Source organism: Micromonospora sp. NPDC004540 (assembly GCF_040610095.1).
In the GTDB taxonomy this organism is placed as follows: domain Bacteria; phylum Actinomycetota; class Actinomycetes; order Mycobacteriales; family Micromonosporaceae; genus Micromonospora.
Genome location: NZ_JBEXLR010000013.1, coordinates 1 through 57,671, shown reverse-complemented (window position 1 = coordinate 57,671; position 57,671 = coordinate 1). Strand labels below are relative to the sequence as shown.

Here is a 57,671-nt window from a genome sequence, read left to right as displayed (position 1 = left end):
CGGGCAGGACCTGCCCACCCTGGAGACCACCCCGGTCGGCGAGTTGCTCGACCGGATCGACAACGACGTCTACCAGGTCGCCGCCGAGATGCGGAACACCGGCGTACGGCTCGTCCAGGGGGTCGCCGTCTGCCTGCTCGCCACGATCAGCGCGCTGGTCGTCTGGTGGCCGGCCGGCATCGGGATGATCCTGCTCACCGCGCTGCTCGGCGTGGCGCTGCGCCGCCCGACCGCCCGGATCGCCCCGGCCCGGATGGTCGAGGAGGAGGCCTGGTCCGACCTGGCCGCCGTGATGGAGGAGGCGGTGCACGGCCAGGACGACGTGCGCACCAGCCTGGCCCGGCCGTACGTGCTGCGCCTCTACGCCCGCCGGGCCGCCGAGGTGATCGCCCGGGGCGGCCGGGTCTTCCGGCTGTCCGCCCGGGTCACCGCACTGGCCGCCGGCGGCGTCCGGGTCGGCATCGCCGCCGTGGTCCTGGCCGGCGCCTGGGCGCTCGCCACCGGCCGGGTGGACGCCGCCCGGCTCACCGCGATCTGGCTGCTCGCCCTCGCCTTCGGCGCGACCGTCGAGCACATCGCCCGCTGGGTGCCGCACCTGCAACAGGCGCTCGGCGCGTGGGCGCGGGTGCAGTTGCTGGCCGACTCCCGGCAGGAGCCCACCGGCGGCGCCGTCCCGATCGACGGGGACCTGACCGTCCGCGGGCTCACCTTCCGCTACCCGGCCACCGGCGACGAGCGCGGGCCGGCGTTGCGTGATGTCACGCTCACCTTCGCCCGCGGCCGGTCCTACGCCCTGGTCGGCCGGACCGGATCCGGCAAGTCGACGCTGGCCAAGGTGCTCACCCGGGCCGTGGACGTGCCATCCCGCACCGTCTTCCTGGGCGACACCGACCTGGTCGACCTCGACGTCGAGGCGCTGCGCCGGTGGATCGCCGTGGTGCCCCAGCGCACCGAGATCCTCGCCGGCACCCTCGCCGAGAACGTCGCGCTCTTCGACCCGGACCTGCTCGACGACGCCACCCGGGCGCTGGCGGAGCTGGGGCTGGCCGGCTGGATCGCCGAACTCCCCGACGGCGTGCACACCCGGCTCGGCGAGGGCGGGCACGTGCTCTCCGCCGGGCAGGAGCAACTCGTCGCGTTCGCCCGGATCCTGGTCCGTGACCCCCACGTGGTGATCCTCGACGAGGCCACCGCCCGGCTCGACCCGGTCACCGAGAACCGGGTACGCCAGGCCACCGAACGGCTGCTCACCGACCGGATCGGCATCGTCATCGCACACCGGCTCTCCTCGGTGCGCCGCTGCGACGAGGTCGTCGTGATGGCCGACGGCGCGGTGCTGGAGGCCGGCCCGCTGCGCGAGTCGGCCCGCTTCGCCGAGCTGCTCGCCACCAGCCACGCCAGCGCCTACGCGGGCGCCGGCGCCCGCCGCGGCGGGGTGGACCTGCTGGACGACCCCGACGGGTGGCCCGACGAGCCGGCCGCACCGGCCGAGCCGGCCACCGTGCCGCGCCAGGTCGCGGTGCCGCGCGCCGACCCGCCGCCGCTGCCCGCCCCACCGCCCGCGCGGACCCTGCGGGAGATCCTCCGCCTCGGCACCAACGACCCGCGGTACGGGCTGGTCTCCGTCAGCCTGTTCATCGTGATGACCCTGCTCGGGCTGGACGGCTCGGTGCTGCCCTGGCTCTGGGCCGAGGTGGTCGGCGGGGGCGACCCGTGGCTGCCGGCGCTGGGCATCGTCGCCGCGCTGCTGCTGGTGCTGCCGCTGCCGTACCTGACCAACCTCTGGTTCCCGCAGTGGTGGATCCGGCAGATGCTGCGGATCAGCGCACGGCTGGTGCACGGGCAGACCGGGGCGCGCCGGGTCAGCGGGCACACCCCGGCCGAGGTGGTGGCCCAGGGCGGCGACACCGACCGGGTGGTGCAGCTCGCCGACAACCTGATGGACCAGTTCATCTCGCTGGCCATCGTGATCACCATGACCCTGGTGACCGGCAGCGTCGTACCGGCGCTGTTCTTCGTCGGGACGATGGTGGTCTCCGGGCTGGCGGCGACCCTGTTCGGGCCGCGGCTGGAGCGCACCGCCGGCGGCACCGTCAAGGCCCGCGCCGCCTTCGCCACCGCCTTGGTCTCCTCCCTCTCCGCCGCCCGTACGGTGAAGCTCGCCGGCGCCACCCGCCCGGTGCTGGACCACCTCGCGAAGCTGGACACGGTGCGCAGCGACCGGCAGCGCCGGGAGATCGCCATGCAGGTGTGGGCCCGGTCCACCCCGTCGATCGCCAGCGGGCTGCTGCCGATCGGGGCCTGGGCGCTCTACCTGGCCGGCGGGCTCTCCGCCGGGGCCACCCTGGTCGCGGTCTCCACCCTCGGCGCGGCCCGCTGGTTCGCCTGGACCACCGCGTCGCTGGTCTCGCACTACCCGTCGGCCCGGGTGTGGACCAGGCGGACCGTGGCGATGGCCGGGGTGGCCACCTACTCGGCGACGGTGCCCGGGCTGGACCTGGCCGCCGGCACCGCCCCGGCGCCGGAACCCCCGCCCCGGCACCCGCTGCGCCGGCTGGAGCTGACCGGCTTCGGCGCGCTGCACTCCGACGGCACCCTCGCCGTCCGCGACGTCGACCTGACGGTCGACCGTGGGCAGCTGGTGCTGGTGGTAGGGCCGGTCGGCGCGGGAAAGTCGTCGCTGCTGCGGGCCCTCGCCGGAATCGTGCACCACACCGGCACGCTGCGCTGGAACGACGAGCCGGTCACCGAGCCGGAGCTGTTCCTCCGCCCCAACCAGGTCGGGTACGTCGGACAGCTGCCCCGGGTGCTCTCCGGCACGGTGGCCGACAACATCGCGCTCGGGCACCAGGTGGACGCCGCCGACGCGGTGTCGACCGCCCAGCTCGACCACGACCTGGCGGCCGCCGGGGGCGGGCTCGGGCTGCTCATCGGGCACAAGGGCACCCGGCTCTCCGGCGGGCAGCTCCAGCGGCTGGCGCTGGCCCGGGCGCTCGCGCCGCGTACCGAACTGCTGGTCGCGGACGACGTCTCGTCCGCGCTGGACGTGACGACGGAGCTGGCGCTCTGGGCGGCGCTGCGCGAGCACGGGGTGACGGTGGTCGGCTCGACCGCGAAGCGGGCGGCGCTGGTGCGCGCGGACCATGTGGTGGTGCTGGTCGACGGCACGGTGGCGGCTCAGGGGCCGTGGCACGACCTGGAATCCCGCTGGGGCCACCTGGCGGGCTGACCGTTCTCCCGCCCAGTCCGGGCCGCACCCCGTCGCGGTCCGGCTCCGCCATTCCGGCCCGGCTCGCCTGACGCACCCCTTCCGCCCGGGCCCCCGCGTCTCGGGCTGGCCCCGGTGATCATGAAGTTAGCGGCGACAAATCGGGCGGATCGTGCCGCTAACTTCATGATCAACGCGGGCCAGGCGAGCGGGCGGGCCGCGGGCGGAGGGCGGCGGATGGGTTAGAAGGCGCGGGTGTACTGGTTGGGCCAGGTGGGGGTGGGGGTGAGTTTGGCGGCGGCGCGGTGGGGCCAGTAGGGGTCGCGGAGGAGTTCGCGGCCGAGGAGGACCAGGTCGGCCTCGCCGTCGGCGACGATCTGCTCGGCCTGCTCGGGCTCGACGATCAGGCCGACGGCGCCGGTCAGCACGCCCGCGTCGCGGCGGATCCGGGCGGCGAGGGGCACCTGGTAGCCGGGGCCGATCGGGATGCTCGCTGCGGCGGAGGCGCCGCCGGAGGAGGTGTCCACCAGGTCCACGCCGGCGGCGGCCAGTTCGCCGGCGAGCACCACGCTGTCCTCGATGGTCCAGCCGCCGTCCACCCAGTCGGTGGCGGAGATCCGGGTGAGCACCGGAACGGCCTCGCCGACCGCGGCGCGGACCGCCCGGGCCACCTCCAGGGTCAGGCGCATGCGGCCGGCCCGGTCGCCGCCGTAGCCGTCGGTCCGGTGGTTGGTGAGCGGGGAGAGGAACTCGTGCAGCAGGTAGCCGTGCGCGGCGTGGATCTCCACGGCGGCGAAGCCGGCGTCGAGCGCCCGCCGGGCGGCGGTGGCGAACGCCTCGACCACCGCGGCGATGCCGGCCTCGTCCAGCGCGGCCGGCGTGCGGTAGTCCGGCAGGAACGGCTCGGCGCCGGGGCCGACGGGGGTCCAGCCGCCCTCGGTGTCCGGCACGCCGCCCCGGTGCCCGGCCCACGGCCGGTACGTCGACGCCTTGAACCCGGCGTGCGCGAGCTGCACGGCCGGCACCGACCCCTGGGCGGCGATGAACGCGGTGATCGGTCGCCACGCCTCGACGTGCGCGTCGGACCAGAGGCCGGTGTCCTGCGGGCTGATCCGCCCCTCGGGCACCACGGCGGTCGCCTCGGTGATGATCAGTCCGGCGCCGCCGACCGCGCGGGAGCCGAGGTGGACGCGGTGCCAGTCGGTGGGCAGGCCGTCCGGGCCGGCGCTGTACTGGCACATCGGGGCGAGCGCCACCCGGTTGGGCAGGGTGACGCCGCGCAGGGTGAGCGGGGTGAACAGGGCACTCATGTGGTCATCCTTCAACGCGGCGGGGGGAGGGCCGAAGCCCTCCCCCCGGGAAACGATCTGCTCAGGCGGCTACCGGGGTGAGCCGGCCGCTCTCCGGAGCCTCGACAGCGTCGACCAGGTCGCGCCTGCCGGCCGAGTCGTACGCGGTCCGGTCGAGGGTGCCCTCGCGGGCGGCCACGACGGTCGGCACCAGGGCCTGGCCGGCCACGTTGGTGGCGGTGCGGATCATGTCGAGGATCGGGTCGATGGCCAGCAGCAGGCCGGCGCCGGCCAGCGGCAGGCCGAGCGTGCTCAGGGTCAGGGTCAGCATGACGATGGCGCCGGTCAGGCCGGCCGTGGCGGCCGAGCCGACCACCGACACGAAGGCGATTAGCAGGTAGTCGGTGACGCCCAGGTGCACCCCGAAGACCTGCGCCACGAAGATCGCGGCGAGGGCCGGGTAGATGGCGGCGCAGCCGTCCATCTTCGTGGTGGCGCCGAACGGCACGGCGAAGGAGGCGTACTCGCGGGGGACGCCGAGACGCTCGACGGAGCGCTGGGTCACCGGCATGGTGCCCACCGAGGAGCGGGAGACGAAGGCCAGCTCGATGGCGGGCCAGGCGCCGGCGAAGAAGCGCAGCGGGTTGAGCCGGCCGGCGGCCACCAGCACCAGCGGGTAGACCACGAACAGCACGATGGCGCAGCCGACGTAGACGGCCGTGGTGAACTTCGCGAGCGGGGCCAGCAGGTCCCAGCCGTACGAGGCGACGGCGTTGCCGATCAGGCCGAGGGTGCCGATCGGGGCGAGCCGGATGACCCACCAGAGCGCCTTCTGCACGATGGCCAGCACCGAGCGGTTGAGGGTCACGAACGGCTCGGCGGCCTCGCCGATGAGCAGCGCGGCGGCGCCGACCACCAGGGCGAGGAAGACGATCTGGAGGACGTTGCCCTCGACGAACGCGCCGACCGGGTTGGTCGGCACGATGCCGGTGAGGAAGTCGGTCCAGGAGCCGGTCTTCTTGGGCGCGGTGGCGCCGGCCAGGTCGAGGGTGACGCCCTTGCCCGGGTTGGTGAGCAGGCCGAGGCCGATGCCGATGCTCACCGCGATCAGCGCGGTGATGCCGAACCAGAGCAGCGTCTTGAGCGCCAGCCGGGCGGCGTTGGCCACGCCGCGCAGGCTGACCACGCTGACCACGATGGCGGTGAAGACCAGCGGCGGCACGGCCAGCTTGAGCAGCTGGACGAAGAGGCCGCCGACGGTGTCGAGGGTGCTGGTCAGCCAGGCGAGGTCGTTGGCGCGGGCGAGGAAGCCGAGCGCCACGCCGAGGACGAGGCCGAGCAGGATCTGCACGGAAAAGGGGATCTTGCGCAGGGCGGAAGCCATGGGGATCTGTCCAAGGTCTGGTGGTGGGTGAACGGGGCAGCGTCAGGAGAGCGGCTGCGCCGGACAGATGCCGCTGGCCTGCAGTCGGAGGTCGACATACAGGCGCACGGTGAGGTGCCAGACGTTGGTCATCGCCCGCGAACGCTACTCCCGGCCGGCGCCGAGGTGGAAGGAGCGATAGGCGTGACGATCCTTACAGGTCCGGTTCACGCCCCGGCGATCCGTTCGTCACGATCGGGCGCCGTTGCCCCAGTCCCAGCACCCCGGCGGTGACCAGCCCCCAGCCGGCCGCCACGGCGAGCAGCAGCCGTTCCAGCACCCCGACCAGGCCGCCGCGGCCGGCCAGCAGCATGGCCAGCCCGACCGCCCCGGACAGCGGCAGCGCCAGGGAAGCGCCCACCGCGGCCACCCGGCGCAGGGCCCGCCCCGCCGCCGGGGCGAGCACCACCGCCAGCATGGCGAAGACCACGGCGGCGGTGGCCGCGATGCTCGCGCCGCCGTGCACCAGGTCGGCCACCGTGGCGGCCTCGAACGGCGGCAGCGGGCAGCCGGTGGAGCAGGTCACCGCCCCGGAGAGCGCCGTGCCGGCGGCGCCCGCCACGAGCAGCGCGGCCGCGGCCCGCAGCGCCGGGGGCAGCGCCGCGGCGAGCAGCAGCAGCGCCGCAGCCAGGGCGAAGACCCCGATCCGGTACGCCCCGGCGTACCCGCTGGCGGTGACGCCGGCCTCGCTGACGTACCCGGTCAGGCCCGGACCCGGACCGGCGACCACGGCGACGGTCACGGCGACCACCCCGGCCACGGTGCACCCGGCGGCGGCGGACGCGGCGGCGGCCCGCAGGACGCCGGCGTCAGCCACGCCCGTGCGGCGTGGTCCAGCCCGACAGGTCCGGACCGAGCGGCACGATCCGGGTCGGGTTGATCATCTCGTGGGTGGCGTAGTAGTGCCGCTTGATGTGGTCGAAGTCGACCGTCTCGCCGAAGCCCGGCGTCTGGAACAGATCCCGGGCGTACGCCCAGAGCACCGGCATCTCGGTGAGCTTCTGCCGGTTGCACTTGAAGTGCCCGTGGTACGCCACGTCGAAGCGGACCAGCGTGGTGAAGAGCCGCACGTCGGCCTCGGTGATCCGATCGCCCATCAGGTAGCGCCGCCCGGACAGCCGCTCCGACAGCGCGTCCAGCCGAGCGAACAGCGCCGTGTACGCCTCGTCGTAGGCCTCCTGCGAGGTGGCGAAGCCGCACCGGTAGACGCCGTTGTTGACGTCCCGGTGGATCTCCGCCATCAGCGCATCCAGTTCCGGGCGCAGCTCGACCGGGTAGAGATCGGGCGCCCCCGGCCTGTGGAACCGCCGCCACTCGGTGGCGAAGTCGAGGGTGAGCTGCGGGTAGTCGTTGGTGACCACCCGGCCGGTGAGGGTGTCGACCAGGGCCGGCACGGTCACCCGGCCGGTGTAGTCGGGGTCGGTGGCCAGGTAAGCGTCGCTCAGGTACCCGATGCCCAGCACCGGGTCGAAGCCGTCCTGGTCGAGGCTGAACCGCCAGCCCCGCTCGTCGCGGATCGGGTCGACCGTGCCCAGCGAGATCACCTCGTCCAGCCCGAGCAGGCCGCGCACGATCCGGGCCCGGTGGGCCCACGGGCAGGCCCGGCACCAGATCAGCCGGTAGCGGCCCGCCTCCAGCGGCCAGCGGTCCTGGTCGTCGGGTCCGCCGCCCTCCGGGGAGGTCGAGTGCGGGGTGACCCGACCGGTGAACCGGTTGGGCTGGCGGACGAACGCCCCGCCGCCGGCGGTCTCTGCGCTGAACTGGGCCCGGGCCATGCGGCCAACCTATCCGTTCCGGGCGTGGATATCCTGGCGCCGGGCGTCCCCGTGACCCGGCGGGCGACCCGCCACCCCTCGCCCACCCCCGAAGGACTGAGCGCCGATGACCGTCGCATACCTCGTGGCCGGTGTCCGCACCCCGATCGGCCGGTACGCCGGCGCCCTCGCCGGGGTGCGCCCGGACGACCTGGCCGCGCACGTGATCCGGGAGTTGGTCGCCCGCCACCCCTCGGTGGACTGGGCCCGCACCGACGACGTGATCCTGGGCTGCGCCAACCAGGCCGGCGAGGACAACCGCAACGTGGCCCGGATGGCGGCGCTGCTCGGCGGGCTGCCCGAGGAGGTGCCCGGCAGCACGGTCAACCGGCTCTGCGGCTCCGGCCTGGACGCCCTCGCCACCGCCGCCCGGGCCGTCGTGGCCGGGGAGGCCGACCTCCTGGTCGCCGGCGGGGTGGAGAGCATGAGCCGGGCGCCCTTCGTGATGCCGAAGGCCACCACCGCGTTCGCCCGCACCGCCGAGGTGTACGACACCACCATCGGCTGGCGGTTGGTGAACCCGCTGATGAAGAAGCAGTGGGGCATCGACTCGATGCCGGAGACGGCGGAGAACGTCGCCGCGGACTTCGGCGTCGACCGCGCCGCGCAGGACGAGTTCGCGTTCCGCTCCCAGCAGCGCGCCGCCAAGGCGCAGGCCGACGGCCGGCTGGCCGAGGAGATCGTGCCGGTGACCGTGCCGGCCGGCAAGCGGGAGACGAAGCTGGTCGAGGCCGACGAGCACCCCCGGGAGACCTCGCTTACGAAGCTCGCCGCCCTGCCCACCCCGTTCCGCGAGGGCGGCACGGTGACCGCCGGCAACTCCTCCGGCGTCAACGACGGCGCGGTGGCCCTGCTGGTCGCCTCCGCGGCGGCCGTCGAGCGGTACGGCCTCACCCCGCTGGCCCGGGTGACCGGGGCGGCGGCGGCCGGCGTGCCGCCGCGGATCATGGGCATCGGGCCGGTGCCGGCCACCCGCAAGCTGCTCGACCGGCAGGGCCTGGGCCTGGCCGACCTCGACGTGATCGAGCTGAACGAGGCGTTCGCCGCCCAGTCGGTGGCGGTGCTGCGCGAGCTGGGGCTGCCCGAGGACGCCGAGCACGTCAACCCGAACGGCGGGGCCATCGCGCTCGGCCACCCGCTCGGTGCCAGCGGCGCCCGGCTGGCCCTCACCGCCGCGCTGGAGCTGCGCCGGCGGGGCGGGCGGCGGGCCCTGGCGACCATGTGCATCGGCGTCGGGCAGGGCATCTCGCTGCTGCTGGAGTCGGCGGCCTGACGGCGCGGGCCGGCCCCGCACCGTCGACAGTGGATCTCCCGTTCGCGGGTGTGCGCGCATAGAGTGGTGTGGACCACACGACTCATGCGGGCCGCCCGCGTCCGGGCTCCCCGCGGACAGCGGCGACGACCTGGGGGACCGAGCGATGCAGACGCCGGACGGAATTCCCGCCGAGATCGACCTGAGCCGGCCGAGCGCGGCCCGGGTCTACGACTACTTCCTCGGCGGCGCGCACAACTTCGAGATCGACCGGCAGCTCGCCGAGCAGATCGCCACCATGACGCCGAACCTGGCGGCCACCATGCGCTCGGGGCGGGAGTTCCTGCGCCGGGCCGTCCGGGTGCTGCTCGACGCCGGCATCGACCAGTTCCTCGACATCGGCTCGGGGATTCCCACGGTCGGCAACGTGCACGAGGTCGCCCAGGCGGCCAACCCCGAGGCCCGGATCGTCTACGTCGACATTGACCCGGTCGCCGTGGCGCACAGCCGGGAACTGCTCGCCGGCAACGACCGGGCCACCGCGATCCTGGCCGACCTGCGGGAGCCGAAGCTGATCCTGGACCAGGCCCGGGCGAGCGGCCTGATCGACTTCGACCGCCCGCTCGGCATCCTGCTCGCCGGGGTGGTGCACTTCATCCCCGACGACGACCGGCCGGGCGACATCCTGGCCACTCTGCGGGCCGCCGCGGCACCCGGCAGCTTCCTGGTCATCTCGCACTCGACCTTCGAGGACCAGCCGCAGGAGATGCTTGACGCGCAGCGGCTGTCGGCGCGCACCGCCACCGAGATCACGCTGCGCTCGCGGGCCGAGATCGCCGGCTACTTCGGTGACTGGACGGTGCTCGAACCGGGGGTCGTGCACATGCCGCTCTGGCGGCCCGACGCGCCGTCCGACGTGGACGAGCACCCCGAGCGGTTCGGGGCGTTCGGCGGTGTCGCCCGGTACGACCGCGCCGACGGCTGAGCCGACATGCGCGCCCCGGACCCCGACGGGGGCGACTTCAGCCGGCCGGGCGCCGCGGCGTACGCCGCCGAGTGGGCCCGGGCGGTGCGGCGCATCGGGTTCGTGCCGCTGAGCGCGGCCGAGACCGAGCGGTTGCTGCTGGCGCACACCGTCCGGCTCGGTCGGGCCCTGCTCGCCCCGACGTTCTCCGCCCAGCCCGCGGAGGACGTCGGGCGGGCCCTGGTCGAGGCGCACCTCACCGAGCCCGGGGTGCTCGACTGGTCGGTGCAGGCGCTCGGCGACCGCTTCCTGACCTGGGTGCTGCCCGCCCGGGTGGAGCTGCCCGAGGTGCGGGAGCGGATCGCCGCCATGCAGGGCGCGTTCGCCGCCGGCTTCGGCCGGGCGCTGCGCGACCGGGTGTTCAGCCAGCAGGAGCGGATCGCCCGCTCGGCCTGGCAGGCCCGGGACGCGGTGGAGCAGGCGCTGCGGGACAGCGAGGCACGGTTCCGCGCGGTCTTCACCGGGGCGGCGATCGGCATCGGCATCGCCGGGGTGGACGGGCGGATCATCGAGGTCAACCAGTCCTTCGCGGACATGCTCGGCTACACCGTCGCCGAGCTGCGGGAGCTCACCGTGGACGGGCTGTTCCACGCCGACGACGCCGCCGGCATGTGGGAGCTGTACCAGGAGCTGGTCGAGGGCAAGCGGGACGGTGCCCGGGTGGAGAAGCGCTACCACCGCAAGGACGGCAGCGTGGTCTGGACCGACCTCGCCGTCTCGCTGATCCGCCACGACGACGGCCGCCCCCGGTTCACCGTGGCGATGATCGAGGACATCACCGAGCGGTACCAGCTCCAGCAGCGGCTGCGCTTCCAGGCGCTGCACGACCCGCTCACCGGCCTGCCCAACCGGACGCTCTTCTTCGACACGCTCGGCCACCTCTTCGACACCGCCGAGCCGGAGCAGCGGGTCGGGCTCTGCTTCATCGACCTGGACGGCTTCAAGGCGATCAACGACAGCCTCGGCCACGACCTGGGCGACCGGCTGCTCAAGGTGATCGCCCGGCGGCTGGCCGACTGCGTGTCCGGCCGCGGCCACCTGGTGGCCCGGATGGGCGGCGACGAGTTCGTCATCCTGGTCGACTCCGACGGCGGCCTCGACGACGCGGTCGAGGTGGCCGAGCTGGCCCTGGCCGCGGTCTCCGCCCCGGTGCACGTCGGCGACCAGCAGCTCGCCGTCTCGGCGAGCATCGGCATCGTGGAGTGCCCGGCCGCCGAGACCAGCGTCTCCGACCTCATGAAGGCCGCCGACACCACGCTCTACTGGGCCAAGGCCGAGGGACGGGGCCGCTGGGCGGTCTACGACCCGGAGCGCAGCGCCGCCGACATCGCCCGCTCGGCGCTGGCCGCCAACCTGCCCGCCGCGCTGGACCGGGGCGAGTTCGTGCTGCACTACCAGCCGATCGTCTCGCTGCTCGACGGCTCGATGGTGGCGGTGGAGGCGCTGGTCCGCTGGCAGCACCCCGAGCTGGGGCTGATCGGCCCGGACCGGTTCATCGGGCTGGCCGAGGAGACCGGCCTGATCGTCCGGCTCGGCGCCTGGGTGCTCCGGCAGGCGTGCCGGGACGCCGAGAGCTGGCGGCGGGCGTACCCGGAGGCGCGGCTGATGGTCAACGTCAACCTGGCCGCCCGGCAGGCCGACGACCCGGCCATCGTGGAGACCGTCGCCGAGGCGTTGCAGCGCACCGGGCTCCCCGCCGAGCTGCTGCAACTGGAGCTGACCGAGAGCGCCGTGATGGGCACCGCCGGGGAGCCGCTGCGCGCCCTGCATCAGCTCGCCGACCTCGGCATCCGGCTGGCCATCGACGACTTCGGCACCGGCTACTCGAACCTGGCGTACCTGCGGCGGCTGCCCATCCACTGCCTGAAGCTGGCCGGCCCGTTCGTCGAGGGGATCCGGGCCGACGGCGCGGACCTGGTCGCCGACCACCGCGACGAGCGGATCGTGGACGCGCTGGTCCGGCTGGCCCACGCGCTGGAGCTGTGGGTGACCGCCGAGGCGGTGGAGACCGAGGAACAGGCCGAGCGGCTGCGGTCGCTGCGCTGCGACACCGGGCAGGGCCGCTGGTTCGGCCCTCCGGTGCCCGCGGCCGATATCCGCCGCCGGCTGGAGGGTAAGGAAGGGGCCCAGGGGACCCGCTCGCGCCTTCCGGAGCAGCGCGCGGGCCAGGCGCAGGCCCGGGAGGAGACGCGGTGAGCCTCGGCGATTCGCAGGCGGTGGTGTCGGTGGTGGCCGCGCTGGCCATCGTGGCGGGCCTGGCCGGGGTGGTGGTGCCCGGGCTGCCGGCGCTGCCGCTCTGCTGGGGCGGGGTGCTGGTGTGGACGCTGTTCGGCGACGCCGGTCCGGGCCGCTGGGCGGTGCTGGCCGCCGCCACCGTGGTCGCCGTGGGCGGCGGCGTGGTCAAGTACCTCTGGCCGGGGCGGAACCTGAAACGGACCGGGGTGCCCACCTCGTCGCTGCTGGCCGGCGGGCTGCTCGGCCTGGTCGGCTTCTTCGTCATCCCGGTGGTCGGCCTGCCGATCGGCTTCGTGGGCGGGATCTGGGGTGCGGAACGGCTGCGGCTGGGCAGCAACCAGCTCGCCTGGCCGGCCACCGTGCAGGCGCTCAAGGCGGCCGGGCTGTCCATGCTGGTCGAGTTCCTGGCCGGGCTGGTCATCGCCGTGCTCTGGGTGGCCGGGCTCCTGTTCGCCTGACCGGATCGGGGCAGCGTCCCGCCACTTCCGCCGGTTAGGGTCGCCTCGTGCGGATCACCGTTCTCGGTGGGCTCGGCGCCTGGCCCACCGCCGAGCAGTCGTGCTCCGGCTTCCTGGTCGAACACGCGGGCTTCCGGCTGCTGGTCGACCCCGGATACGCGACCCTGCAACCGCTGCTGGCACGCGTCCCCGCGGCGCAGGTCGACGCGGTCTACGTCAGCCACGGCCACCCGGATCACTGCGCCGACCTGCAACCGCTGCTGCGGGCCCGGGTGCTCGCCGACCGGGCCGGCCCGCCGCTGCCCGTGTACGCGCCCGCCGGGGCTCTGGACCGCCTGCTCGCCATCGACGAGCCGGGCCTGGTCGACGGGGCATACCGGTTGGCGGCTCTCGCGCCGGGAGAGCCGTTCGATCTCGGGCCGTTCCGGGTGGACACCTGGTCGTTGCCGCACTGGGTGCCCAACGTCGGCGCCCGGTTCACCGGCCGGGACGCGGTGCTCGCCTACACCGGGGACACCGGAACCAGCCCGGACCTCGTCGAGCTGGCCCGGGACGCCGACCTGCTGATCGCCGAGGCGACGTATCCGGCGGAGATCCCGGACCGGCACGTCGGCAACCTGTCCAGCGCCGCCGAGGTGGGCCGGTACGCGGCCGCGGCCGGGGCGCGCCGGGTGCTGCTCACCCATCTGTGGCCCGGGACCGACCCGGCGGAGGCCGTCGCGGCGGCGCGACGCGGGTACGCCGGGCCGGTGGACGTGGCCGTGCCGGGCCTGGTGCACATGGTCGGGGGGTAGGAGGCGACGGCGCGGGCGTCCGGGGGTACGGCGAACCGCCGTACTTCAGTGAGAGAGAGGTGGACGCCGCGCGCCGTCGCGGACCGGGCGTTGCCGAGCGCCCGGCGGTGGCCCGTCGCGATCGGGCCTGGTCACGGGCTCAAGGATGCCCCGGAACGGGTTCGCGCGGCAACGCAATTAGCCGTGCCGGCCGTGAGATTCCCACGCCTGCCGTATTGACCGCCTTGATCGACGGGATCACACTTTGCCCACTCGCACCGGGGAATCCACCTCGAGGAGGTGTGCAGTGGCCACGACGCCCGCGCCGACCGCCGAACAACCCATGGACGACGACGCCCGACGGCTCGCCGAACTCGGCTACAAACAGGAGCTGCACCGCAAGTGGAGCGGCTTCTCCAACTTCGCCATCTCGTTCTCGATCATCTCGATCCTGGCCGGCTGCTTCACCACCTTCGGCCAGGCGTGGAACAACGGCGGTCCGGTCGCCATCTCCTGGGGCTGGCCGCTGATCTCGCTGTTCATCCTGATCATCGGCTTCTGCATGGCCGAGCTGGTCTCGGCCTACCCGACCGCCGGCGGGATCTACTGGTGGGCCGCCACCATGGGACGGCCCGTGCACGGCTGGTTCACCGGCTGGCTCAACCTGATCGGCCTGGTCGCGGTGACCGCCTCGGTCGACTACGGCTGCGCCACATTCCTCAACCTCACCCTGTCCGCGCTGTTCGACGGCTGGGCCGGCACGGCGCACCAGACCTTCGGGCTGTTCGTGGTGATCCTCGCCCTGCACGGGCTCATCAACATCTACGGGCACCGGATCATCGACGTACTCCAGAACGTCTCGGTCTGGTGGCACGTGGCCGGCGCGGCCGCGGTGGTGCTCATCCTGCTCCTGGTCCCGGACGACCACCAGAGCTTCAAGTTCGTCTTCACCGAGCGGTTCAACAACTCCGGCTTCGGCGACGGCGACACCGGCGGGCTCACCTTCTGGTTCTACGTGCTGCCGCTGGGCTTCCTGCTCACCCAGTACACGATCACCGGCTTCGACGCCTGCGCGCACGTCTCCGAGGAGACGCGGGGGGCATCGAAGGCCGCCGCCCAGGGCCTCTGGCGGTCGATCTTCTATTCCGCCGTGGGCGGCTGGATCCTGCTGCTCGCCTTCCTCTTCGCGGCGACCGACGTGGACGCGATCAACGAGGCCGGCGGCTTCTCCGGGGCGATCTTCGAGTCCGCGCTGACCCCGTTCTTCTTCAAGGCCGTCATCATCATCTCCACCATCGGCCAGTTCTTCTGCGGGATGAGCTGCGTGACCTCGATGTCCCGGATGGCGTACGCGTTCAGCCGGGACCGCGCGGTGCCGGGCTGGCGGCTCTGGTCCCGGGTGAACCGCAACGGCACCCCGGTCAACGCGATCATCGCGGCCACCCTGGCCGGGCTGGTGCTCACCCTGCCTGCGCTCTACCAGAAGGCCGGCGTGCCGGTCGCCTTCTACGCGGTGGTCTCGGTCGCGGTGATCGGGCTGTACCTGTCCTTCCTCATACCGATCTTCCTGCGGCTGCGGATGGGGGACCGGTTCGTCCCGGGCCCGTGGACCCTGGGCCGGCGGTACAAGCTGCTCGGCTGGATCGCGGTGATCGAGATCGCGATCATCTCCGTCTACTTCGTGCTGCCGATCGTGCCGGCCGGCGTGCCCGGCAACGCGGAGTTCAGCTGGACGGCCGTCAACTACGCCCCGCTCGCCATCGGCGGGGTGCTGCTGGGCGTGGCGATCTGGTGGTACGCCTCGGCCCGGAAGTGGTTCACCGGCCCCCGCCGTACCGTCGAGGTGCCGGCGCAGCGTTCCACCGTGGACCCCGCGCCGGCCGACGGCCCGGCCTGACCCGCTCCCTCGTCGGCGCCGGGTCAGCCGGCGCCGACGAGGGGCTCGGCTGCCGTCGTGGACCGGAACGGCTGCGGGTCACCGCCGCCGAGTAGCAAGGGAGTGGAAGCGACCATGACCGCCGTGACAGCTCGTCTGGACCTGGCCATCTTCGACGCCGCGGACATCCACCGGGTCGGTACGTTCTACGCCGGGCTCACCCGTTGGGATGTCGTCCGTCGGGACCCCGACCGGTTCGGCCTCCGGACGCCCGACGGTCAGGAGATCGAATTCCAACGCGCACCCGACCATGTCCCGCCGCGGTGGCCCGGGCAGGCGCACCCGCAGCAGTTCCACCTCGATCTGCAGACCGAAGATCCCCGGGCGGAGGCCGAGCGGGCGGTCGGCCTCGGCGCCACCCACCTGGCCGACGGACCGACCTGGATCACCCTGGCCGACCCGGCCGGCCACCCGTTCGACCTCTGCCAGGCGGACGGCGTGGGGCCGGTGATGCGGCTCTTCGCGGTGACGATCGACGCGCCCGACGCATCAGCCCTGGCCCGCTTCTACGCCGACCTCGCCGGCATGGAGGTCACCTACGACGGCCCCGAGGGCGCCCTCGTCGTCGGTGACGGCAGGAGCCTGATGTTCCAGCAGGTCGGCGACCACAACCCGCCCCGCTGGCCGGATCCCGCGCACCCGCAGCAGGCCCACCTTGACCTCCTCGTCGACGACCTCGACACCGGTGAGGCCCGGGTGGTGGAGCTGGGCGGCCGCCGGCTGGACGCCGGCGGTGAGCGCTTCAGGGTCTTCACCGACCCGGCCGGCCACCCGTTCTGCCTCGTCCGCTAGCGCATCCGGACGAGGAGCCCGTCATGCCGTCGACGACGTTCCTGCGGGAGCGCCTGCTCCGGGCCGGGATACGCGATGTCGTCACGGTGGAGCCGGCGGCGGGTGGGGTCGCGGCCCTCGCGGGCATAGCCGCCCGCCGGGACGCGCCATCGGTGTTCGTCAAGGCGTTGGCCGACACGCCGGCCGACGACGTCTTCGTCGCGGAGGCCGAGGGGCTGGCCGCCCTGCGCGAGCTCGGCGGTGTGGCGACACCCGAGGTGATCCTGGCGGACCGGGAACTGCTGGTGTTGTCGGTGCTGCGACCGAGGCCGCGCAGCGAGACCTTCTGGGAGCAGTTCGCGCACGCGCTCGCCCGCCTGCACATGACCACGACCCATCTCCGCTTCGGATGGCACCGCGACAACTGGCTGGGCCGCCGCCGGCAGATCAATACCTGGAACGACGACGGCTTTGCGTTCTTCGCGCAGCACCGGTTGCTTCGGTGGCTCGGGCAGCCCCGCGTCGAGGCGGCACTCGACTCCGGAGACCGGGCGGCGCTGGAGCGGCTGTGTCAACGGCTGCCCGACCTGCTGCCGGACCGGCCGGCATGCCTGACCCACGGCGACCTGTGGGCACAGAACATCCTGGCCACGCCGGACGGCCAGCCAGCGGTGATCGACCCGGCCGTGTCCTACCTGTGGGCCGAGGTCGACCTCGCCCATGTGTGGTCCACCGCGCCCCCGCCCGAGGCGCGACGGTTCTTCGACGTCTATGCGGAGCTGACGTCCCTCGACGGCGACTGGCGGTCCCGCATGCCGATTGTCCAGCTGCGACAACACCTCGCCGTCCTCGCCCAGTTCGACGACGACTGGGGCGCCGTCGACCAGATCCGTGCCACCCTCGCCCCGTTCCGGACGCGAACCTGACCAGAGGCCGACGTTGACACGGCTACCTTCCGGGCCGGATGTGGTCCACTTCCCGGGTGACCCAACCTCCATCGGCCCCACTTCCGCCGGCTGTCGAGGCCCGCCTGGCCCGCGAGCTGAACGTGTGGCTGTGCACGGTGCGCCGCGACGGCTATCCCCATGTGACGCCGGTCTGGTTCGTCTACGCGCAGGGCGTCTGGTGGATCGGCTGCGACGGCCGCAGCGTCAAGGTCCGGAACGTCGCGGGCGACCCCCGGGTGTCCCTGGCCCTGGAGGACGGCGCCGCTCCCGTCGTAGCCGAGGGCGTCGCCCACCTCCACCGCGGCGAGTTCCCCGCCGAAGTCGTCGAGGCGTTCGCGGACAAGTACGGAGGCTGGGACGTCGGGAAGCGCGTCGCTCAGCAGGGTGACCGGGTGTTGCTGGAGGTTCCCGTCCGACGGTGGCTGCTTGCGGGCACCGCTCAGTGATCGCGTTGATCAACGGGGACCCTGGGGTGGCGCCGTCCTGCGATCATCGGTGCCGTGCGCAAGATTGCCGTGATGTTGGCCGCTGTCCTGCTGGCGTCGGGGTGCACCGGCGAACGCGCCGGCACGAGCACCTCGGCATCACCCTTGGAGCCCTCCGCGGCCGCCGCCAGCGGGTCGCCCGAAGCCGTGGTCACCGACGCGCCGGCAGGGACCTGGCGCCTGGCCACGCTGCCGGAGCTGGCCGGGCCGACCAGCGTGCTGTGGGACGTCGTGTCGGTGGACGCTACGCACGCGTGGGCCGTCGGCAGCGAGGCCTACTCGCCCGAGCGGCCGAACGACACCGGCACCCCGTTGATCCTCCAGTGGGACGGAGCGCGCTGGGCACGCGCGGCGCTGCCGGCGATCACGTGGCGCGGTCGGTTCGACCTCGTCGCGGCCGACTCGCCCTCGAACGTCTGGGCGGTCGGCAGCACGGCCGCCGCCGCGCCGGAGGACCAGGTGACGCACGTCCTGCACTACGACGGGACCGCCTGGCGGGAGGTGCCGTTCGGGCGGGGCAGCAGCAAGAGCTACGAGCTGATCACCGGACTCGCCGTCGTGGGTGGACACGCCTGGGTGGTCGGCAATCACCTGAGCGACGTGATCATCGAGCAGTGGGACGGCCGGTCCTGGCGGTCGCACCGGTCGCCCGCCGAATGCCGCACCGGCGGCACGTCCTTCGGTGGCATGCCGAACTTCTGCACCTTCACCGCGATCAAGGCCTTTCGTCCGGATGACGTCTGGGCCGCCGGCAACGGCGCGTGGAAGGGCTTCAAGGGCCCGCTGCTCTTTCACTGGAACGGCTCGGCCTGGCGTACGGTCCAGGTGGGCATCAACGAACAGGAGTCCTCGTTCGAAGCGCTCGCGGGTCGCTCGTCCGGCGAGCTGTGGGCGGTCGGCAACGGTGGCTTGGCCGTGCGCGGCGGCGGTGGATCCTTCGAGGTGCTCCGGGACGCGCCGGGTGGCGCCCTGCCCGACGTGGCGACTGACCCGGCCGGACTGCCGTGGCTGATCGAGGACTCCGCGGCGGGCGCGGCGTTCGCCACGTACGGCACAGGCGCGTGGGTCGGCATGCCCGCGCCGCGGCCGCCGGACGCGGTCGGCATGAGCCTGCACGGGATCGCCGGGAGCCCGGGCAGCCCGCTGATGTTCGCGGTGGGAGCGGCCGATCTCCCCACCAACCCGCGCTACCTGAGGGCGGTCGTGCTCGAGTACGTGCCAGGTCCGTCGACCGAATCGCGCGCTTGACCAGGTGTCGGTCAGGGCAGGATCTCGACGTACCCGTCGGTGCCGTGCACGCGGATCCGCTGCCCGTCCCGGATGAGCCGGGTGGCATCCACCACACCGACGACGGCAGGCAAGCCGTACTCCCGGGCGATCACTGCGCCATGGGTCATCAGGCCGCCCACCTCCGTCACCAGGCCCCTGACCGCGACGAACAGGGGCGACCAACTGGGATCGGTGTAGGCCGTGACGAGGATGTCGCCCGCCTCGAGATCGGCCTCCGCCAGGTCGAGGATGACGCGGGCCCTGCCCTCGATGGTCCCGGCGGAAACCGGTAGGCCGGCCAGGGCACCGGCCGGCACGTCGTCCCGCCGGTACGCGCCGACGACGGCCTCACCCTCAGAGGTGAGGACCCGGGGCGGCGTGAGCGCCTGGTACGACCGGAACGCCTCCTTGCGCTGCTGGATGAGCTGGCCATCCACCCTGTTCGAGCGCACGACGTCATGAAGCTCCTGGAACGTGAGGTAGAAGACGTCCTCCTTCGCAGGGAGCACGTCGGCCTGCATGAGGCGCTCGGCCTCGTCCAGCAGGGCCTGCTTGTAGACGAAGTAGCGGCTGATGATGGCGTACTTCGGGTACTCCCGGTAGCCGATGAAGGTCCGGACCCGGTCGATCATCCGCTTGGTCTCGTCGGCTTTCCGCTCTCCGTCCGGCAGGGCCCGCAAGCGCGAGAGCACCTCCTGTTCCTTCTTCTGCGCCTCCTGCCGTCCCTGCTGAAAGCGCCGCTCGGCCGCGCCCGGCTCGAAGTTCCTGACGTTGTCGAGGATCAGGGGCACGAGCGTGGCGGGGCGCTCGCTCCACCGCGGCCTCGTGATGTCGATCTCGCCGACGCAGCGCATGCCGTACCGGTCGAGGTAGGCCTCGATGGCGTCGCGCGCTTCCGTCCCGCCCGCGAGCTTCGGCAGCTCGTCCAGGAAGCCCTCGTCCTCGACGCCCTGCAGGAACGCCACCACCTCCGGGTGCGGGCGGATCACGTCGGCGACGTCGAGCAGCGCCAGTCCCATCTCCGAGGTGACGTTGTCGGGGGAGGACAGGGTGAGCGCGTCAGCCCCGTTCTTCTCGCCCAGCCACTCGTGCAGATGGTCGTTGAGCCACCAGGTGGCCTCGATCCCCGCCATGATCGCCTGCATGCTCAGCGGATCGCCGAGGACCCGCTTGTGCTCCTGGAACGCCTCCAGCAGGAAGTCGAACAGCGCCGGTCCGGTCTTCGTCCGGATGTCGCGCCGCAGGGCGGCGATGGACGCCTGGCTGCGCTCGATCAGCTCGGTGACGATGGCCGGGTCGGTCTCGATGGGGGCGGACGCGCCGCGGGCCGGCGGCCCACCGGGACCCGGGTCCGGGAGCGACGGGACGAAGTCGTCGCGGTCGAGGACGGTCTCCAGCGCGTCCCTGGTCAGCGGATCTTCTCTCCCCACCATCTCCAGGAAGCCGGCGCGGCCCGCGGGCGAGGCCAGGGCCCGGTTGGCGTCGACGAAAAGCCTCCCGCCGGCCTCGTGCATCGGCGCCATGGCCGTCAGCTGCCACATCGAGACGCCCAGTGGCTTCATGGGGTCGGTCATCATCTGTTGGTGACCGACTGAGAGGTAGACGTGGTTCCCCGCGTCGCTGGCCGCGGGGATGGGGAACAGCGTGGTGATCGGCCGGCTCTGGACGATCTGGAAGTCTTCGCCGACCAGGCACCATTCGATGTCCTGCGGGCGGCCGAAGTGCGCTTCGATCCGCCGGCCGAGATGCACGAGCCGCACGACCTGCGCGTCCGTCAGCGCCGGCTGCTCCTGCCGCCGCGGGTCGATCGTCACTTCCTGCGTACCGCCGGCGGGCAGGGCGTGCACGGCACGCTGCTTGGCGGCGACCGCCTTGGCGACGATCGCGCCGTCGCGCACCTTGAAGGTGTCCGGGTTCACCAGGCCGGAGACCAGGGCCTCGCCGAGGCCGAAGCTGGCGTCCACGGTGGCGACCTTCCGGTTGCCCGTGACGGGGTCGGCCGTGAACAGGATGCCGGCCGCGTGCGGGAAGACCATCTGCTGCACGACCACGGCCATGTGGACCGTACGGTGGTCGATGCCGTTCCGCTGGCGGTAGGTCACGGCCCGCTCGGTGAACAGCGACGCCCAGCACCGGCTGACGTGCTGGAGGATCGCCGCCGGCCCCACGACGTTGAGGTAGGTGTCCTGCTGGCCGGCGAAGGAGGCCGTCGGCAGGTCCTCTGCCGTCGCGCTGGATCGGACGGCGTAGCTGGCCTGCTCGTCGAACTCGGCGAGCGCGCGGGTGATCGCCGCCGCCAGATCGCCGGGGATGGTGATCCCTTCGACGGTCCGGCGGATCTCCGCGCTGAGCGTGCGGATCGCCTCCCGGTCGTCCGGGTTCAGGCGCGACAGCTGATCGAGCCGATCGTTGATCGACGGCGCTTCCGAGATGATCCGCCGGAAGGCGTCCGTCGTCACGCAGAAGCCAGCCGGCACTCGGATGCCGTCGATCCGCGACAGCCCGCCCAGGTGTGCGCCCTTGCCGCCGACGATCGCGAGCTGCGTCTCGTCAACATCCTGAAGATCCAACACGTACTGCCCGATCACTGCGACACCGCCGACAACGACACACGCACGTCGTGCTCCCCATTTCCGCAGGTTGTGGCCTCGGCCGACGATTCTGCGCCACCACACGGGTCTTGCCGCAAGCCCCCCGGTGCGCTATACGTTGGAAGTGGCAGGGAGAGAGATCTCCTTGCCTTTTTGCCTTTTTGCCGTCCGCGGGAACCGACAAGCCTCCCGCGAAGCGCGGCGGCGCGCCTCGTGCGGCGGCACGCGTCGCCGGCCCAGGTGAATGTCTGCGGGACGGAAGTGCGCTCCTTCGGCGGCAGCGCGGCTCCCGACCAACCCGGCTCCCCTCAACCGATCGCGTTTGCCACGGTGTCCGCTGGGGGCATTGACGGTGATCCGGTTCTGCCAGTAGACCTTGGTGATGGAGGCGCGCCGATGAGGAAAGCTCCGCTCACGCTGGAACAACTGCGCGTCGCGGTCGCCGAGGGCGAGATCGACACGGTGGTGCTCGCGCTGACCGACATGCAGGGCCGCCTCCAGGGCAAGCGCTTCCACGCGCCCTACTTCCTGGACCAGGTGGTCGCGCACGGCAGCGAGGGCTGCAACTACCTGCTCGCCGTCGACGTCGACATGAACACCGTCGACGGGTACGCCATGTCGAGCTGGGAACGCGGCTACGGCGACTTCGCCATGCGGCCCGACCTGGCCACCCTGCGCCGGGTGCCCTGGCAGCCCGGCACCGCGATGCTGCTGGCCGACCTGGAGTGGCTGGACGGCTCCGGCCCGGTGGTCGCCTCGCCCCGGCAGATCCTGCGCCGCCAGCTCGACCGGCTGGCCGCACACGGGCTGACCGCGTACGCCGGCACCGAGTTGGAGTTCGTGCTGTTCCGCGACTCGTACGAGGCGGCGTGGCGGCGCGGCTACCGCGACCTGACCCCGGCCAACCAGTACAACGTGGACTACTCGCTGCTCGGCACCGCCCGGGTGGAGCCGCTGCTGCGCCGGATCCGCACTGAGATGGCCGGCGCCGGGCTGACCCCGGAGAGCGCGAAGGGCGAGTGCAACCTCGGCCAGCACGAGATCGCCTTCCGCTACGACGAGGCGGTGGCCTGCGCCGACCACCACGTCATCTACAAGAACGGGGCGAAGGAGATCGCCGCCCAGGAGGGCATGTCGATCACCTTCATGGCCAAGCCGAACGCGCGGGAGGGCAACTCCTGCCACATCCACTTCTCGCTGCGCGACGCCGACGGCCGCTCCGCCATGCTCGGCGACGGGCCGGCGCACCTGTCGACCACCGGGCAGCGGGTGCTGGCCGGGCTGCTCGCCACCATGCGCGAGTTCAGCCTGCTGTTCGCCCCCAACGTCAACTCCTACAAGCGCTACCAGCCGGGCTCGTTCGCCCCGACCGCGCTGCGCTGGGGCACCGACAACCGCACCTGCGCGCTGCGGCTGGTCGGGCACGGCCAGGGGATGCGGGTGGAGAACCGCGTGCCGGGCGCGGACGTCAACCCGTACCTGGCGATCGCCGCGCTGGTGGCCGGCGCGGTGCACGGCATCGAGCGGGAGCTGGAGCTGGGCGAGGAGTGCGCCGGGAACGCCTACGACGACGGGGACGCCGAGCGCGTGCCCGGCACGCTCCGGGACGCGCTCACCCTCTGGGAGTCCTCGGAGACGGCGAAGGACGCCTTCGGGGACGAGGTCGTCGCCCATTACGCCAACCACGCGAAGGTCGAGCTGGCCGCCTTCGACGCCGCTGTCACCGACTGGGAGCTGACCCGTGGCTTCGAGCGCCTGTGACCTTGCGCTCCCGGTCGGCCAGGAGAAGGGTGGGGCGCGTGACCCAGGTGATCAACCCGGCGACCGGTGAGCCGCTGCGCGAGGTGCCGGCCACCTCGCTCGCCGAGACGGACGCGGCGGTCGAGCGGGCGGCGACGGCGTTCGAAACGTGGCGCGCGGTGGCGCCGGGGGACCGGGCGCGGCTGCTGCGGCGGTTCGCCGCCGTGGTCGACGAGCACCGGGAGGAGTTGGCGCTGCTGGAGGTGCGCAACGCCGGCCACACCATCGGCAACGCGCGCTGGGAGGCCGGCAACGTCCGGGACGTGCTCGACTACTACGCGGGCGCGCCGGAGCGGCTGACCGGACACCAGATCCCGGTGCCCGGCGGGCTCGACGTCACCTTCCACGAACCGCTCGGCGTGGTCGGCGTGATCGTGCCGTGGAACTTCCCGATGCCCATCGCCGGCTGGGGCTTCGCCCCCGCGCTCGCCGCCGGCAACACGGTGGTGCTCAAGCCGGCCGAGCTGACCCCGCTGACCGCGCTGCGCCTGGCCGAGCTGGCCCTCGACGCCGGCCTGCCGGAGGGCGTGTTCACCGTGCTGCCCGGCCAGGGGAGTGTGGTGGGCGAGCGGTTCGTCACCCACCCGGCGGTCCGCAAGGTCTGCTTCACCGGCTCCACCGAGGTCGGCACCCGGATCATGGCCGGCTGCGCCGCGCAGGTGAAGCGGGTGACGCTGGAGCTCGGCGGCAAGTCCGCCAACCTGGTCTTCGCCGACGCCGACCTGGCGAAGGCGGCGGCCTCCGCGCCGGCCGCGGTCTTCGACAACGCCGGGCAGGACTGCTGCGCCCGCTCCCGGATCCTGGTCCAGCGCTCGGTGTACGACCGCTTCCTGGAACTGCTCGAACCGGCCGTGCGGGCGTTCCGGGTCGAGGACCCGGCCGCCGAGAGCGCCGAGATGGGGCCGTTGATCTCCGCCGGGCACCGGGACCGGGTCGCCGGGTACGTCGACGGGGCGAAGGTGGCCTTCACCGGCGCCCGCCCCGACGGCGCCGGCTTCTGGCATGCCCCGACCGTGCTGCTCGCCGACTCCCCGGCCGACCGGCACTGGCGGGAGGAGATCTTCGGCCCGGTGGTCTCGGTGCTCCCGTTCGACGACGAGGCGGACGCGATCCGGCTGGCCAACGACACGGAATACGGGCTCTCCGGCTCGATCTGGACCCGGGACGTGGGCCGCGCGCTGCGGGTGGCCCGGGCGGTCGAGTCGGGCAACTTGAGCGTCAACTCGCACTCCTCGGTGCGTTACTGGACCCCGTTCGGCGGGATGAAGCGCTCCGGCCTCGGCCGGGAGCTGGGTCCGGACGCGCTGCACGCCTTCACCGACGTCAAGAACGTGTTCATCAGCACGGAGGAGTGAGATGCAGGGACGGCTTCAGGACCGGGTCGCCGTGGTGACCGGGGCGGGCAGCGGCATCGGCCTGGCCACGGTGCGGCGGTTCGCCGCCGAGGGGGCCCGGGTGGTCTGCGTGGACATCGACGCCGAGGCGGGCAAGCGGGCCGCCGAAGAGGTGGCCGGCGAGTTCGTCGCCGCCGACGTGTCCGACGAGGCGGCGGTCCGGGACCTCTTCGACGGGGTGGCCGAGCGGCACGGCCGGGTGGACGTGGCGTTCAACAACGCCGGCATCTCGCCGCCGGACGACGACTCGATCCTGGAGACCGGGCTGGACGCCTGGGAGCGGGTGCTGCGGGTCAACACGACCAGCGTCTACCTCTGCTGCAAGTACGCCATCCCGCACATGCGGCGGCAGGGCAAGGGCTCGATCATCAACACCGCCTCGTTCGTGGCGTTGATGGGGGCGGCGACGTCGCAGATCGCCTACACGGCGAGCAAGGGCGGGGTGCTGGCGATGACCCGGGAGCTGGGTGTGCAGTTCGCCCGGGAGGGCATCCGGGTCAACGCGCTCTGCCCCGGCCCGGTCGCCACCCCGCTGCTGCTGGAGCTGTTCGCCAAGGACCCGGAGCGGGCCGCCCGTCGCCTCGTGCACGTGCCGATGGGCCGGTTCGGCAACCCGGAGGAGATCGCCGCCGCGGTGGCCTTCCTGGCCAGCGACGACGCCTCGTTCATGACCGCCGCGCAGTTTGTGGTCGACGGCGGGATCACCGGCGCCTACGTGACCCCCCTATGAGTCGGCGGCCGGTGATCGGCATCACGGCGTACGTCGAGCCGGCCGGCTGGGCGGTGTGGCGGGACGTGCCCGCGGCGCTGGTGCCGCAGGCGTACGTCCGGGCGGTGACCGCGGCGGGCGGCCGGGCCGTGGTGCTGCCCCCCGACGACGCCGACGCCGACGTGCTGGGGGTGCTGGACGGGCTGCTGCTGGCCGGCGGCGCCGACGTCGGCCCGGAGCGGTACGGCGAGCCGCCCGACCCGCGCACCGAGAGCCGGCCGGACCGGGACGCCGGCGAGTTGGCGCTGCTGACCGCCGCGCTCGCCGCCGACCTGCCCGTGCTGGGCGTGTGCCGGGGGATGCAACTGCTCGCGGTGGCCTACGGCGGCGCGCTGCACCAGCACCTGCCGGACGTGGTCGGGCACGACGGCCACCGCCCCGCCCCCGGGGTGTACGGGTCGCACCCGGTCCGGTTCGCCGCCGGCAGCCTGGCCGGGGCGGTGATGGCCGGGGTGGACCGGGTCAACTCGTACCACCATCAGGGGGTGGCCGACCCGGGCGGCCTGGCCGTGACCGGCTGGGCCGACGACGGGGTGGTCGAGGCGGTGGAGGATCCGGCGCGGCGCTTCCTGCTCGGCGTGCAGTGGCACCCGGAGAACGACGTCGATCCCCGGCCGGTCGCCGCCCTGGTCCGCGCGGCGGCCACTGCTCGGGTCGACCCCCGGGCCCGCCCGACTCGCCCCCGGCCGCCGGTTGCGTCAGGATGAGGCGTAGGTAACCAGCGTCCAACCGTGGACCTGCGTTACGTTGCTCCTCCGTCGGGGTAGTAGGCGGGGACGACCGGCGTGATCGCGCCGGTCGTCGTGGACATTGGCCGGAGCGGGAGGCTGCATGGGCTCGGCCCAGGGGGGCGGGGACGTTGGTCAATCGTCCTCGGGGACCGGGGAGGCGAAACTCTCGCCACTGCTGACCGCGGCGTTCGCCGCCGGCGGCGAGATGGGCGAGCGGCTACGCGGCTTCGACTGGTCCACCACCCCGGTCGGCGCCCCGCACGGCTGGCCTCCCTCGCTCAGCCACGCGGTCAGCACCATGCTCTCCTCGCGCGCCCAGATCGTGCTGTTCTGGGGCCCGGACCACCTGGCCTTCTACAACGACGCCTACCGGCCCACCATCGGCGACAAGCACCCGGGAGTGCTCGGCCAGTCCGCCCGCCGGCACTGGGCGGAGACCTGGGACGTCCTCGGGCCGCTGCTCGACGGGGTGCACCGCACCGGCGTGCCCTACCGCGGCGAGAACCATCCCTTCGTGCTCAACCGGCACGGTTTCCTGGAGGATGTCTACTTCGACATCTCGTACGACCCCATCCGGGACGCCGACGGCAGCGTCAGCGGCGTGTTCTGCTTCGTCAACGAGACCACCGGGCGGGTGCTCGGCGAGCGCCGGCTGCGGACCCTGGCCGAGCTGGGCACCGAGCTGGCCGACGTGCGGAGCACCGTGGAGCTGGGCCGGACGGTCGCCCGGGTGCTCGACGCGCACCGGGCCGACGTGCCGTTCAGCGCCGTCTGGCTGCACGACGAGGACGGCGTCCCGGCGCTGGCCGGCTGCGCCGGAATGGACCCCGCCACGATCGCCGGCGGCCCCCCGCGCCACGACGGCGGCTCACCGGAGCACGCCCGCTGGGTCGCCACCGCCGATCTGCTCGGCGCGGTCCCGCCGGACGCCGCCGACCAGGCCCTGCTGCTGCCGCTCACCGCCATCAACGAGCGGGCCGGCGTACTGCTGCTCGGGGTGGCCCGCCGGCTGCCCTTCACCGACGACTACCGCCACTTCGTCGAGCTGGTCGCCGCCCAGATCTCCCGGGCCGTCGGCAAGCAGCGCGCGTACGAGCAGGAGCGGGCCCGGGCCGCCGAGCTGGCCGCGCTGGACCGCGCCAAGACCAACTTCTTCGCCAACGTGAGCCACGAGTTCCGCACCCCGCTCACCCTGGTGCTCGGGCCGCTGGAGGACCTGCTCGCCGACCGCGCCGTGCCCGACGCGTACCTGGACCGGCTGGCCGTGATGCACCGCAACGCGCTGCGGCTGCTCAAGCTGGTCAACACCGTGCTCGACTTCTCCCGGCTGGAGTCCGGCCGGCTGGGCGCCCGCTACCAGCCCACCGACCTGGCCGACTACACGTCCCGGCTGGCCAGCACCTTCCGCTCGGCCACCGAGCGGGCCGGGTTGCGCCTCGTGGTGGACTGCCCGCCGCTGCCCGCGCCGGTCTACGTCGACCGGGACATGTGGGAGAAGATCGTCCTCAACCTGGTGTCGAACGCGGTGAAGTTCACCTTCGACGGCGAGATCCGGGTCCGGGTCCGCGCCGACGACACCGCCGCCGTGCTGGAGGTGGCCGACACCGGCGTCGGCATCGCGCCGCAGGACCTGCCGCAGGTGTTCGAGCGGTTCCACCGGGTGCCCGGGGCGCGGGCCCGCACCCACGAGGGCACCGGCATCGGTCTCGCCCTGGTCCGCGAGCTGGTCGAGATGCACGGCGGCACGGTCGCGGCGCGCAGCGTCGTCGACCGGGGAACCACCTTCACGGTGACCATGCCGTTCGGGTACGAGCACCTGCCCGCCGACCGGGTGTCGGCCCTGGCCCCGGTTCCGCTGGCCGAGCCCGAGCAGCCCCGGCTCTACGTCGCCGAGACCGCGCTCTGGACCGACGAGGTGGCGCGCCCGGGCGGGCTGCCGGAGGAGGCCGGCGTGCCGGGCGGGGCGGGCCGGATCCTGGTCGCCGACGACAACGCCGACCTGCGCGAGCACGTCAGCCGGCTGCTCTCCCCGGCCTACGAGGTGGTCGCCGTGCCGGACGGCGTGGAGGCGCTGCGGCTGGCCGTCGACTCCCCGTTCGACCTGGTGCTGACCGATGTGATGATGCCCCGGCTGGACGGCTTCGGGCTGGTCACCGCACTACGCGCCAACCCGGTCACGCGGCACGTGCCGATCGTGCTGCTCTCCGCCCGGGCGGGCGCGGCCGAGGAGGTCGCCGGGCTCTCGGTGGGCGCCGACGACTACCTCACCAAGCCCTTCTCCAGCCAGGAGCTGATCGCCCGGGTCCGGGCCAACGTCGAGCTGGGCCAGCTCCGCGGCCAGATCATCCGCCGGCTGCGGGCGCTCGCCGACGCCGCGGTGGCGATCAACACCGCCCGGTCCACCGCCGACGTGGTGCGGGTCGCCGCGCGGCACGCGCTGAGCCTGGCCGAGGCCGCCCGCGTGGTGGTCACCGCCACCGGCGTGCGCTACGAGGCGGACGGCGGCGGGGACGCGTCCGCCGAGCCGTCGTTGGTGCTGCCGCTCACCGGCACCACCGACGAGCAGCTCGGCGAGCTGCGGGTCTGGCGCCGGGAGGGCGGCGGCACCGAGCAGGCGGCGCTGACCGAGCTGGCCCGGCTGGTCGGCGTGCGGCTGGAGAACGCCCGGCTCTACGAGGCCGAGCACCGGATCGCCACCACCCTCCAGCACAGCCTGCTGCCGCGGACCCTGCCGCAGCTGCCCGGCGCCGTGGTGGCCAGCCGCTATCTGCCCGGCAGCGCCGACGTCGAGGTCGGCGGCGACTGGTACGACGTGATCGGCACCGCCGGCGACGAGTTGGTGCTGGTGATCGGTGACGTGGTCGGCAAGGGGGTGCGGGCCGCGGCCGCGATGGGCCAGCTGCGCAACGCGCTGCGGGCGTACGTGCTGGAGGGCTACGACCCGGGCGAGGTGCTGACCCGGCTCAACCGGCTGGTCGGCACCACCGAGGGCGGCTCGTTCGCCACTCTCGTCTGCCTCCGCTTCTCCCCGCGCACCGGCCGGCTCCGGTACGCCAGCGCGGGTCACCCCTCACCGCTGCTGATCCGGGGAGACGACGTGGTGTTCCTGCACGACCGGGCGCTCGGGCCGCCGGTCGGGGCGATCCCCGGCACGGCGTACCGGACGGTCGACGGCGAGCTGGCCCCGGGCGGCCGGCTGCTGCTCTACACCGACGGGCTGATCGAGGACCGGGAGGCCGGCATCGACGCCGGGCTGGGTCAGCTCCGGGCGGCCGCGGCCATCCCGGGTGAGCACGTGGCCGACCTGGTCGACGCGGTGGTCGAGCGGGTCGCCGGGCGGACCCGGCACGACGACGTGGCGGTGCTCGCGCTGGAGGCGACCGAGCTGAACCGCTTCTCGCTGCGGCTGCCGGCCGACCCGACCCGGCTCAGCGTGCTGCGCAAGCGGCTGGAGGACTTCCTGGTCGCCCACCACGTCGGCGAGACCGACCTGTTCGACCTCACCGTGGCCATCTCCGAGGCCGCCGCCAACGCCATCGAGCACCCGGTCGCCCCGGCCGAGCCGATGATCGCGGTTGAGGTGACCATCGAGGACCGGACGGTGACGGCCAGGGTGCGGGACAGCGGCCAGTGGCGGGAGCCCAGCGGGTCGAGCTTCCGGGGCCGGGGGCTGGCGCTGATCCAGGCGCTCGGCGAGATGACCGTGACCCGCACGGACGACGGCACCGAGCTGATCCTGCGCCGCCGGCTGGCGGACTAGGGCGCCGCGGGCGGCCGTGGCTCAGGCCGCCGCCAGCCAGTCCTGCTCGCCGAGGCCGGAGATCTCCAGCACCCGCCGGACCTGCCGGGACGGCAGCACGGCGAACGTGCCGGGGAACTGCTGGGCCAGCCGGACCACCGCGTGGATCGCGGCCGAGTCGAAGAAGGTCACCGCCCGCAGGTCGAGCGTGACGTGCCGGGCGGACTCCCGGAGGACCGTCTGGTACATGGTGTCGGCGGTCGCCATGTCGACCTCGCCGGTCACCTGGACCCGCAGTTGATCGCCGTCGAGCTCCGCGGTCGCGGAGAAGACGGGCGGGGCGCCCCCTTGATCCACGGAGCCACAATGGCACAGCCCCTGCGGCGCGGCAACAACCTCGGCGAGCGGGCCGTGGCGGGGGTCACCGGGGGCCCGGCGATAGGCTGTCGTCATGACCGTCCGTGCGCCGCTGACCCCAGGCACGCTCTCCCCGTGGCGGGCGGTTCCCGCCCACATCCCGCGTCCCGAGTACGTGGGCAAGAAGCGTCCCCAGGAGTGGCGCGGCTCGCACGTGCAGACGCCGGAGACCATCGAGAAGATGCGGATCGCCGGCCGGTTGGCCGCCCAGGCCACCCAGCTCGCCGGGGAGCACTGCAAGCCGGGGGTGACCACCGACGAGATCGACAAGGTGGTCCACGAGTTCCTCTGCGACCACGGCGCCTACCCCTCGACGCTGGGCTACAAGGGCTTCCCGAAGTCCTGCTGCACCAGCCTCAACGAGGTCATCTGTCACGGCATCCCGGACACGACGGTGCTCGAGGACGGCGACATCATCAACGTCGACGTGACCGCGTACATCGGCGGCGTGCACGGCGACACCGACGCCACCTTCTGCGTGGGCGAGGTGAGCGAGGAGGCCCGCCTGCTGGTCGAGCGGACCCACCAGGCGATGATGCGCGGCATCAAAGCGGTCGCCCCGGGCCGGCAGATCAACGTGATCGGCCGGGTCATCGAGTCGTACGCCAAGCGGTTCGGGTACGGCGTGGTGCGCGACTTCACCGGCCACGGCATCGGCGAGTCCTTCCACAGCGGCCTCTACGTGCCGCACTACGACAGCCCGCGCCCCACCGACGTGATGGAGCCCGGGATGACCTTCACCATCGAGCCGATGATCACCCTCGGCACCCACCAGTACGACATGTGGGACGACGGCTGGACCGTGGTCACCAAGGACCGCCGGTGGACGGCGCAGTTCGAGCACACCATCGTCGTGACCGACGACGGTTACGAGATCCTGACCCTGCCGTGACCGAGACCCCGGCGGCGCTGCGCGAGGCGCACCACGCGGACGTGTCCGGCGGCTGGCTCCGGCCGGCCGTGTTCGGCGCGATGGACGGGCTGGTCACCAACATCGCGCTGATCGCCGGGGTCGGTGGCGGCGGGGTCTCCCCGCGCAGCATCGTCCTCACCGGCGCGGCCGGGCTGGTCGCCGGCGCCATCTCGATGGGGCTGGGGGAGTACACCAGCGTCCGCTCGGCCAACGAGCAGGTGGCCGCCGAGGTGGCCAAGGAGCGGCGCGAGCTGGAACGGCACCCCGAGGCGGAGGCCCGCGAGCTGGCCGACGCGTGGGTGGCCCGGGGGCTGCCCCGGGACCTGGCCACGCAGGTCGCCGAAGCGGTCCGGCGCAACCCGGAGGAGGCGCTGCGGGTGCACGTCCGCGAGGAGCTGGGCGTCGACCCCGACGAACAGCCCAGCCCCTGGGCGGCGGCGGTCTCCTCGTTCCTCTGCTTCTCCGTCGGCGCGCTGGTGCCGCTGGTCACCTACCTGCTCGGCTTCACCAGCCTGGCGCTGGCGCTCGGCGTCGGCGGGGTGGGGCTCTTCGTGGCCGGCGCGATCGTGGCCCGGTTCACCAACCGGGCCTGGTGGTCCAGCGGCCTGCGGCAGCTCCTGCTCGGCGCCCTCGCGGCCGGCGCCACCTACCTGGTCGGCACGCTGATCGGCATCCAGGGCGGGATCGGCTGACCGGCCCGGCCGGCCTCACCCGCCGAGCAGGTCGTCCACGGTGCCGTCGACCGGGCGGCCCCGGGCGGCCAGCTCCTCGGCCTGGCGCGCCAGCACCGTGCCCACCTCGGTCATGTCCGCCCCGGCCAGGCCGGTGCGCCGCACCGCGTCGCCCGGGTCGCGGAAGTAGGTGCGGCTGAGCAGCCCGTGCACGGTGGCCGCGGCCAGCCGGGCCTCGCCGAGCATGAGCAGCGCCGGGTCGGTCTCGTACCACTCGGCCAGCCGCAGCGCCCGGGCGTGCGCGGCGCTGCCCCGGTACCACGCCTGCCGGGCCGCGGCGCTGAACTCGGCCGGCCGGGCCCGGGCCAGCCGGGCCAGGTGCTCGTCGCGGAGGGTGCGCAGCCAGCCGGTCGGGTCGTGCAGGGCGCGGGTGGTGACGTACCGGTCGGCGGTGAGCGGCCAGAGCGCGGTGATCGCCGTGGCCTGCCGCAGGTAGTCGTCGGCCCCGGCCACGGTGAGGTCGACCAGCACCCCGTCCACCCGGCGGGTGGCCGGCGACGGCCCGCCGCCCGGCCGGTAGGTGGCCACCAGCAGCCCCACCTCGCCGTTCCCGCCGCCGTCGTCGTCGCCGTGCGCGAGCGGGCCGTGCACCGCGACGGCGAGGACGTCCGCCGGGAACCGGCGCAGCGCCGCGTCGCTCACCCGCTCGGCGACCCGCCACCGGGGATCGTCCAGATATCGGTCGGTGTCCAGCTCGGCGCCGCTGGCGTCCACGGTCCACCTCCGTTCCGCGCGCGGCCCGCCCGGTGGCGGCCCGGCGCGCGTCGACCGACCACCACCCTAGCCAGCCGGACCGGCCCCGCCGGCTCGCCGCGCCCGGGGGTCAGGCGGCCGGCTCGCCCACCGGGACCAGCCGGAACACCCGGATCTCCCGGCCGCCGGCCCGCTCGACGTAGGTGCGGTAGGCGGGCCACTCGTCGACCAGCCGGGTGAACAGCCGCTCCCGCTCCGCGCCGCCGATCGGCTCGGCGCGCACCGGGACCCGGCGCCCCCTGACGTCGACCTCGGCGGCCGGCTGGGCGAGCAGGTTCAGCGACCAGGCGGGCTGGTGCTGCTGCCCCCAGTTCGAGCCGATCACCACGTAGGCGTCGCCGTCCGGCACGTAGAGCAGCGGGTTGCTGCGCGGCTTGCCGGAGCGGCGGCCGGTGGTGGTGAGGACCAGCGAGGGCACCAGCCCGAAGGCGACCACCCGCCCCTTGGTCAGCCGGCCGACCAGCCGGTCGGCGGGGACGAGCAGGCGCATGGTGGCGCCGAACCACTTCTGGTGACCGAGACGACGGGTGAGGGATCCCAGGGCGGACACCCGCCCAGTGTGCCGGCCGCAACCCGCCCGCGACACCCCCCCCCGACCGGTCGGACCGGATCGAGCGCGGTCAGTCCAACCGGCGCTCCACCGGCAGCCGGGACCGGGTGAGCAGGGCCGCCCCGAGCATGGCCACCAGCGGCACCACCACCAGCACGGTCAGCGTCGACGCGGGCACCACCAGCGGGTACGGCGGCTCCACCGGCCAGGACTGGGCGTACCGGCGGTTGAGCGAGACCAGGATGATGGCCGCCGAGCCCAGGCCGGCGACGATGCCGAGCACCGAGCCGAGCACCGCGATCACCCCGGCCTGGCAGAGCGACAGCACCCGGCGTACCCGGGGATCGGCGCCGACCGCGGCGAGGGTGGACAGGTCCCGGCGGCCCTCGGCGGCGGCGAGGCCGGTGGCCACCGCTGCCGCGCCCAGGGTGATCACGGCGGACGCGCCGGCCAGCAGGAGCAGCAACGGCCGCTGGTCGGACGGCGGCCCGGCCGTCGCCACCTGGATCGAGAGCGGGGCGACGTCGGCCAGCTCGGCGGCCAGCCGGTCCCGCTGGCGGTCGGTGGGCGGGCCGGCGGTGTCGACGAGATAGCCCAGCGGCACGGCGACCAGGCCGAGCGCGGTGGCCGCCGCCGGGGAGACCACCAGCCGGTCCACCGGAAGGCCGCCCCGCAGCACGTACGCGGGCAGCATGACCACGCTCGTCGGGCCGCCGCCCGAGCCGTCGGCGACCTCCACCCGCACCCGCCCGTCCACCAGCTGGCGGGGATCGGTGACCACCACCCCGCCGGCCTGGAGCGTCCGGCGGGCCGCGGCCACCTCCTCGGCGGGTGCGCCGGTGATCGCGGGCAGCGCCGTCCCGTCGTCCACCAGCGGCGGCAGGTAGAGGTCGCTGGGCTCGCGGAACGGCCGCACGCAGCGCGGGTCGGACCGCGCCGAGGCGGGCGCGGGAGCGAACGGTTCGTAGGGGCAGCGCTGCTCGGGCGGCCGCACCGCGGTGGCGAGGCAGTATTTCTGCGGGTCGGTCGGCCGGGCGCACGCGGGTGCGGCGAGCGGGACCACGGTGGCGTCCGGCAGCACGGCCGCGATCCGCTCCGCCACCTCGCCTGCCGGGGGCAGCGCGCCGGTGGCCGGCTCGTCGGTGCGCTGGAGCAGCACGTTGCCCGGGGGGAGGCCGGGCTGCCAGGCGGCCCGTTGCCGGGCGTCGTCGCTGGCCACGTAGACGCCCATCGCCACGCTGCCGGCCACCGCCGCCATCACTGCCGAGATCGCCGGCGCGGCCGACGAGCGGTTGCGGCTCGCGTCGCGCAGCGCCAGGCGGGGCGTCAGCGGCAGCAGCCGGCCGATCCCGGCCAGCAGGCCGATCAGCGTCGGGGTGCAGAAGACCAGGCCCAGCTCGCCCAGGACCACCCCGGCCAGCACCCCGGTCGGTGTGGTCCGGGTGGCGCCGAATGCGGCCAGGGCGGCGCCGGCCACCGTGAGCAGCAGCCCGAGCACCAGCCAGCGGCGGCGCGGCCGGGGCGGCTCACGCCGGCCGGCCAGCCCGGCCACCACGTCCTGCCGGGACGCCGCCCAGGCAGGCGCGAGCGCGGCCAGCACGCCGGCGAGCACCGCCACCGCCAGGATCGCCAGGAGCGCCACCGGGAAGATCCGGTACGCCCCGGACCGCGCGCCCATCACGTACTGCTCGACCAGCGGCCGGCCGGCGAACGCGGCGCCGACCCCGAGCAGCAGCCCGACGACCGCCCCGCCCGCACCGAGCACCACGCCGTCGGCGAGCACGATCCGGCGCAGGTGCCGGGCGTCCCCGCCGGCCACCGCGACCAGGGCGAGGTCCCGCCGCCGGCGGCGGACGCCGACCGCGAAGGCCGGGCCGACCAGCAGCACCACCTCCAGCAGGCCGAGCCCGCCGACCAGCACGGTGTTGCCGGCCTCCTCGGCGTCGGGCAGCTGCGGGCCGGTGGCCATCTCGTCCCGCCCGGGCAGCGGGGTCCGGGCGGTCACCAGGATGCCCCGGGCGTTCAACCGGTCAGCCAGCGCCGCGTCCATCGGCCCGGGCAGGTCCACGAGCCAGCTCTCGTCGGTCATCCCGGGCAGTCCGGGTGGCAGCTCGGGGCGGAGTGCGACCACCTCCCGGAGGTTGTCGGGGAACTCCACCACCCCGACCAGCCGGTAGGTGGCGCCGTCCACAGTGCGCACCGGCTCGCCCAGCCGGGCGCCCAACCGGCGCAGTGCCGCCGGGCTCACCGCGATCTCGTCGGGGCGGGTGGGCCGCCGGCCCTCGTGCAGGATGGCCAGCGGCCGGGCGAGCGGGTCGGTGAGGTCGACGGCGCGGGCGTCGAACGACACGCTCTTCCCGTCGATCCGCACCTCGAACGGCACCCACCAGCGCATCCGGGTGAGCCGGCTGCCGGCGGGCAGCAGGGCACGGACCTCGTCGGTCGTCACCGGGCGGGTCGGGGGTACCGAGTCGCCCCCGACCGGCCAGGAGCCCTCGCCCCAGGCGTCCTGGGAGATCGCGTTCAGGTCGACCCAGCGCACCATCGCGTCGGCGGCGCCGAGCTGCCGGTCCAGCCGCTCGGCCCGGCTCAGCTCGGCCATGTCGTAGCTCACCGCGGCGAAGCTCAGCCCGAGCACCGGCAGCGCGATCATCACCAGCACCAGCGCGGTACGCCGACGGGCCCGCCGGGCCTCACGGCGGGCGATCCGCAGCGCGGCCCGCCACGACCCGAGCGTGGCGGCGAGCCGGCCCCGGTTCACCGACCGCTGCCGCTGAGCAGGTGCTCGACGCCGACCAGTGGGGCCGTCGAGTCGACCAGCACCCCGTCGCGGAGGAAGACCACCCGGTCCGCCCAGCCGGCGTGCCGCGCCTCGTGGGTGACCAGCACCCCGGCCGCGCCGGCGTCCACCCGGCGACGCAGCAGGTGCAACACCGCCTCGCCGGCCTGCGAGTCGAGCGCGCCGGTGGGCTCGTCGGCGAGGACCAGGCGGCGCTCGCCGACCAGGGCCCGGGCGATGGCCACCCGCTGCTGCTGGCCGCCGGACATCTGGTCGGGGAACCGGTCGGCCAGCCCGGCCACATCCACCTCGGCGAGCGCGGCCAGGGCCAGCCGGCGGGCGACCCGGACACCGGCGCCGTCCAGTTCGAGGGGGAGCGCGACGTTCTCCACGGCGGTGAGGCTGCCGAGCAGGTTCAGGTCCTGGAAGACGTACCCGATCCGGCGGCGGCGCAGCCGGGCCAGGTCGCGAGCCGGCAGGCCGCCGAGGGATTCGCCCTCGACCAGCACCTCGCCGCCGGTCGGCCGGTCCAGCCCGCCGGCCAGCGCGAGCAGGGTGGACTTGCCGGAGCCGGAGGGGCCCATCACCGCCACCAGCTCGCCGGCGGCCACGGTGAGGCTGACCCCGCGCAGCGCGTGCACGGCGGCCTCCCCGGCGCCGTGGGTGCGGTGCACCGACCGCAGTTCCAGCACTCCGTCCATGGGGCCACCTCCCGCCGTGCCGGCCGGCGTCACCGGCGGGCCTCCTCGTCGGCCCGGTCCACCGCCTCCGGGTGGCTGATCGGCCGGCTCGGTGCCGCCCGGTGGCGGACCAGGCTGGTCTCGCAGTGGTCGAGCCAGCGGACCTCGGCCTCGGCCTGGAAGATCATCGCGTCCAGCACCAGGCGCCAGGGCAGGTCCTCCGGCTTGTCACTGGCGTACTTCAACCGGGTGAACTCCTGCAGGGCCCGCATGGTGGCGCTGCGCTGGGTCTGCACCACCGCGCGGACGTCCACCCCGGGCGTGGTGAGGGCCAGGGCCAGCTTGATCGACAGCTCGTCGCGGGGCCGGTCGGCCCGGCTGATCGGGGTGGCGAACCAGAGGGCCAGGTCCGCCCGCCCGGCGTCGGTGATCTCGTACGGCCGCTGCCCGGCCTCGCTCTCCGGCAGCGAGTGGACCAGGCCGTCGCGCTCCAGCCGGGCCAGCGTCGTGTACACCTGCCCGATGTTCAGCGGCCAGGTCGACCCCGTCGACTCCTCGAACGAGGAGCGGAGCTGGTAGCCGTACATCTGGCCACGCTCGAGGAGGGCGAGCAGGCCGTGGCGGATGGACATGGCGAGGAGTATGCATACCTGGTATGCGGTCCGCAACCGCAGGGTTCCGCCGGGTGACCGGGGCCTCCGCTCAGGCCTGCCGGCCGGGGAACGGAACGGTGACCGGGGTCACCCCGGCGGTGCGCCGCCAGCGGGTGGCCCGCAGCGCGCAGTCGGTGAGCGCCGCGAGGGCCTTGTTCCGGTCCGCCCCGGTGGTGTGCGGCAGCGCCGCCCGCCAGTGGCCGGCGGTCCGCTCCTCGATCTCCACGGCCAGCTTGAGCGCGCTCGCCCGGTCCGTCACCGGGTAGGGCAGCGCGTAGCCGGCCCGGTCGGCGGGGACCTGGCCGCCGCCTCCGCTGAGCTGCAGGATGAGGGCGTCCCGGCGGGACCGGTGGGCCGCCTCGGCGGCGCGGGCGGCGGAGCGGGCCGCCTCGGTCAGGTGCACGCCGATCACCCCGTACGCCCAGATCGCCGCGTACTCGGCGGCGAGCGCGTCGCCGAGGGCCTGGGCCGGGCCGCTGGTCGGGGTCACCTCAACGCCTCCAGGTGGGTCGCGCGGGCCGCCGCGATCGAGCCGAGCAGCGCGGCCCGCTCGGCGGGCGCGGCGGCGCACGCCTTGGCGGCGTTCTCCCGCCCCTCCTGCTCGGCCTGCCGCAGCTCGGTCCGGACCGTGTCCGGGTCCACGGCGGCCGCGGTGGCTCCGGCGGCGGGGCTGCCGGACGGGGCCGGCCGCCCGATCACCTTGCGCAACTCCTCGGCGTGCGCCCGGTGCGCGTCGGCGATCGGGGTGAGCCGCTCGGCCAGCGCCGGGACGGCGGTGGCGGCGGCCCGGTAACGGGCCTCCAGCGCGGTGGCCTCGGCCGCGAGCGGCTCCAGCGGATCCGGGGGCCGGGACTCGTCGTCGCGGTCGAAAAGATCACAGCCGGTCAGCGGCACGGCCGCGCCGCCGAGGGCCACCAGCGCCCCGGCGCGCAGCAGCGCCCGCCGGGAATGCCCCGGTGCGCCCTGATTCGATGTCGTTCTGCCCGTGGCCACCGGACAAGTCAACACCATCTCGGCCGTCCTGTGGGCCAGAGGCGTCGGTGCGCCGACCGGGCCGCCGCCCGGCCCGCGCGTTACGCTCTGCGCAGCCACCGGGCGCGGATGCCCCGGTGGCGTGCCGGCATGGCGGGCCGACCGCCCTGTCCACACACCGACACGACGGGTCACCGCGCCCGTGGCAACAGCAGAGAGGTACGCCGAATGACGCAGCGTGGCCGTGCCGCCCGGTCGACGGGGCCCTCCGGGCGCCCCCGCCGGTCCGACGGCCTCCGTGGCGCGGACCGGGGCGGCGCACCCCGCGGCGACCTGAACGCGCGCCGGGCCCGGCTGCGCGAGGTGATCGAGCCGGTGGTCACCGCCGCCGGCTACGACCTGGAGGACCTCTCGGTGTCCCGCGCCGGCCGCCGGCACGTGGTCCGCGTGATCGTGGACGCCGACGGCGGGATCAACCTGGACGCCGTGGCGGACGTCTCCCGGGCGGTCTCGGCGGCGCTGGACGCCGCCGAGGAGGCCGGCGGGGACATCGTGGCCGGCGAGTACCAGCTCGAGGTCAGCTCGCCCGGCGTGGACCGCCCGCTCACCCTGCCCCGGCACTGGCGGCGCAACGCCGGCCGGCTGGTCAAGGTGACCGTCCGCGGCCCCGAGGGGGACCGGCAGGTCACCGGCCGGATCGCCGCCGCCGACGACGAGCGGGTGACGCTGGAGACCGACGCCGGCCGGGTGGAGCACCCGCACGCCGAGCTCGGGCCCGGCCGGGTCCAGGTGGAGTTCAGCCGCCTGGACGAGGTGGCCGACGAGGACTTCGGTGACGACACCGACATCGACGACGACGAAGATCTGGAGGACGAGGAGAGGTGAACATCGACCTCGCGGCGCTGCGCGCACTGGAGCGCGAGCGGGAGATCCCGTTCGACACGATCCTCGCGGCGATCGAGACCGCGCTGCTGACCGCCTACCGGCACACCGACGGCGCCGAGCCGCACGCCAGGGTGGAGATCGACCGCAAGACCGGGGCCGCCTCGGTGTACGCCCAGGAGGTGGACGCCGACGGCAGCGTGGTCCGGGAGTGGGACGACACCCCGCACGACTTCGGCCGGATCGCGGCCATGACCGCCAAGCAGGTGATCCTCCAGCGGCTGCGGGAGGCCACCGACGAGGTGCACTTCGGCGAGTACGTCGGCCGCGACGGCGACCTGGTCACCGGCGTGGTGCAGGCGCACGAGGCGCGGGCCGAGAAGGGCATCGTCAGCGTCGACCTGGGCAAGCTGGAGGGCGTCCTGCCCCAGTCCGAGCAGGTCCCCGGCGAGCGCTACGCGCACGGCGAGCGGATCCGCTGCGTCGTGGTGCACGTGGCCAAGGGAATGCGCGGCCCGCAGATCACGTTGTCCCGGTCGCACCCGGCCCTGGTGAAGAAGCTCTTCGCCCTGGAGGTCCCGGAGATCGCCGACGGCACCGTGGAGATCGGCGCCATCGCGCGTGAGGCAGGTCACCGGACGAAGATCGCGGTCCGCTCGACCGCTCCGGGGGTCAACGCCAAGGGCGCCTGCATCGGCCCGATGGGCCAGCGGGTCCGCGCGGTGATGAGCGAACTGCACGGCGAGAAGATCGACATCATCGACTGGTCGGACGACCCGGCCACCTTCGTCGGCAACGCGCTCTCGCCGGCCAAGGCGCTCCGGGTGGAGGTGGTCGACCTGGCCAGCCGGACCGCCCGGGTCACCGTGCCGGACTTCCAGCTCTCGCTGGCGATCGGGCGGGAGGGGCAGAATGCCCGGCTCGCGGCCCGGTTGACCGGTTGGCGGATCGACATCCGCTCCGACGCGGAGCAGAGCGGGGCGGCCGGCCGGGGCGGAGCTGATCACGTTCCCGAGGCGGGCGGCGCGATCTCGAGCAGCTAGGGGTAGACTTCCTCCAGTGGCACGACGCGCGCTGCCGGAGCGCACCTGTGTGGGCTGCCGGAAGCGAGCGCCGGCCAGCGAGTTGCTGCGGATAGTCGCGGTCGGTGACGAGGCTGGTCATTACAGCCTCCGGGCCGATCCGGCTCGCAGACTGCCGGGTCGGGGAGCGAACATGCACCCGGATCCGGCCTGCTTCGCGCAGGCGGTGCGGCGCCGCGCCTTCGGGCGGGCACTGCGCATCACCGGGGTCCTCGACCACGGTGCGCTCGCGGAGCACGTTGACGCGCAAACCCCGACGACCGGTCAACCCGACCGGTCGAGGGTCGCTAGCAAGGTAGGACGACCGACATGAGCACACGATGAAGTCCCTGAAATGACCAGGCTTCAAGTGCACGAGTGAGGTCGCTGCGGGTGCTGCCCGCACGACCTCGGAGTGAGGAGTGCAGTGGCAGGAAAGGCCCGCGTACACGAGCTCGCCAAGGAGCTCGGGGTCGAGAGTAAGACCGTTCTCGCCAAGCTCAAGGAGATGGGCGAGTTCGTGAAGTCCGCGTCCAGCACCGTCGAGGCGCCCGTCGCCCGGCGGCTGCGTGGCGCATTCGTCGCGTCCGCCGGTGGCGCGGCGGCGGCGGCCGCTCCGGCGGCGGCCGCCCCGAGCCCGGCGACGACCCCGACGCCGACCCCGACCCCGGGCGCCCCCCGGGTCTCGGCCAAGCCCATGCCGCCCCGGCGGCCGGCCGCGCCGACCCCTGGACCGAAGCCCAAGGGCCCGGTCCCCGGCCCGCCGCAGCCGGCGACCCCGGTCGCCAAGCCGGCGAGCGCGCACGACATCGAGGTGGCGGCCGCCGAGGCGCGCGCCGCCGCCCTCAAGGCTGAGCAGGAGGCCGCGGTCAAGGCCGCGCAGGCCGCCCGCCAGCAGCAGCGGGAGAACGTCCGCCGCGAGCCCCCGACCGAGGGTGGTCCCCGTCCGGGTCCGCGTCCGGGTCCGAACGCGGTGCCGCCGCGTCCGGGTGCCCCGGCCGCCGGTCGCCCCGGTGGCCCGACCCCGGGCCCGGGTGCCCGTCCGGGCGGTCGTCCGCCGGCGCGCGGCGCCGGCAACAACCCGTTCGGTATCCAGGGTGGCCAGCAGCAGCGGCCCCCGGCCGCCGGTGCCGGCGGTCCCCGGCCGGGCCCGGCGGGCATGCCGCCGCGGCCCAGCCCGGCCTCCATGCCGCCCCGGCCCAGCCCGGCCTCCATGCCGAGCCAGCGGCCGACGACGGGTCGCCCCGGCGGTCCCGGCGGCGGTCGTGGCGGTCCCGGTGGCGGCGCGGGTCGTCCCGGTGGCGGCGGCGGCTTCCGCGGCGGTCCCGGTGGCGGTGGCGGTGGCGGTGGTTACCGCGGCGGTCCCGGTGGCGGTGGCGGCGGCGGTGGCTTCCGCGGCGGTCCCGGTGGCGGCGGTGGCGCTCCCGGTGGCGGTTTCCGCCCGGGTGCCCCGGCCGGCGGCGGTGGCCGTCCGGGTGGTGGCGGTCGTGGCCGTGGCGGTGGCGCCGCGGGTGCCTTCGGGCGTCCGGGTGGCCGGCCGACCCGTGGCCGCAAGTCGAAGAAGCAGCGCAGACAGGAGTTCGACAACCTGTCGGCCCCGACCATGTCCTCGGGTGCCCCCCGGGGTCAGGGCCAGGTCGTCCGGTTGTCCCGTGGCGCCTCGCTGTCGGACTTCGCCGACAAGATCAACGCCAACCCGGGTTCGCTGGTCCAGGAGATGTTCAACCTGGGCGAGATGGTGACCGCGACCCAGTCGTGCTCCGACGACACCCTGCTGCTGCTGGGTGAGCACCTCGGCTTCGACGTGCAGATCGTCAGCCCGGAGGACGAGGACCGCGAGCTGCTCGCGCAGTTCAACATCGACCTCGACGCCGTGGTGTCGGAGGACCGCCTGGTCAGCCGTGCGCCGGTGGTGACCGTCATGGGTCACGTCGACCACGGTAAGACCAAGCTGCTCGACGCGATCCGCAAGGCGAACGTCGTGGCCGGCGAGGCGGGTGGCATCACCCAGCACATCGGCGCCTACCAGGTCCACGTCCCGCACGAGGGCGAGGACCGCGCGGTGACCTTCATCGACACCCCGGGTCACGAGGCGTTCACCGCCATGCGTGCCCGTGGTGCGCAGGTGACGGACATCGTGATCCTGGTGGTGGCGGCCGACGACGGCGTGATGCCGCAGACCATCGAGGCGCTCAACCACGCCAAGGCGGCGGACGTGCCGATCGTGGTCGCGGTCAACAAGGTCGACAAGCCGGAGGCGAACCCGGACAAGGTCCGCCAGCAGCTGACCGAGTACGGCCTGGTCGCCGAGGAGTACGGCGGCGACACCATGTTCGTCAACGTGGCGGCCAAGCCCGGCATCGGCATCGAGGAGCTTCTCGAGGCCGTGCTGCTGACCGCCGACGCGTCGCTGGAGCTGACCGCTCCGATCGACGGGCCGGCGCAGGGTGTCGCCATCGAGGCGCACCTGGACAAGGGCCGTGGTGCGGTGGCGACCGTGCTGGTGCAGAAGGGCACCCTCCGGGCCGGCGACTCGATCGTCGCCGGTGGGGCGCACGGCCGGGTCCGGGCCATGCTGGACGAGAACGGCAAGCCGGTCGACGAGGCCGGGCCGGCGCGTCCGGTCATGGTGCTGGGTCTGACCACGGTGCCGGGTGCGGGTGACACCTTCCTGGCCGCCGAGGACGACCGGACCGTGCGGCAGATCGCCGAGCAGCGGCAGGCGCGACGGCGGGCGGCGGCATTCGCCAACTCCCGTGGCCGGGCCACCCTCGAGACGCTCATGGAGCAGCTCAAGGAGGGCGAGAAGACCTCGCTCAACCTGGTGCTCAAGGGCGACGTCTCCGGTTCCGTGGAGGCCCTCGAGGACGCGCTGTTCAACCTCGACATCCCGGAGGAGGTCCAGCTTCGGATCATCCACCGGGGCGTGGGTGCGATCACCGAGAGCGACGTCATGCTCGCGAGCGCCTCGTCCGAGGCGGTCACGATCATCGGCTTCAACGTGCGGGCCGCCAACAAGGTCCGCGAGATCGCCGACCGCGAGGGCGTGGAGATCCGGTACTACACGGTCATCTACCAGGCCATCGAGGAGATCGACGCCGCGCTCAAGGGTCTGCTCAAGCCGGAGTACGAGGAGGTCGAGCTGGGCACCGCGGAGATCCGCGACGTCTTCCGCTCGTCCAAGATCGGCAACATCTCCGGCTGTATCGTCCGGTCCGGCCTCATCCGCCGCAACGCCAAGGCGCGGCTGCTGCGGGACGGGGCGGTCGTGGCGGACAACCTCACGATCAGCTCCCTGAAGCGGTTCAAGGACGACGCGACCGAGGTCCGCGAAGGCTTCGAGTGTGGTCTGACGCTGGGCGGTTTCAACAACGTCCAGGTCGGCGACATCATCGAGACCTTCGAGATGCGGGAGAAGCCGCGCGCCTGAGCGGTGTGAACGACGGCGACGGCCGGGGCCTGCGGGCCCCGGCCGTCGCCGTTTCCGCAGGCTGCGACAATCTCGGGCGTGCTCAGGTACGCGCTGCTCCTCGCCCCCTCCGCCAACCGCGTCTACGCCGACGCCGCCGGCCGGCTGGCCCGCGCCGAGCTGACCGTGTTCGCCGGGTCGGGGGTGCTCGACGCGCCGCCGGTCGACGCCGCGGTGGAGCGGATCGGCGGGGTGGAGTATCTGACCTTCTCGGCCCCGGAGCCCGGCCCGGGCGCCCGGGACCTGGCCCACCTGGCCAACCTGTCGGCGGCGTACGCGCTCTTCGAGCGGGTGGGCGACGACCTGCTCCGGCCGGTGCCGCTGCACCCCCTGGCCCGGTACGACTCCGACCTCATCACCATCCCGAAGTACGCCGGCAAGACCAACGAGCAGTTCACCCGGCTGCTGCTCAACGTCACCCTGCTGGCGTCGGCCTCGGCGCCCCGAATGCTGGACGGGCCGGTCGTGGTCCTCGACCCGCTCTGCGGCCGGGGCACCACCCTCAACCAGGCGCTCATGTACGGCTACGACGGCATCGGCGTGGAGCACGACGGCAAGGACGTCGACGCGTACGCGGCGTTCCTGCGTACCTGGCTGCGGCGCAAGCGCCTCAAGCACACCGCCGAGACGGTGCCGGTGCGGCGGGACCGGAAGCTCGTGGCCCGGCGCTTCGAGGCGGTGATCGCGCCGTCCCGGGACGCGCACCGGGCCGGGGCGACCCAGCGGGTCACCGTGCTGCACGCCGACACGACCCGGGCCCGCGAGGTGCTCCGCCCCCGCTGCGCCGACGTGATCGTCACCGACGCGCCGTACGGGGTGGCCCACGGCAGCCGCACCGACGCCGGACTGTCCCGCAGCCCGCTGGACCTGCTCACCGCCGCCGTGCCGGTCTGGCGGGAACTGCTGCGCCCCGGCGGGGCGCTGGGACTGTCCTGGAACACCCACGTGGCCCCGCGGGCGGCCGCCGAGGCGGTGCTGGCCGGCGCCGGCCTGCGGGTGGTGGACGGGCCCGGCTGGCAGGATCTCGCGCACCGGGTCGACCAGGCGATCGAACGGGACGTGCTGGTGGCGGTCGCGCCCGCGGAAAACGGGTGACCGGGGCGGCGAGCCTGCCGTACCGTTGCTCGCCGTGTACACCGGAACCGCGCAATTCGACCTGTTGCTCCCGGGGGACTCCCGGTCCCTGAAAACCAAGCGGTCGTACGTCCGGCCGATCGTCGCGGCGCTGCGCCGGTACGAGGTGTCCGCCGCCGAGGTGGGTGCGCTCGACCTGCACGGCCGGACGCAGATCGGGGTGGCCGTGGTGGCCGCCGAGCCGGCACACGTCCGCGAGGTGCTCGACTCCTGCGAGCGGCTGGTGGCCGCCCGTCCGGAGGTCGAGCTGCTGTCGGTCCGCCGCCGCCTGCACGGCGCGGAGGACTGAGCCGGCGGTCGCCGCCGGCACCGGTGGCCCCGCGCGGGGGCGGCGATCGCGCGGGTAATGTTCGAGATGTTGGGCGGTCGGACCCGGCGGCGCCCGCGCCGTCGTCTCCGGCCGTCGTGGGAAGCAGGAAGCCCTGGAGGTGGGGGACATGACGGATCCGGCCAAGGTACGCCGGCACGCGGAGCGCATCCGTGAACTGGTCGCGTCGGTGGTGCGGAGCCAGATCAAGGACCCCCGGCTCGGCATGATCACCATCACCGACGCCCGGATCACCGCCGACCTGCGCGACGCCACCGTCTTCTACACGGTGCTCGGCGACGCGGCCGCCCAGGCCAGCACCGCCGCCGCCCTGGAGAGCGCCAAGGGCATGCTGCGCAGCACCGTGGGCAAGGCGCTCGGGCTGCGCCACTCGCCGACCCTGGCCTTCGTCCTCGACGACGTGCAGGACCAGGTCAAGCACATCGACGACCTGCTCGCGGCGGCCCGCACCGCCGACGCCGAGGTGCAGCGCCTGGCCGCCGGGGCCCAGTACGCGGGCGAGGCCCAGCCGTACCGGGTGGAGGACGAGGACGCCGAGGTCGAGGACGAGGAGACCGGGGACGACGAGCCGCGCGGCGGCGACCGCCGGTGACCGGTTCCGCCGCGGGCGGCCCGCCGGCCGGTGCCGGCCCGACCGACACCGACTGGGCGGCCGCCGTCGCGGCGGTACGCGGGCTCCCCGCCGGCGCGCGGGTGCTGCTCGTCTGCCACGTCAACCCGGATGGCGACGCGCTGGGCAGCATGCTCGGCTTCGGGCTGGGCCTGCGCCGGCTGGGCGTACGGCAGCTCCAGGCGACCTTCCCCGGGCCGCTGGAGGTGCCCGAGCCGTTCCGCTGGCTGCCCGGGTCCGACCTGCTGGTGGCGCAGGACGACGCGTACCCGGATCCGGACCTGATGATCTGCTTCGACGCGGCGAGCGAGTCGCGGCTGGGCGACCTGGTCGACCGGCTGGACAAGGCGGGCGCCGCGCTGGTGCTGGACCATCACGCCTCGAACACCGGGTTCGGCGGCATCCACCTGGTGGATCCGCACGCGGCGGCCACCTCGGTGGTCGCCCTCGGGCTGCTCGACCGGCTCGGGGTGGCGCTGGACGCGGAGATCGCGGCCTGCCTCTACGTGGCGCTGAGCACCGACACCGGCTCGTTCCGCTTCGAGGCCACCACGCCGGCCGTGCACGAGCTGGCGGCCCGGCTGCTGGCCACCGGCATCCGGCCGGGGGAGATCTCCCGGAAGATCTTCGACACCCGGCCGTTCGGCGCGGTCCGCCTCTTCGGCGAGGTGGTGGGCCGGGCCCGGCTGGAGCCGGCGGCCGCCGCCGGCCACGGGCTGGTCTGGACCTACGCCACCCGCGACGACCTGGCCCGGCACGACCAGCCGGCCTACGTGCTGGAGGCCCTGATCGACTCGGTGCGCTGCACCGCCGAGGCGGACGTCAGCTGCGTGGTCAAGCAGGCCGGCGACGCCGAGTGGGCGGTCTCGCTGCGCAGCAAGGGCGCGGTCGACGTGAGCCAGGTGGCCATGGCGCTCGGCGGCGGCGGGCACCGGTTCGCGGCCGGGTTCACCGGGCGGGGCACGGTCGACGAGGTGGTCGACCGCATCCGCGCCGAACTCCCCGGCGCACTCCTGCCCGCCTGACCCACCCTGGGGTGAGAACCGGGGGTGACTCCGGGGCGTGCCGGTCTTCCCGCGTTCCGTGACGCTGGGGACAATCGGGTGATGGATCACCCCCGTGAGCTCACCGTCGAGGCGCCCCGGGCCTGGGACCGGCCGGTCGTCTCCGTGCCGGTGTTCATCTGCCTCTCCCTGGTCGGCGGGCAGCTGCCCTCCTTCTCCACCGCGGCCAACCTCTACACCCTGGGCACCGGCGGGGCGTTGATCTGGGTCGGGCTGAGCAACCGGGTGCCGCCCCGGCGGCCGGCACCGCGGCGGCTGCCGTCCGGCGCGCTCTGGTGGCTGCTGCCGGTCACCGTCTTCGGGATGCTGGAGGGCGCGACCTTCGTGCTGTCGGTGGGCGACGAGTTCCCCACCTTCTCCCGGCTGGCCGACCCGATGCTGGAGGACCAACTGGTCCGCTCGGCGGCCTGGTTCGCCTGGCTCACCGCCTTCTGGGGACTGGTGCGCCGATGATGCGCGCCCTGGCCATCGGCGGTTTCCTGGCCGCGCTGCTGCTCTTCGCGGCCGTCGAGTGGGCCGCCCGGCGGGAGGGCTCGCGGATCCCGTCCCTGGCCGACGTCTGCGCCTTCGTGATGCGCTACGAGGTCGGCCCGGTGCCGGTCGGGCGGATCGGCCTGTTCGGTTTCTGGTGGTGGCTGGGCTGGCACTTCCTGGCCCGCTGAGCCGCGCCGCCCCCCACCCGTCTGCTGTCCGTATCGCGGGAACAGTGGGCAGCATGTGGAAAGTGAACGTTAATTTGGGTGGGGGCCGGCGCTTCGGCGCTGGTCACGGGCGGTGGTGCCACACCCGGTGCCGCCTCCCTCCAGGGTCAGACCGACCCGGGCTCACGCTGCCAGGGAGCCGCTCCGGTGATCCCGGACCGCGCTGCCGGCGCTCAGCAGGCCGACGGCTCCAGGCCGCGGCGCGACGGCGGTCGCGCCGGGTCGGCGCGTCGGTGCCCAGCAGGGCCGCCGTGCTTCGGTGGTCCGCACCCTGGAAGGGACATCCCATGGCGACCAAGCGCAAGCCGCAGACCGAGAACACCACCGACGAGGCGCGCGAGCAGATGCGCCGCGCACTGCAGACCTCGATGGACACCCGTCAGTGACGGTGGCCGCCCGGCGGTGACGCCGCTCGCGCCCGCGGATCTTCTCCGCCCTCCGAGCCACCGCCCCCACTCTCCCGCCGCCTCGTCGATCATGAAGTTGACGGCGGTCTGGATCTCCGAAACTGCCGCCAACCTCATGATCGACGCGGGGGCCCGCGCGGGGCGGTAAGTGGTGGGTGGGATTGCGTTCCTTACGGGGGGCGTGTCAGGATCGGCGGCGATGAGTCAGACCGTCGCCTCCGCCGCCCAGTCCGCCACGGCTCGGCGGATCGCCGCGCTCGCCCTGCCGGCCCTCGTGGTGCTCGCCGCCGAGCCGCTCTACGTGCTGGTCGACACGGCCGTGGTCGGGCACCTGGGCCGCGTTCCGCTCGCCGCGCTCGCCGTCGGCGGCACGGTGCTGACGCTGACCGCCTGGCTCGGCACCGTCGTCGCGTACGGCACCACGGGGCGGTCGGCCCGGCGGTTCGGGGCGGGTGACCGGGCCGCCGCGGTGGCCGAGGGCGTGCAGGCGTCGTGGCTCGCCCTGAGCGTCGGCGTGCTGGTGGCGCTCGCCATGCAGGTCGGCGGCGGGTGGCTGGCGCGTACCCTCGTCGGCGGCCCCGGCGAGGTGGCCGACGCCGCCGCGACCTGGCTGCGGATCGCGGCGCTCGGCGCGCCCGGCCTGCTGCTCGCGGCGGCCGGCAACGGCTGGCTGCGCGGCATCCAGGACACCCGCCGGCCGCTGCTCTTCGTGCTCGGCCCCAACCTGCTCTCCGCGCTGCTCTGCCCGCTGCTGGTCTACCCGGCCGGGCTGGGCCTGGCCGGCTCGGCGGTGGCGAACGCCGTGGCGCAGACCGTCTCCGGCGGCCTCTTCGCGGCCGCCCTGGTCCGCGAGCGGGTCCCGCTGCGTCCCCGGCCCCGGCTGATCGGCCAGCAGTTGACGCTCAGCCGCGACCTGCTCATCCGGGGCGTCGCCTTCCAGGCCAGCTTCCTGTCCGCGACCGCCGTGGCCGCCCGGTTCGGCGCCGCCGCGGTCGGCGCGCACCAGATCGCCGTACAGCTCTGGTTCTTCACCGCCCTGGTGCTGGACGCCCTGGCGATCGCCGCGCAGTCCCTGATCGGCGCGGCGCTCGGCGCCGGCGACGCCGCCGCGGCGCGCGCCCTCGCCCGGCGGATCGCCCTGCTCGGCGGCCTCTGCGGCGTGGCGTTCGCGGTGCTCATCGCCGCCGGCGCCGGCCTGGTGCCGTCGTGGTTCAGCTCCGATCCGCAGGTGCGCGAGCAGGCCATGGTGGCCTGGCCCTGGTTCGTCGCGCTCCAGCCGATCGGCGGCGTGGTGTTCGCCCTCGACGGCGTGCTGATCGGCGCGGGGGACGTCCGCTACCTGCGCAACCTGACCATCGTGGCGGCGCTGGGCGGCTTCCTGCCGGCCATCTGGCTGGCCTACGGGCTCGACCTCGGGCTGGGCGGGATCTGGGCCGGGCTGACCCTGTTCGTGGTGCTCCGGCTGGTCGCCCTGCTGCTGCGGCTGCGCTCGGGCGGCTGGGCGGTGGTCGGCGCGGTCCGCTGACCGGCTCAGCAGGTGTCCGGGAGGTCCAGCGTCGTGGCGGGGTCGAAGACCGCGACCGGGTCCGGGCCGTCCGGGCCGCCGAAGCCGCTCGTGCCCAGGGCGAGCAGCCCCTTCTCGAAGGCCGCGCAGTCGACGTTGGCGGTGTACGAGTTCGCGTCCTCGATCCACAGCCCGTTCGAGCCGCGCTCGACGTCGTCGGGATGCGGCATGCTCCAGACCACCGTGTCGTGCACGACGACCAGCCCGTCGCCCGGCACGGTGCTGCTGGTCTGGAAGGCGTACGACCAGACGAAGTTGGTGGTCACCGCCAGGATGCGGATGCCGTCGGCGTCCTTGGTGGCCCGGTAGCTGATCCGACCCTTCACCCTGGGCTGGTCGGCGGTGAGCCGGGCGCCGGGCGCCAGCCGGCTGGCGTACGCGGCGAAGGTGTCGGATGCGAAGCTCTTGCGCAGGCCGGCGCGGGAGTCCCGGGCGAACTGCCGGACCAGCGGCTCCGGGTCGTCCGTGGTCATGAACCGGCGGTCCAGCCGGGCGGTCACCAGGACCATCCGGACCTTCGCCAGCGCGGCCGCCACCTGCTTCTCGGTGAACGGGCCGGTCCGCTTCGCGGCCGGCAGCGCGATCCCCGCCTGCCCCTGCGGGAACCCGGCGGCCGGGGTGCCGTCGAAGGGGCCGGACGTCCGGGGCGGCGCGGCGGACGTGGCGGCCGGTGCGCCGGTCGGCGGGCCGAACGTCGGGTACACCACCGGCCGCCCGCCGGAGGACGGCATCGACACCAGGACAGCCCCGCCGATCACCCCGACGAAGGCGAGCAGCAGCAGCGCCGTCGCGCCGGTCAGCAGCGACCCGGAGTGCCGGCTCAGCCAGCCCCGCGGCCCGTCGCCGCGCCTCGGATCGACCGCGCCGGGCGGCGGCTGGCGCGGCCACTCCGGCGCGGCCGGCGGTCCCGGCCGGTGGCCGGGCGTGGGCGCGGGGTGGCGCGGTGGTGCGGAGTCCGGCCGGTCGTCGGTCATCGCGGCCTCCGGTCAGGAGTGGGCGAGATGTCAGTGAGTGTCCCACCTTGTCGGTCAGCGCGGTAGTCCCCGCCGGGGGTCAGCAGGTGTCCGGGACGTCGAGGGTGCGGTCGGGGTCGAAGACGGCGTCCGGATCCGGGTCCGCCGGTCCGCCGTAGCTGGGGCTGCCCACGTCGAGCAGGCCCTTGTCGAACGCCGCGCAGTCGATGTTGGAGCCGTACGAGTCGGCCTTCTCGATCCAGAGCCCGTTGGAGCCGCTCCGCACGTCGCCGGGGTGCGGCACGCTCCAGACCACCGTGTCGTGCACCACGACCACCCCGTCGCCGGGCAGCCCACCGGTGGTCCGGAAGGCGTACGCCCAGACGAAGTTGCTGGTGATCTCCAGGATCCGGATGTCCTGGGCGTCCTTCGCGGCCCGGTAGCTGATCCGCCCCTTCACGCGCGGCTGGTCGGCGGTGATCCGCGCTCCCGGCGCCAGCCGGGTGGCGTAGGTGGCGAAGGTGTCGGAGGTGAAGTCGCGACGCAGGTCGGCCCGGGCGTCCGGCGCGAACTGCCGCAGCAGCCGGTCCGGGTCCTTCGAGGTGATGAAGGACCGGTCCAGCCGGCTGGTCACCAGCGCCTTGCGGACCTTGGTCAGCGCGGCGGCCACCTGCTTCTCCGTGAACGGTCCGGTCCGCTTCGCGGCGGGCAGGGCGATTCCCGCCGCGCCTTCCGGGAAGTCGGCGGCCGGCGTGCCGTCGAAGGCGCCGGCCGCCGGGGGCGGCGACGCCGACGAGACGGCCTGCTCGCCGACGGGCTGGCTGATCGTCGGGTACGCGGCCGGCGGGTCCGCCCACCGCTGGAAGGCCCGGTAGCCGCCGGTGGCGACCAGCCCGAAGAAGGCGACCAGCAGCAGGGCCGCGGCGCCGCCGAGCAGCCGGCCCGAGTGGCCGCCCAGCCAGATGCGCAGCCGGTCGGAGCGGTCCGGCTCGGCCGCCACGGCCGGCTGGCGGAGCCAGTCGGGGACCGTTCCCAGCCCGTCGGCGGGCGGGTACGGCTGGTCGGGGCGGCGGAGTTCGGGGGGCGGTGGGTATTCGGTCATCTCAGTTCCCAGGTTCTTCAGGTGTGGGGGTGGTCGGGCCGGCAGGGAGCCGGACGTGCCGGTTCAGCAGGTGTCCGGGATGTCCAGCGAGCGGTCGGGGTCGTAGAGGGAGTCGCGGTCCGGTGCGGGGGTGGCGACCGGTGTCCCCTCGCGCGGCGTGCCGACGTCGAGCAGCCCCTTGGCCGAGGCCGCGCAGTCGATGTTCGCGGCGTACGAGCGCATGTCGTGGAGCCAGAGACCGCGCGCGCCGGACCGGACGTCACCCGGGTGGGGCACCTCCCAGACCAGCGTGTCGTGCACGACCACCACGCCGTCGCCGGGCACGACCCGCGGGCCGTGGAAGGCGTACGCCCAGACGAAGTTGGTGGTCACCCGGAGCACCCGGATCCCCTGGTCGTCCCGGGTCGCCCGGTAGGTGATCCGGCCCTTCACCCGGGGCTGGTCCGGCAGCAGCCGGGCCCCGGGCGCCAGCCGGGTCGCGAGGTTGGCGAAGGTGGCGTCCGCGTCCTCCCGCACGTAGCGGCGGGCGTCCGGGGCGAACTGCCGCACCAGCCGCTCCCGGTCCTTCGCCGTCATGAACGCGCGGTCGAGCCGGGCGGTCACCAGGGCGGTCCGGATCTTCGTGAGCGCGGCCGACACCTGCGTCGCCGTGAAGCCGCCGGTCGCCTTCGCCGGGGGCAAGGCGATCCCGGCCGCGCCCTCCGGGAAAGCGGCCGCGGGGGTGCCGTCGAACGGCCCGGCGGTCGGTGGCGGGGACGCCGCGGTGGTGGCCTGGATGCCGGCGGGCGGGCTCACCGTCGGGTACGCCCGGGGCTGCTCGGCGGGGCGCCGGACGTACCGGTAGCCGGCCGTGCCGAGGTACGCCAGCAGTGCGAGCACCAGCACCGTGCCGACGCCGAGGCGCAGCCGGCGGGCGTGCCGGCCGAGCCAGATGCGCAGCCGGGTGGCCGGGCCGACCCGGATCTCCCGCTCCAGTTGGCGTACCCAGTCGGGGATCTCCTCCGGGCCGCTCCGGGAGTGTCGGTCGAGCCGCGGTGGCTCCGGGGTGGGGTCGTCGCTGCTCATCGTGCTTCCCGGGCAGGAGTGGGGCGAGGGGCGCATGATCTTGACACCCGGGTCGATCAGGGCGGTATCCCCCGCAGGGCCGATCGCGCCGTCTGGCAGGCTTGGCGGTCGTGAGCGCAGACGGTCTGATCGTGGTCGACAAGCCCGGCGGCATGACGTCGCACGACGTGGTGGCCCGGATCCGGCGGCTGGCCCGGACCCGGCGGGTGGGGCACGGCGGCACGCTGGACCCGATGGCCACCGGCGTGCTGGTGATCGGGGTGGGCCGGGCCACCCGGCTGCTCACCTACGTGATCGGCGCCGGCAAGAGCTACACCGCGACGATCCGGCTCGGCCAGGCGACGGTCACCGACGACGCCGAGGGCGACGTGATCGCCACCACCCCGGCCGGCACGGTCACCGACGAGGCGGTGCGCGCCGCGCTCGCCGCGCTCACCGGCGAGGTCGACCAGGTGCCCAGCGCGGTCAGCGCCATCAAGATCAACGGGCAGCGGGCGTACAAGCGGGTGCGCGAGGGGGAGAGCGTCGACCTGCCGGCCCGGCGGGTCACCATCTCCCGGCTGGACGTGCTGGCGATCCGCCGGGACACCCCGGACGTGGTGGACGTGGACGTGGACGTGACCTGTTCGTCCGGGACGTACATCCGGGCCATCGCCCGGGACGCGGGCCTCGCGCTCGGGGTCGGCGGTCACCTCACCGCGCTGCGCCGCACCGCGGTCGGCGGGTTCGCCCTGGCCGAGGCGGCCACCCTCGACGCACTGGAGCAGCGCGCGCCCGAGGTGGTGAACCTGCCGCTGGACGCGGCCGCCGACCGGTTCTTCCCGCGTCGGGACGCCACGCCGGAGGAGGCGAAGACGCTGTCCCACGGCGGGCCGCTGGACCCGGCCGGCATCGCCGGGCCGTACGCGGTCTTCGGCCCGGACGGCGGGCTGATCGCTATCGTCAGCGAGCGGGACGGGCGGGCCCGCGCGGAGATCGTGCTGGCCCCCGCCTGACGGCGCGGGGGCGGACAGGGGAGGAGCGGCATGCAGCGGTGGCGGGGGTACGAGGCGGCGCCCGGCGGCTGGGGGCGTTCGGTGGTCACCATCGGCGTCTTCGACGGCGTGCACCAGGGTCACCAGGCGACCATCGGCCACGCCGTGGCGCGCGCCCGCGAGCTGGGCGTCAAGTCGGTGGTGGTGACCTTCGACCCGCACCCGGCCGAGGTGGTGCGCCCCGGCTCGCACCCGGCCGTGCTCACCGAGCCGGCCCGCAAGGCGGAGCTGATCGAGGCGCTCGGCGTCGACGTGCTTTGCGTGGTGCCGTTCACCCCGGAGTTCTCCCGGCTGCCGGCCGAGGCGTTCGTGCACGACATCCTGGTCGAGCACCTGCACGCCGCGCTGGTGGTGGTCGGCGCCAACTTCCGGTTCGGGCACCGGGCGGCCGGCGACGTGGCGCTGCTGGAGCGGCTGGGCCGCACCTTCGGCTTCGGCGTGGAGGGCGCCCCGCTGGTGGCGGAGGCGGGCACGGTCTTCTCCTCGACGTACATCCGTTCCTGCGTCGACGCGGGTGACGTGGCCGCGGCGGCCGCCGCGCTGGGCCGCCCGCACCGGGTCGAGGGCGTGGTGGTCCGCGGGGACCAGCGCGGGCGCGAGCTGGGCTACCCCACCGCCAACCTGCTGACCCACCGGTACGCGGCGGTCCCCGCCGACGGGGTGTACGCGGCCCGGCTCGTGCGCCGCGGTGGGGAGCCCCTCGCGGCGGCGGTGTCCATCGGCACCAACCCGACCTTCTCCGGCCGGGAGCGCCGGGTGGAGGCGTACGCGCTGGACTTCACCGGCGACCTGTACGGCGAGCGGCTGGCCCTGGACTTCGTGGCGCACCTGCGGGAACAACGGACGTACGACGCGATCGAGCCGTTGGTGGCCCAGATCGCCGAGGACGTGGAGCGGACCCGCCGGGCGGTCGGCTGAGCGTGCCGGACCCGGCCGGCCGGCCGGTTCGCGGCCCTTCACCGGGCGGCTCCCCGCCGGGCTGGTAGTCTGGCGGGGACGTCGGCTGACCGACGTGGGGCCTCGCGTGCCTGCACGACGCCGCGGGTGCGAGGAACCGGTCCGTTCCCCGGTCACTCCGACCGATCCGACGGACCTCATCGAACGTTCCACGAAACAGGGAGAACATGGCGCTCGACCAGGAAGCCAAGGCCAAGATCCGTGCGGAGTACGCGACCGCCGAGGGCGACACCGGTTCGCCGGAGGTGCAGGTCGCGGTCCTCACCAAGCGGATCGCCGAGCTCACCGAGCACCTGAAGGTGCACAAGCACGACCACCACAGCCGCCGCGGGCTGCTGCTGCTGGTCGGCCGTCGCCGTCGGCTGCTCAACTACGTCCAGAAGAAGGACATCAACCGCTACCGGTCGCTCATCGAGCGGCTCGGCCTGCGCCGATGACGTGACGGGGGAGTGGCCACTCGGCCGCTCCCCCGTTCCGGTACCACCGAAGAACCCGGCCGCGCGACAACCCGAGAGGGAGCCGGTCAGCACCGGTCTCCGGTAGTGGCCCCCGGACATCCCGGCATCATGCCGGCCACCCGGGCGCTTCGATCGAAGACCGGCCGCCTGAGCAGTTCCCCGTGTCGTCGGCCGACGACGCGAAGGAGCACCACAGCACATGACCGAGACGAACCTCGGCACCGAATCCCGCACCGCCGTGATCGACAACGGGTCGTTCGGCACCCGCGAGATCACCTTCTCCACCGGCCGGCTGGCCCGTCAGGCCGCCGGCTCCGTCATCGCCCAGCTCGGCGAGACGGTCGTCCTCTCCGCCACCACCGCCGGCAAGCAGCCCCGGGAGCAGTTCGACTTCTTCCCGCTGACCGTCGACGTCGAGGAGCGGATGTACGCCGCGGGCCGGATCCCCGGCTCGTTCTTCCGCCGCGAGGGCCGGCCCAGCGAGGACGCCATCCTCACCTGCCGGCTGATCGACCGGCCGCTGCGCCCGTCGTTCGTCAAGGGCCTGCGCAACGAGGTCCAGGTCGTCGAGACCGTGCTGGCGCTCGACCCGCAGCACCCGTACGACGTGGTGGCGATCAACGCCGCCTCGATGTCCACCAAGCTCTCCGGCCTGCCGTTCTCCGGCCCGATCGGCGCCACCCGGGTCGCGCACGTCGACGGCCAGTGGGTCGCCTTCCCGACCCTGGAGGAACTGGCCCGGGCCACCTTCGACATGGTCGTGGCCGGCCGGGCGCTGCCCGACGGCGACGTCGCGATCATGATGGTCGAGGCCGAGGCGACGCCGAACGCCGTGGCCCTGATCTCGGACGGCGCCACCGCCCCGACCGAGGAGATCGTGGCCAGCGGCCTGGAGGCCGCCAAGCCGGCGATCCGCGAGCTGTGCCGCGCGCAGAGCGAGCTGGCCGAGGTTGCCGCCAAGCCGGTCGCCGAGTTCCCGGTCTTCCTGGACTACCAGGACGACGCCTACGAGGCGGTGGCCGACGTGGCCCGCGTCGAGGTCGCCGAGGCCCTGAAGATCGCCGGCAAGGCCGACCGCGAGGAGGCCCTGGACCGGGTCAAGGCCCGGGTCGCCGAGGAGCTGGGCGCGCGCTTCGAGGGCCGCGAGAAGGAGCTCTCCGCCGCCTTCCGGTCGCTGACCAAGTCCGAGGTCCGCAACCGGGTGCTGCGCGAGCAGGTCCGCATCGACGGCCGCGGCCCGCGCGACATCCGTCCGCTGACCGCCGAGGTCGGCGTGCTGCCGCGGGTGCACGGCTCGGCGCTGTTCGAGCGGGGCGAGACCCAGATCCTGGGCGTCACCACGCTGAACATGCTGCGCATGGAGCAGATGGTGGACACCCTGTCCCCCGAGAACCGCAAGCGCTACATGCACAACTACAACTTCCCGCCGTACTCGACCGGTGAGACCGGCCGGGTCGGCTCGCCGAAGCGGCGCGAGATCGGCCACGGCGCTCTCGCCGAGCGGGCGCTGATCCCGGTGCTGCCGTCGCGCGAGGAGTTCCCGTACGCCATCCGGCAGGTCTCCGAGGCGCTCGGCTCCAACGGCTCCACCTCGATGGGCTCGGTCTGCGCCTCGACGCTGGGCCTGCTCTCGGCCGGTGTGCCGCTGAAGGCGCCGGTCGCCGGCATCGCCATGGGCCTCATCTCCGACGAGGTCGACGGCAAGACCCAGTACGTGACGCTGACCGACATCCTCGGCGCCGAGGACGCGTTCGGCGACATGGACTTCAAGGTCGCCGGCACGCGAGACTTCGTCACCGCGCTCCAGCTCGACACCAAGCTCGACGGCATCCCGTCGGACGTGCTGGCCGCCGCGCTCCAGCAGGCGAACGAGGCCCGGCAGACCATCCTGGACGTGATGCAGCGGGCCATCGAGGCGCCGGCCGAGATGTCGGACTACGCCCCGCGGGTCACCACGGTGAAGATCCCGGTCGACAAGATCGGCATGGTGATCGGCCCGAAGGGCCAGACCATCAACGCCATCCAGGACGAGACCGGCGCCGAGATCTCCATCGAGGACGACGGCACCATCTACGTCGGCGCGACCAACGGCCCGTCGGCCCAGGCCGCGGTCGAGCGGATCAACGCGATCGCCAACCCGACGCTGCCGAAGGTCGGCGACCGGTTCCTCGGCACCGTGGTGAAGACCGCCGCGTTCGGCGCCTTCATCTCGCTGCTCCCGGGCCGCGACGGCCTGCTGCACATCTCCAAGGTGGGCGACGGCAAGCGGGTCGAGAAGGTCGAGGACTTCCTCAACGTCGGCGACAAGGTCGAGGTCGAGATCGCCGACATCGACCAGCGCGGCAAGATCTACCTGGACAAGGTCCGCCCGGAGGGCGCCGAGGCGCCCGCCGCCGGCGAGGCCGCCGAAGGAGGCGAGCGGCCGGCCGGCAGTCGATCAGCTCGGTGTCCGGCCGGACCGTGTAGCCGACCGGGTGGAACCACTTGCCGGAGAAGTTCACCCGGCTGCCGTGGGTCAGGTGCCCG

General features: G+C 74.1%; 49 protein-coding genes (1 of these 49 running past the window's edge). 33 read left to right on the top strand and 16 right to left on the bottom strand.

Translation table 11 applies throughout. The annotated features are described in order from the left end of the window. Positions 1–3,229, top strand: partial view of an ABC transporter ATP-binding protein gene (locus ABZV78_RS07070; protein WP_355636106.1) — the 3' portion only. Its footprint begins 266 nt before the window's first position; the window shows 3,229 of its 3,495 coding nt (coding positions 267–3,495); its start codon lies beyond the left edge, outside the window; the stop codon is at positions 3,227–3,229. Between the two features lie 221 nt (positions 3,230–3,450). Here the strand turns inward: ABZV78_RS07070 and ABZV78_RS07065 are convergent, their stop codons facing one another. From ABZV78_RS07065 to ABZV78_RS07050, 4 genes are all read right to left on the bottom strand, one after another. Further along, on the bottom strand, positions 3,451–4,518 hold the full coding sequence (locus ABZV78_RS07065; RefSeq protein WP_355636104.1) for an NADH:flavin oxidoreductase/NADH oxidase: 1,068 nt from the start codon (positions 4,516–4,518) through the stop codon (positions 3,451–3,453). Positions 4,519–4,579: 61 nt separating this feature from the next. Then, positions 4,580–5,869: a dicarboxylate/amino acid:cation symporter gene (locus ABZV78_RS07060; RefSeq protein ID WP_355636166.1), complete on the bottom strand. Its 1,290-nt coding sequence runs from the start codon at positions 5,867–5,869 to the stop codon at positions 4,580–4,582. 205 nt (positions 5,870–6,074) lie between these two features. Further along, positions 6,075–6,737, bottom strand: coding sequence for a DUF998 domain-containing protein (locus tag ABZV78_RS07055; RefSeq protein ID WP_355636102.1), 663 nt, complete (start codon positions 6,735–6,737; stop codon positions 6,075–6,077). After that, positions 6,730–7,695 carry a glutathione S-transferase C-terminal domain-containing protein gene (locus ABZV78_RS07050; RefSeq protein ID WP_355636100.1) on the bottom strand — a complete coding sequence of 322 codons (966 nt, stop codon included), beginning with the start codon at positions 7,693–7,695 and terminating at the stop codon, positions 6,730–6,732. Before ABZV78_RS07050 ends, ABZV78_RS07055 begins: the two co-directional genes overlap by 8 nt. A gap of 106 nt (positions 7,696–7,801) precedes the next feature. Between ABZV78_RS07050 and pcaF the strand changes: the two genes are divergently transcribed. From pcaF to ABZV78_RS07000, 10 genes are all read left to right on the top strand, one after another. Continuing rightward, complete coding sequence (gene pcaF, locus ABZV78_RS07045) at positions 7,802–9,007, top strand: 3-oxoadipyl-CoA thiolase (protein WP_355636098.1); 1,206 nt, start codon at positions 7,802–7,804, stop codon at positions 9,005–9,007. Between the two features lie 145 nt (positions 9,008–9,152). Continuing rightward, entirely contained in the window at positions 9,153–9,971 is an 819-nt protein-coding gene (locus tag ABZV78_RS07040; RefSeq protein WP_355636096.1) for an SAM-dependent methyltransferase, read from the top strand. Positions 9,972–9,977: 6 nt separating this feature from the next. After that, positions 9,978–12,206 (top strand): EAL domain-containing protein, encoded by a 2,229-nt coding sequence (locus ABZV78_RS07035; RefSeq protein ID WP_355636094.1) that lies wholly within the window; start codon positions 9,978–9,980, stop codon positions 12,204–12,206. Continuing rightward, positions 12,203–12,703, top strand: a complete 501-nt coding sequence (locus ABZV78_RS07030; RefSeq protein ID WP_355636092.1) for a DUF456 domain-containing protein — start codon at positions 12,203–12,205, stop codon at positions 12,701–12,703. The genes ABZV78_RS07035 and ABZV78_RS07030 overlap by 4 nt, the downstream gene beginning before the upstream one ends. A 47-nt stretch (positions 12,704–12,750) precedes the next feature. After that, complete coding sequence (locus ABZV78_RS07025) at positions 12,751–13,497, top strand: MBL fold metallo-hydrolase (RefSeq protein ID WP_355636090.1); 747 nt, start codon at positions 12,751–12,753, stop codon at positions 13,495–13,497. A gap of 286 nt (positions 13,498–13,783) precedes the next feature. Next, positions 13,784–15,373, top strand: a complete 1,590-nt coding sequence (locus ABZV78_RS07020; protein ID WP_355636088.1) for an amino acid permease — start codon at positions 13,784–13,786, stop codon at positions 15,371–15,373. Positions 15,374–15,496: 123 nt separating this feature from the next. Further along, positions 15,497–16,204, top strand: coding sequence for a VOC family protein (locus ABZV78_RS07015; RefSeq protein WP_355636086.1), 708 nt, complete (start codon positions 15,497–15,499; stop codon positions 16,202–16,204). Positions 16,205–16,227: 23 nt separating this feature from the next. Next, complete coding sequence (locus ABZV78_RS07010; RefSeq protein WP_355636084.1) at positions 16,228–17,109, top strand: fructosamine kinase family protein; 882 nt, start codon at positions 16,228–16,230, stop codon at positions 17,107–17,109. A gap of 56 nt (positions 17,110–17,165) precedes the next feature. Beyond that, the gene (locus ABZV78_RS07005; protein ID WP_355636082.1) at positions 17,166–17,576 is read left to right on the top strand and encodes a pyridoxamine 5'-phosphate oxidase family protein; all 411 of its coding nucleotides are present in this window, start codon (positions 17,166–17,168) and stop codon (positions 17,574–17,576) included. 54 nt (positions 17,577–17,630) lie between these two features. Then, positions 17,631–18,863 carry a hypothetical protein gene (locus tag ABZV78_RS07000; protein WP_355636080.1) on the top strand — a complete coding sequence of 411 codons (1,233 nt, stop codon included), beginning with the start codon at positions 17,631–17,633 and terminating at the stop codon, positions 18,861–18,863. Between the two features lie 11 nt (positions 18,864–18,874). Here ABZV78_RS07000 and rph read toward each other — a convergent pair whose 3' ends face one another. Further along, on the bottom strand, positions 18,875–21,472 hold the full coding sequence (gene rph / locus ABZV78_RS06995) for a rifamycin-inactivating phosphotransferase (RefSeq protein WP_355636078.1): 2,598 nt from the start codon (positions 21,470–21,472) through the stop codon (positions 18,875–18,877). A 399-nt stretch (positions 21,473–21,871) separates the two neighbouring features. Here rph and ABZV78_RS06990 point away from each other — a divergent pair, with 399 nt between their 5' ends. The 5 genes from ABZV78_RS06990 to ABZV78_RS06970 all read left to right on the top strand — a co-directional run bounded on the left by ABZV78_RS06990 (position 21,872) and on the right by ABZV78_RS06970 (position 29,929). Next, positions 21,872–23,236, top strand: coding sequence for a glutamine synthetase family protein (locus ABZV78_RS06990; protein WP_355636076.1), 1,365 nt, complete (start codon positions 21,872–21,874; stop codon positions 23,234–23,236). Positions 23,237–23,274: 38 nt separating this feature from the next. Further along, a complete protein-coding gene (locus ABZV78_RS06985; RefSeq protein WP_355636074.1) occupies positions 23,275–24,630 on the top strand; it encodes an aldehyde dehydrogenase family protein in 1,356 nt (451 codons plus the stop codon). 1 nt (position 24,631) lies between these two features. Further along, entirely contained in the window at positions 24,632–25,399 is a 768-nt protein-coding gene (locus ABZV78_RS06980; protein WP_355636072.1) for a 3-oxoacyl-ACP reductase, read from the top strand. Beyond that, positions 25,396–26,145, top strand: a complete 750-nt coding sequence (locus ABZV78_RS06975; RefSeq protein WP_355636070.1) for a gamma-glutamyl-gamma-aminobutyrate hydrolase family protein — start codon at positions 25,396–25,398, stop codon at positions 26,143–26,145. The genes ABZV78_RS06980 and ABZV78_RS06975 overlap by 4 nt, the downstream gene beginning before the upstream one ends. 124 nt (positions 26,146–26,269) lie before the next feature. Then, a complete protein-coding gene (locus ABZV78_RS06970) occupies positions 26,270–29,929 on the top strand; it encodes a SpoIIE family protein phosphatase (protein ID WP_355636068.1) in 3,660 nt (1,219 codons plus the stop codon). A gap of 21 nt (positions 29,930–29,950) precedes the next feature. Here the strand turns inward: ABZV78_RS06970 and ABZV78_RS06965 are convergent, their stop codons facing one another. After that, positions 29,951–30,265 (bottom strand): STAS domain-containing protein, encoded by a 315-nt coding sequence (locus ABZV78_RS06965; protein WP_355636066.1) that lies wholly within the window; start codon positions 30,263–30,265, stop codon positions 29,951–29,953. Between the two features lie 94 nt (positions 30,266–30,359). Here ABZV78_RS06965 and map point away from each other — a divergent pair, with 94 nt between their 5' ends. Both map and ABZV78_RS06955 read left to right on the top strand, forming a co-directional pair. After that, positions 30,360–31,217, top strand: coding sequence for a type I methionyl aminopeptidase (gene map / locus ABZV78_RS06960; protein ID WP_355636064.1), 858 nt, complete (start codon positions 30,360–30,362; stop codon positions 31,215–31,217). After that, on the top strand, positions 31,214–31,930 hold the full coding sequence (locus ABZV78_RS06955; RefSeq protein WP_355636062.1) for a VIT1/CCC1 transporter family protein: 717 nt from the start codon (positions 31,214–31,216) through the stop codon (positions 31,928–31,930). The genes map and ABZV78_RS06955 overlap by 4 nt, the downstream gene beginning before the upstream one ends. Before the next feature lie 15 nt (positions 31,931–31,945). Here ABZV78_RS06955 and ABZV78_RS06950 read toward each other — a convergent pair whose 3' ends face one another. The 7 genes from ABZV78_RS06950 to ABZV78_RS06920 form a co-directional block, all read right to left on the bottom strand. Then, entirely contained in the window at positions 31,946–32,683 is a 738-nt protein-coding gene (locus ABZV78_RS06950) for a nucleotidyltransferase domain-containing protein (protein WP_355636060.1), read from the bottom strand. 109 nt (positions 32,684–32,792) lie between these two features. Beyond that, positions 32,793–33,272, bottom strand: coding sequence for a nitroreductase family deazaflavin-dependent oxidoreductase (locus tag ABZV78_RS06945; protein ID WP_355636058.1), 480 nt, complete (start codon positions 33,270–33,272; stop codon positions 32,793–32,795). Positions 33,273–33,342: 70 nt separating this feature from the next. Continuing rightward, positions 33,343–36,033 (bottom strand): FtsX-like permease family protein, encoded by a 2,691-nt coding sequence (locus ABZV78_RS06940; protein WP_355636056.1) that lies wholly within the window; start codon positions 36,031–36,033, stop codon positions 33,343–33,345. Beyond that, entirely contained in the window at positions 36,030–36,752 is a 723-nt protein-coding gene (locus ABZV78_RS06935) for an ABC transporter ATP-binding protein (protein ID WP_355636054.1), read from the bottom strand. The genes ABZV78_RS06940 and ABZV78_RS06935 overlap by 4 nt, the downstream gene beginning before the upstream one ends. Before the next feature lie 29 nt (positions 36,753–36,781). Continuing rightward, positions 36,782–37,363 (bottom strand): PadR family transcriptional regulator, encoded by a 582-nt coding sequence (locus ABZV78_RS06930; protein ID WP_355636052.1) that lies wholly within the window; start codon positions 37,361–37,363, stop codon positions 36,782–36,784. A 70-nt stretch (positions 37,364–37,433) separates the two neighbouring features. Next, the gene (locus ABZV78_RS06925; protein ID WP_355636050.1) at positions 37,434–37,874 is read right to left on the bottom strand and encodes a ferritin-like domain-containing protein; all 441 of its coding nucleotides are present in this window, start codon (positions 37,872–37,874) and stop codon (positions 37,434–37,436) included. Further along, positions 37,871–38,320 carry a hypothetical protein gene (locus ABZV78_RS06920; RefSeq protein WP_355636164.1) on the bottom strand — a complete coding sequence of 150 codons (450 nt, stop codon included), beginning with the start codon at positions 38,318–38,320 and terminating at the stop codon, positions 37,871–37,873. Before ABZV78_RS06920 ends, ABZV78_RS06925 begins: the two co-directional genes overlap by 4 nt. 264 nt (positions 38,321–38,584) lie before the next feature. Between ABZV78_RS06920 and rimP the strand changes: the two genes are divergently transcribed. The 11 genes from rimP (at position 38,585) to ABZV78_RS06865 (ending at position 49,537) form a co-directional block, all read left to right on the top strand. Then, positions 38,585–39,241: a ribosome maturation factor RimP gene (rimP, locus tag ABZV78_RS06915; protein ID WP_355636048.1), complete on the top strand. Its 657-nt coding sequence runs from the start codon at positions 38,585–38,587 to the stop codon at positions 39,239–39,241. Next, positions 39,238–40,281, top strand: coding sequence for a transcription termination factor NusA (nusA, locus tag ABZV78_RS06910; RefSeq protein ID WP_355636047.1), 1,044 nt, complete (start codon positions 39,238–39,240; stop codon positions 40,279–40,281). The genes rimP and nusA overlap by 4 nt, the downstream gene beginning before the upstream one ends. A gap of 16 nt (positions 40,282–40,297) precedes the next feature. Next, complete coding sequence (locus tag ABZV78_RS06905) at positions 40,298–40,633, top strand: YlxR family protein (protein ID WP_355636045.1); 336 nt, start codon at positions 40,298–40,300, stop codon at positions 40,631–40,633. Positions 40,634–40,726: 93 nt separating this feature from the next. Beyond that, positions 40,727–43,729, top strand: a complete 3,003-nt coding sequence (gene infB / locus ABZV78_RS06900) for a translation initiation factor IF-2 (protein ID WP_355636043.1) — start codon at positions 40,727–40,729, stop codon at positions 43,727–43,729. 78 nt (positions 43,730–43,807) lie between these two features. Further along, positions 43,808–44,863, top strand: a complete 1,056-nt coding sequence (locus ABZV78_RS06895; protein ID WP_355636041.1) for an SAM-dependent methyltransferase — start codon at positions 43,808–43,810, stop codon at positions 44,861–44,863. A gap of 34 nt (positions 44,864–44,897) precedes the next feature. Then, positions 44,898–45,191 carry a DUF503 domain-containing protein gene (locus tag ABZV78_RS06890; RefSeq protein ID WP_355636039.1) on the top strand — a complete coding sequence of 98 codons (294 nt, stop codon included), beginning with the start codon at positions 44,898–44,900 and terminating at the stop codon, positions 45,189–45,191. Positions 45,192–45,339: 148 nt separating this feature from the next. Beyond that, positions 45,340–45,822: a 30S ribosome-binding factor RbfA gene (rbfA, locus tag ABZV78_RS06885; protein WP_355636037.1), complete on the top strand. Its 483-nt coding sequence runs from the start codon at positions 45,340–45,342 to the stop codon at positions 45,820–45,822. Next, positions 45,819–46,865 (top strand): bifunctional oligoribonuclease/PAP phosphatase NrnA, encoded by a 1,047-nt coding sequence (locus ABZV78_RS06880; RefSeq protein ID WP_355636035.1) that lies wholly within the window; start codon positions 45,819–45,821, stop codon positions 46,863–46,865. Before rbfA ends, ABZV78_RS06880 begins: the two co-directional genes overlap by 4 nt. An 81-nt stretch (positions 46,866–46,946) precedes the next feature. Continuing rightward, positions 46,947–47,357, top strand: a complete 411-nt coding sequence (locus tag ABZV78_RS06875) for a hypothetical protein (protein WP_355636033.1) — start codon at positions 46,947–46,949, stop codon at positions 47,355–47,357. Next, entirely contained in the window at positions 47,357–47,566 is a 210-nt protein-coding gene (locus tag ABZV78_RS06870) for a DUF6186 family protein (protein WP_172968016.1), read from the top strand. Before ABZV78_RS06875 ends, ABZV78_RS06870 begins: the two co-directional genes overlap by 1 nt. A gap of 645 nt (positions 47,567–48,211) precedes the next feature. After that, the gene (locus ABZV78_RS06865) at positions 48,212–49,537 is read left to right on the top strand and encodes an MATE family efflux transporter (RefSeq protein ID WP_355636031.1); all 1,326 of its coding nucleotides are present in this window, start codon (positions 48,212–48,214) and stop codon (positions 49,535–49,537) included. 5 nt (positions 49,538–49,542) lie between these two features. Here ABZV78_RS06865 and ABZV78_RS06860 read toward each other — a convergent pair whose 3' ends face one another. From ABZV78_RS06860 to ABZV78_RS06850, 3 genes are all read right to left on the bottom strand, one after another. Then, on the bottom strand, positions 49,543–50,550 hold the full coding sequence (locus ABZV78_RS06860) for a hypothetical protein (protein WP_355636029.1): 1,008 nt from the start codon (positions 50,548–50,550) through the stop codon (positions 49,543–49,545). 79 nt (positions 50,551–50,629) lie between these two features. Next, the gene (locus tag ABZV78_RS06855; RefSeq protein ID WP_355636027.1) at positions 50,630–51,631 is read right to left on the bottom strand and encodes a hypothetical protein; all 1,002 of its coding nucleotides are present in this window, start codon (positions 51,629–51,631) and stop codon (positions 50,630–50,632) included. A gap of 63 nt (positions 51,632–51,694) precedes the next feature. Next, on the bottom strand, positions 51,695–52,696 hold the full coding sequence (locus tag ABZV78_RS06850) for a hypothetical protein (protein ID WP_355636025.1): 1,002 nt from the start codon (positions 52,694–52,696) through the stop codon (positions 51,695–51,697). A 110-nt stretch (positions 52,697–52,806) separates the two neighbouring features. On the opposite strand from ABZV78_RS06850, the gene truB reads away from it, so the two are divergent. The 4 genes from truB to ABZV78_RS06830 form a co-directional block, all read left to right on the top strand. Beyond that, positions 52,807–53,691, top strand: coding sequence for a tRNA pseudouridine(55) synthase TruB (gene truB, locus ABZV78_RS06845; protein WP_355636023.1), 885 nt, complete (start codon positions 52,807–52,809; stop codon positions 53,689–53,691). 30 nt (positions 53,692–53,721) lie between these two features. Beyond that, complete coding sequence (locus tag ABZV78_RS06840; protein WP_355636021.1) at positions 53,722–54,648, top strand: bifunctional riboflavin kinase/FAD synthetase; 927 nt, start codon at positions 53,722–53,724, stop codon at positions 54,646–54,648. Between the two features lie 206 nt (positions 54,649–54,854). Then, positions 54,855–55,124 (top strand): 30S ribosomal protein S15, encoded by a 270-nt coding sequence (gene rpsO / locus ABZV78_RS06835; protein ID WP_043962418.1) that lies wholly within the window; start codon positions 54,855–54,857, stop codon positions 55,122–55,124. A gap of 220 nt (positions 55,125–55,344) precedes the next feature. Continuing rightward, positions 55,345–57,671, top strand: a 2,327-nt coding sequence (locus tag ABZV78_RS06830) for a polyribonucleotide nucleotidyltransferase (protein WP_355636020.1), incomplete at its 3' end; no start/stop codon positions are given.

Bases quoted from the DNA above. Each gene is read 5' to 3' on its own strand.
- ABZV78_RS07065 (WP_355636104.1), bottom strand. From the start codon at position 4,518: ATGAGTGCCCTGTTCACCCCGCTCACCCTGCGCGGCGTCACCCTGCCC.
- ABZV78_RS07050 (WP_355636100.1), bottom strand. From the start codon at position 7,695: ATGGCCCGGGCCCAGTTCAGCGCAGAGACCGCCGGCGGCGGGGCGTTC.
- pcaF (WP_355636098.1), top strand. From the start codon at position 7,802: ATGACCGTCGCATACCTCGTGGCCGGTGTCCGCACCCCGATCGGCCGG.
- ABZV78_RS07040 (WP_355636096.1), top strand. From the start codon at position 9,153: ATGCAGACGCCGGACGGAATTCCCGCCGAGATCGACCTGAGCCGGCCG.
- ABZV78_RS07035 (WP_355636094.1), top strand. From the start codon at position 9,978: ATGCGCGCCCCGGACCCCGACGGGGGCGACTTCAGCCGGCCGGGCGCC.
- ABZV78_RS07010 (WP_355636084.1), top strand. From the start codon at position 16,228: ATGCCGTCGACGACGTTCCTGCGGGAGCGCCTGCTCCGGGCCGGGATA.
- ABZV78_RS06990 (WP_355636076.1), top strand. From the start codon at position 21,872: ATGAGGAAAGCTCCGCTCACGCTGGAACAACTGCGCGTCGCGGTCGCC.
- ABZV78_RS06980 (WP_355636072.1), top strand. From the start codon at position 24,632: ATGCAGGGACGGCTTCAGGACCGGGTCGCCGTGGTGACCGGGGCGGGC.
- ABZV78_RS06975 (WP_355636070.1), top strand. From the start codon at position 25,396: ATGAGTCGGCGGCCGGTGATCGGCATCACGGCGTACGTCGAGCCGGCC.
- ABZV78_RS06970 (WP_355636068.1), top strand. From the start codon at position 26,270: ATGGGCTCGGCCCAGGGGGGCGGGGACGTTGGTCAATCGTCCTCGGGG.
- map (WP_355636064.1), top strand. From the start codon at position 30,360: ATGACCGTCCGTGCGCCGCTGACCCCAGGCACGCTCTCCCCGTGGCGG.
- ABZV78_RS06935 (WP_355636054.1), bottom strand. From the start codon at position 36,752: ATGGACGGAGTGCTGGAACTGCGGTCGGTGCACCGCACCCACGGCGCC.
- ABZV78_RS06930 (WP_355636052.1), bottom strand. From the start codon at position 37,363: ATGTCCATCCGCCACGGCCTGCTCGCCCTCCTCGAGCGTGGCCAGATG.
- rimP (WP_355636048.1), top strand. From the start codon at position 38,585: ATGACGCAGCGTGGCCGTGCCGCCCGGTCGACGGGGCCCTCCGGGCGC.
- rbfA (WP_355636037.1), top strand. From the start codon at position 45,340: ATGACGGATCCGGCCAAGGTACGCCGGCACGCGGAGCGCATCCGTGAA.
- ABZV78_RS06875 (WP_355636033.1), top strand. From the start codon at position 46,947: ATGGATCACCCCCGTGAGCTCACCGTCGAGGCGCCCCGGGCCTGGGAC.
- ABZV78_RS06870 (WP_172968016.1), top strand. From the start codon at position 47,357: ATGCGCGCCCTGGCCATCGGCGGTTTCCTGGCCGCGCTGCTGCTCTTC.
- ABZV78_RS06865 (WP_355636031.1), top strand. From the start codon at position 48,212: ATGAGTCAGACCGTCGCCTCCGCCGCCCAGTCCGCCACGGCTCGGCGG.
- ABZV78_RS06860 (WP_355636029.1), bottom strand. From the start codon at position 50,550: ATGACCGACGACCGGCCGGACTCCGCACCACCGCGCCACCCCGCGCCC.
- ABZV78_RS06855 (WP_355636027.1), bottom strand. From the start codon at position 51,631: ATGACCGAATACCCACCGCCCCCCGAACTCCGCCGCCCCGACCAGCCG.
- ABZV78_RS06850 (WP_355636025.1), bottom strand. From the start codon at position 52,696: ATGAGCAGCGACGACCCCACCCCGGAGCCACCGCGGCTCGACCGACAC.
- ABZV78_RS06840 (WP_355636021.1), top strand. From the start codon at position 53,722: ATGCAGCGGTGGCGGGGGTACGAGGCGGCGCCCGGCGGCTGGGGGCGT.
- rpsO (WP_043962418.1), top strand. From the start codon at position 54,855: ATGGCGCTCGACCAGGAAGCCAAGGCCAAGATCCGTGCGGAGTACGCG.